The organism is Nocardia beijingensis NBRC 16342, assembly GCF_001612785.1.
Lineage (GTDB): Bacteria > Actinomycetota > Actinomycetes > Mycobacteriales > Mycobacteriaceae > Nocardia > Nocardia beijingensis.
Window position 1 is genome coordinate 170,737 of the sequence record NZ_BDBC01000019.1, and the last position, 45,663, is coordinate 216,399.

A 45,663-nucleotide genomic window follows, 5' to 3' on the forward strand; every position below is an offset into this window, starting at 1 on the left:
CCATCCCAGAGCGGCTTCCAATCGCGCTCCGGCGAGCAGGAATTCGTCCGCGCGCTCGGACTCCGCCCAGTCCCTTGCCCACCGTTCCAGCCGGGAAAGCTGTTCCAGGCCGGCGCGTCTGGTTTCGGCGAGCTGCCGCAGTGGCGCCCAGTGCCGGATCAACGCCTCGTGGGTGACCTGGTAGAAGACCCCGTCCGATTGCGGGCCCGAGTCCGCCGAGAGCAGCCGCGCCTGCACGAAAGCCGCCACGATGCGGCGATCGTCCGGCGACAGAGTGGCGTCGTTGACCTGCCTGCGGGTGAAGCTGGACCCTTCCAGGTGGAAGAAACGCAGCAGCGTGTCCAGGATGCGGTCCTCGACGGCCCCGCGGCGCACGAGGTCCTCGGTGACGCTGTTCGCGCGCGCGGACAGCGCGCCGAGCACGCCGCCGGAGGCCTGGTAATCCGCCTCGGTGATCACCGTGCGGGCCCCTTTGCGTTCCCACAGTTCCATCAGCGTCCAGGCCAGCAGCGGCAGCGCCTCCCCGCTGCCGGTCTCACCGACCATCTGACGCACCAGATCGGGTGGATCGAAACGCACACCGGCGGCGTCCGCCGGACGCTCGATGACCTCGTGCAGCGCCGAGGTCGGCAGCACCGCGACCGGGACGGGGTGCTCGAACAGCTCGGCATGCGGCCCGGACAGGAAGTGGGTCAGGAATTCCGAGCGGAACACCAGGATCACGCACGCCCACGGACACGTGCGCAGCACACGCTCGATCATGGTCAAGTAGCGGCGCTCCTCGTCCTCCGATCGCGCGGTCACCAATTCCTCGGCCTGGTCGACGACGAGCAGCAGCTGCGGCGAGCGATGCGCCGCCTTCGCTCGCAACCGCTCCAGACAGTCGCGGAGATGATCGGTGTCGCGACTCAGCTCGCGCTCCACCGCGCCGACCGACCCGTCCAAGCCGCCCTCGACCAGCGCGCGGGCGAGCGAGCGCAGGGGTTCCGGGCCGGGCACCACCCGGGGCAGCACCACCCACCTCCCCCGGCGAGCCGTCAGGCGGGGCACCAGTCCGGCCTGCACCAGCGACGATTTCCCCGAGCCGCTAGGTCCGACGATCGCGATGCAGCGCAGCAGATCCGCCTGCTCGACCTGGACCCGATCGAGCAGCCTGCGGATGTCGCGATCGCGGCCGAAGAACACGCCCGCCTCGCTCTCGGAGAACGCGTCGAGCCCGGGATACGGGCTCTCACCCGCCTTCAAACGCACCCGCTCCCAGCGGGATTCGGAGAGATGCCGCCACACGCGTACCCCGATCAACAGCAGAGCGGAGGCGAGCAGCGCGCCGAAAGCCCAGAGCGGAGCCGCTTCATGGACGAAGGTGGGCAGGTTGTCGTCACTGGTGGCGAGGTTCGTCGCCAAACCGAGCAGCGTTCCGACGAGGATGGAGAACAGATCGGGTACCAGATCCGACCGCGATTTCATTTATTCCACCTTATGGACACACGCGGGCTCGAGTTGTTAACTTTAAGACCTTCGCCATGCGCGGAAGCATGGAAAGTTCTGTATGCCAGCCGGTTCAGATTACCCAGAGCGGGGGACGGGCCATGATCGTTTCCGAAATGCGAGCAGCAGCCGCCACAGCAGCGCGGTCGGCGGCGCCGGATACCGTACCGGGCACCGCGGGCTGGCTCGCCGAGCCCGTCGCGCGATCGGCGGCGCCCGACGCGCTGCCCGGCGCCGCGAGCTGGCTCGCCGAATCCGGTGTTCAGCACCCGGTTACCGCTGGGCGACCACAGTCCGTGATGGACGTCATCGACGACATCGTCGGCGACATGCGCCCTTGATCGGCGGCGCCGAGAACGTGCCGGCGGCCGAGGACGCCGATCTCTATTTGGTCGGTCTCGGATTGAAGCCGTCCCATGTGACAGCGGAAACCCGAACAGTTCTGGGCGGTGTCAATCGAATTCTCTACGCCAGCTATGTTCCCGGCACGGCGGAATTTCTCCGTGAACTCTGCCCGGACATAGTCGACACTTCGGAATTCTATGTGCACGGTTCCGATCGGCTGCGCACCTATAAAACGATGGCCGCGCGTGCGCTGGAGGCAGCGCTCGAGATGCCTCCGGTAGCGCTGGCCTTATACGGACATCCCTTGCTGTTGTCGCTGCCGTCGGCGATCTGCCTGCGCGCCGGTCCGCGCCTGGGTGTGCGGGTACGCACGCTGCCGGGCATCTCCGCGTTGGACTGTCTGACGGCGGATTTAGGCATCGACATCGTCGGCACGGGCGTCCAGATGCACGAGGCCACCGACATCCTGCTGTATCGACGCACGCTGCAGCCGGAGCTGGCGGCGGTCATCTGGCAGGTCGGCTTGCTGGGCACACGGCTGCACAGCGCCGACACCGGCAACACCCCGGACCGCATCCGGGAGCTGGGCGAGTATCTGTCTCGCTGCTACGCGGCGGACCACCCCGCCACCTTGGTCGTCTCGGCGATCACCGATGAGCCCTCGCGCCTCTACCACTCGACGGTGGGGCAGCTCGGTGAGGTCGGTGAACTACTGACCCCGGCGACAACGCTGTATCTGCCACCGATACCGGCGCCCGAACGAGTGGACCGCGACATCGCCGCCCGGTTGACGAACCCGGACTACCTCGACGCCGTCACCCTGCCCACAGGAAATCCGTGATCCAGGTCCGGATCGCCTCGGAATAGTCCAGCAACGCCGGGAATTCGCGCGGCACGTGGCCGATGTCGGGGTAGTCCACCAGCCGAGCGGGCGCGCGACCGCAGGCCCGCAACGCGTCGTGCAACTGGCGCCCCTCCCCGGGCGGAGTGCAGCGGTCGCGCCCGCCGACGATCACCAGCGTCGGAGTGGTGATCTCGCTCGCCCGGCGCAGCGGATTGCGGCCGAGCGCGGCCCCCGTGGCGAAGGTCTCGGCGAACCGCCGGATGTTCGACGTCTGCTGGAAGCTCGTCCAGTCGGTGATCGGCGAACTCACCACGGCGGCCTTGAACCGGGTGGTCTCCGTGAGCAGCCACGCGGTCAGATATCCCCCGTAACTCTCGCCACCCACGGCGGTCGGCAATGCGCCGAGCACCTCCGAACACAACCAATCCAGCCCCGACAGCACGTCTTCGGTGTCGACACCGCCGAGGTCGCCGACCAGCCGCGCCACCGATTCGCGGCCGTCGCCCACACTGCCTCGCGGATTCGGGCGGAAGATGGCGATGCCTTCGGCGAGCAGATAGCTCATCGACGCGGGACGCCCTTTCCATTGATCCGCCGACACGCTGACCGGCCCGCCGTGCACCCACAGCAGCAACCCGCGCGGCACACCGGAGGGCAGCGTGAGCAGGCCATGGACTTCCGTGCCGTCCGAGGACTTCCAGCTCACCCAGCGCGAGGTGACCCCGCGCAAGCCGGTGTCGTCGGCGGTGTCGGCGACCGACCAGATCCGCCTGCGGCGGCCGAGGGTCAGCTCGACTAGTCCGGTGGGCGTGTCGAGATTCTCGGCGATGGCGAAGATACGGTCGCCGCCGACAACCACTTTCGGGAAGCGGCGGGCACCGCCGAGGAAATCGCTACCCTCCCACAAAGTTTGGATGCGCTGCGTCGTGGCGTCGATGGTCGCGACGACATTGCACGGTCCCCGCAAGCCTGCCGCTACGAATCGGCCGTGGTCCGACCGAGCCAGCGAGGTCGCGTCGAAACCCGCTGGGAACGACGCGCTGGCACCGGTAACGAGATCGAGTACCCGCACATCGCCCGCGACCAGCCCGCGATCACTGCAGACCCCCTCGATCAGGCCGACCCATCTCCCGTCGAGCGATGCGGTGAGCCAACCGAGTTGCGGCGACGAACCGAACTCGGGCACCGGCCGATACAGCAGTTCGGTCGCACGGGATTCCAGCGCCAGCCGGATGACACGGCTGCTGTACCACGAATCCTCGGAGGCGTCGTCGGACACCAGCAGGACGAGCGCGTCGGGGCCGCACCAGCCGGCCTCCCAGACGTTGAGACCGGGCGAGTTGACCCGCTCCCACGCCCCGGTGACCGGGTCGAGCAGCGCTAACCATCGCGTAGTGGTCGGCACGGCGTCCGAATCCGGGGCCGTCTTTCCGACCCGGTCGGACCCCAGCGCACCCGCTCGATCGACGCCGTCGGGTGCGACGCCGATCAAAATCCTTCGGCCGTCGGGGGACCACTCCACATATTCGGCCCACCCGGGCAGCGGCAATGCTCTGCCTTCCCGGCTCGCGTCCGGCTCGATGATCCACAACTGGTGGGCGTCCGAGGCATCCGACTCCCGAATCGCCGCCAACCGGCCGCTGTCGGGAGACCATGTCGCCGCCCCGTGGACCTGCCGATCACCGGGCAACTCGCGCAGCGACCGCCGCTCCGGATCGATCAGGTACAAGCGCTTCTCGGGCGGGCACCCCAGCCCGCGCTGCACCACTCCGGTACAAGCGATGTGGCGCCCATCCGGCGCCGGGGACGGGTCGGCGAGATCGCCGACCACGCCGAGCAGGGGCGCGAGCGTTCGGGAAAACCAGTCGGCAAGGCTGTACCGATCCGGCATGATCGCCCCCGTTCGTCAATTCCGGTCGTATCCGGTCAGCGCGGTGAGTGGCAGGGAGCCGCGGTCCAACAGGGCCGTATGGGCCGCGGCGAGCGTCGCGCCCGAACCGGCCATCTCGCGGATGTGGTTCGCGATCGCGCGCGCACCGACCGCGTAGCCCAGCGCCTGACCGGGCCAGGCCAGATATCGCACGACTTCTTTGCGGACTTGGCCGACGTCCTGGAGAGTGTGCCGCGCCATGAATTCCACGGCCTGCTCCACGCTCCAGCCCCGCACATGCAGACCCACATCGGTCACCAGTCGCGCGGCCCGCCAGCGCTGATGCATCAGCAGGCCGAGCCGGTCGAGCTCGCTGAGCTCGAGACCCATTTCGGTGTGGAGGGTTTCGGCGTAGACCGCCCATCCCTCGGTGAAGGCGTTGACCGGAAGCAGCCGAAGCACCTCGGGCACCGCATCGTTCTCGTCGAGAAGCGCGATCTGCAGGTGATGGCCGGGAACGCCTTCGTGCATCGCGAGCGGTAGCACTTCCGACAACCTCGTCGAGGTCGGCAGCATGGCATTGACGAACAGCGAGCCGGGTCGTCCGTTGCGATAGGACGACGGGCCGTAGAACGCGGGCGGACCCGTCGACGCGTTGGTCTCCGGCATCGGTTCGACCTGGCATTGCGCCATCGGCCACCGCTCGACCAGCACCCGGCTGGCCGAGGTCAACAGCTCGTGCGCGTCGGCGAAGCGCCGCATGATCTCGTCGCCGGGAATGAGCTCTCGCGCGAAATCCCGGCCGGCGAGCGCGGTGAACTCGGTCTCGGTGGCGCGCAACAGCTCCAGGCCGATGGCTTCGAGGCGCTCGGGCGACAGCGGCACGCTGGTGCCACGAAAGATCGCCTCGCGGTAGCGGTCCTGACCCGATGGCGCGAACGCCCACGGCGCGGCGGGCACGGCCGTCACGAGTTCCGCGACGGCCACCGAACGCAGCTCCGCCAACGCCTGATAGACCCGCTCGACGACCTCCGGCGACATCCCGGCGACCGAATTCCCCTGCTCGCGAGCGGCGGTCATGCCGTGCAGCAGCGGGTCGGGACCAGAGGCGCGGGTCGCGAAAAGGGTGTCGACCTGGCTGACGAACGCGTGCAGCACCGGCGCCGAACCCCGAACGGTCTCGCTCGCGGCCCTGATCTCCCGGACCAGATCGGACACATAGGCGGGGAAAGCCCGCAGCCGCTCGACATACGAGTCGAACCGCGGGTCCTCGCGCTGCGGCCAAGAGCGCGACGCCCAGCTGAGCCGAGCGACCGGGCCGGTCATGTGGTTGAGTTCGGAGATGTCGCGCGAGGTCACGAGCGAGGCGGCGGACAGGAGATGGAATCGCATCGCGGCGCGCAGATCCGCGGAGGCGCTGTCGCTATCGAATTGATCGAGGTCCTTCAGCAACAGCTCGATACGATCCCGCACAGCCTCGCGACCACCCTGCGTCGGGTCCTCCCACAGGACCGGAGGTAGCCTTCCCGCCTCGATCGCGGCGTCGGGGGTGACCGACCACACCGATTCGAGAATGTTTCTCGAGTAGGCCGCAACATCCCGCTCGCGCATCATGCCATGGTATCCCCGGTCCACGTTTTCGTCGCTCGAATCACCTTCTACCAGGTATTTCAGCAACCGAGCGAACGTCGCAGGAAGTCGAGCTGATGGAGCAACAGGTTGGCCACGACTCGTTCGTCCGTCGGCTTGTGCGTCGCGCCCGACAGCGGAAGCACCTCGTGCGGACGGCCCGCGGCGAGCAGCGCCGCCGACAGTCGCAAGGTGTGCGCGGCGACGACATTGTCGTCCGCCAGCCCGTGGATCAGCAGCAGCGGCCGGGTGGGCTCGGCGGACGCCGCGAGACCGGACGCCGTGACCAAGGAGTTAGCGGCGTAGACCTCCGGCCGCTGATCCGGGTGGCCCAGATACCGTTCGGTGTAATGCGTGTCGTACAGGCTCCAGTCGGTGACCGGCGCACCCGCGATCGCCGCGTGGAACACATCGGGCCGCCGCAGCACGGCCAGCGCCGCGAGATAGCCGCCGAAGGACCACCCGCGGATCGCGACCCTGCTCAGATCCAGCGGGTAGCGCGCGGCGAGCGCACCGAGCGCGTCGACCTGGTCATCGAGAGTTCCGGCCAGGTCAGCGGCCACGAGCCGCTGCCGCCGCGGGTTCTGACAGGCCATGCCGCGACCGTCGACCACGATCACCGCGAATCCCTTGTCGGCCAGCCATTGCGCTTCCAGATAGGCGCGCTGGTCGCACAGCACCCGTTGCCCGTGCGGGCCGCCGTACGGATCGAGGAGCACCGGAAGTGGATCTTCGCCGGAATACCCGGTCGGCAGCAGCACCGCGGCGGGATTGTGCTGTGCTCCGGCCAACTGCAACTGTGGCCGGGCGGTCAGCACCGGCGCTGCGGCGAAAGCCTGGATTTCACCGAGGACGGTGTCACCGCGCAGGATTCGCGTCCGAGTGTCTGTGCCGGCGAGCGTGTTGGAGCGCACGACGATGACATCACCACCGCGGGTGGCGGAGTGGACCCCTGGCTCGCTCGTCAGCCGGATCGTTCCGTCGCGACCCCAGCGGTACACGTGGATTTCCCCGATCTCGCTGTGCCGGGGGGATGCGGTCTCGCAGGCGGTGAACAAGATGTCGTCGTCGCGCACGTCGAGCACCGCCCGCACGTGCAGGTCCGGCGCGGTCACCTGCTCGTCGTCGACGAACAGCGCCCGCGTCGTCGCGTCGTCGCGAACGCGGACCAGCCGCCCCGCCGGTGTGCGGGCGGGCACACCGGCGATCAGTTCGAGCCAGACGTCATCGGTTTCGGCGGCGACGAGGTCGGTCCGGCCGGTCTCGACATCGACCGTCAGATGACGCTGCGTCCGTTGATCACGGCTCTGGACCAGCAGTAGCGGCGGCTGACCTGCGGTCCAGTCCACCCGCGCCAGATACGGGTAGGCGTCCCGATCCCAGTCGATGTCGACTCGATCGCCGTTCAGATCGACCAGGTGCGCGGTGACATCCGCATTCGCCGTCCCGGCGGCCGGGTAGGCGAGTTCGGTGGGTGGCTGCTCCGGATTGCGGCTATCGGCGATCCACCAACGGCCCACCGGCGCCTCATCGATACCGGCGATCAGCAGGCGCCCGGAATCGGGGGACCACCAGAAGCCGCGATCCCGGCCCATCTCCTCGGCCGCGATGAACTCCGCCAGACCGTACTGCCTGGTGTCGTCGCCACCGCCGATCACGACGTGATCGGTGGCGCCGTCGATGTCGAACACCCGCACCGTCGGCCCCGACACGTAGGCGACCAAGCGTCCGTCCGGCGACAGCCGGGGATCGAAAATCGGTCCCTCGAGCTTGTACTCATCGACCGCACCGGTATCGACACCGGCCACATAGAGCGTGTCCGCCAGGACGAAGACCACTTTCGACACCGCGGCGTCGGTGGCGTACCGGACGATTCCGGTGGCGGCCTCGCGCGCCCGCTCGCGCAACGCCCGTTCGCGCGCCGAACTGGTATGCGTTCGCGCACCCAGCAGTTCGGCCGAATCCGCGACCAGCCGCTCCACGCCGGTCTCGACGTCGCGTACCCACAGCGACGTGACGGAGTCGGTGCCCGACCCCGAACGCAGGAAGACCACATGACGCCCGTCCGGAGCGACCGCGCAGTTACGCGGCACGCCCAGCGTGAAGCGCTGCGTGCGCGCGGATTGGACGGGAAACTCGGTCACGTCGCTCATGAGACGATGCTAAGCGCCGCGGCACCACCGCCCGTGGCAGCGGGTTCCGGTGCCGCGGGTTATCGCGGCCCCTCGTCCAGCGCCGCCGCCATCTCCGCGCGCGGCGCAGGCTGCCCCGTGAACAGCTCGACCTGCCCGTACGCCTGATTCAGCAGCATCTGCAGACCGCTGACCACCGTGTGCCCGGCCCGAGCCACCGCCTCGGCCAGCGGGGTCGGCCAGGGGTTGTAGATCGCGTCGAGCACCACCGGCGCCTCGGCCACCGCGGGGGCGACGACCGCGGCCGCCGTGGCGGGAATGGTGCTCACCACGGCTCCTGCCGCCGCGCAGATCCCGTGCAGCGCCGCGGCGTCGAATCCGGCCAGCGACGCGACCATGCCCAGCCGCTCGGCGAGTTCCAGCGCGCCGCGCGCCCGTCCGGCGTCGCGGGCGACCACGGTCACCGACTTCGCGCCCAGCTCCGACAACGCCAGCAGGGCCGGCCGCGCGGTGCCGCCCGCGCCCAGCACCACGCCATCGGTCAGGTCGGTGACACCGCCGCCGCGCAGCGCGCCGAGCACGCCGTCCACATCGGTGCAGTCGGCCAGCCAGCCCGCCTCGCTACGGACCAGGGTGTTGGCCGATCCGACCAGCACGGCCCGGTCGGTGCGCTCGTCCGCGTAGGCCAGCGCGGCTTCCTTGCCCGGCATGGTCACCGAAAGCCCGACCCATTCCGGCCCCAGTCCGTCGACGAGCCCCGGCAGCTGCTCTGCGGAGCATTCGATGCGCTCGTAACTCCAGTCCAGTCCGAGCGCGCGATACGCGGCCAGATGCAGCTGTGGCGATCGCGAGTGCGCGATCGGCTTGCCGAGCACCGCCGCCTTGCGATCAGCGCCCACCGCTGTCCTTGGAACTGTCGAGGATGCCGCTGCGCTGCGCCCGCGCGATCAGGCGCAGATGCTCCTGATAGTCGTCGGTGAACAGGGTGGTGCCCTGCTTGTCGACGGTGACGAAGTACAGCCACGGCCCCGCCTCCGGATTCTCCATGGCACGCAAGGCGTTCAACGACGGCGCGGCGATCGGAGTCTTGGGCAGACCGCGCATCGCGTAGGTGTTCCAGGCGGTTTCCTGCGCGCGGTCGGCGTCGGTGGTCGCCACCTCGGTGCGATCCAAGGCGTAGTTCACCGTCGAGTCGAACTGCAGCATCTGATCGGCCCGCAGCCGGTTCACGATCACCCGCGCCACTTTGCCCATGTCTTGGGGTTGCGCCTCCCGTTCCACCAGCGAGGCGGCCACCAGCGTCTGATACGGCGTCAGTTTCGTGTCGGCGCCGGATTGCAGCAGTCCGGTGGATTCGTAGCTCTTCGCGCTCGCGGTCACCAACTGCCGCAGGATCTCCTGCGGTGTGGCGCTGGGATCGAAATCCCAAGTACCCGCGGCGATGAGGCCTTCCAGCTGCCTCGTCCGGTCCGGGCAGTCCTTGACACCCTGCATCGCCCACGCGGGCACCCCGAGCGCGGCCAGGTCCAGGCTCGCGCCCGCGGCATCGAGCTGTTCGTAGGTCACGCACTTCTGGTTGGCGCCGGTGCCGATGCAGCTGGCTTCCGCGATCTTGCGGTAGATCCCGTCATAGCGCCCGCCGGTGTTCATGTCGTGCTGGTCGTGCAGCAGCCGCCCCTCGGAGACGACCAGATTGCCGACCCTGGACTGCTTGCTGACCAGCGTCGCCACCGCCTCAGCGGCGGGGCTCTGGCTGGGGATCGCGTAGAAGCCGGGCTGCACCGAGTTCATGTTCGAATTGCGCACGGCCGCTTGGAAGAACGCACCCGTGCTGGCCACGACACCGCGCTCCACCATGGTGGCGGCGATCTGCTGCGAGGTGTCGCCGGGATGCACCTGCACCACCACCAGCGGTCCCCCCGGCCCGGCGAAGTCTTTCGGCGGAGCCAGACTGCCGATCAGCTTCATCCCGGCGAAGACGACGGCGCCGGCGAAGAGCAGGACGAAGACGCCCGCGACGACCCAGAGGGTGCGGCGGCGCTTCTTGCGCTCGGCGGCCTTACGCGAGGCGACCCGGGAGCGCTTGCCGCGCTGTGAGCGGCCGGAGCGTTCGGGCTCGGCGCGTGTCGACTCCGCGCGGTCGGAGTCAGCGCGCTTCGAGCGGCGCGGCGCTTCCGCCCGCGCGGCCCTCGGGCGCTGTCCGCCACGCCGCGGGGGCGGTGGTGGCGGTGCGGGCTCGGGCTCCTCCTCGTCGTCGACGTAGCGGGGGATGACGGTCGTGTCGTCGTCGTAGTCGTCGTATCGGTCACCGTCGTACTCGCCCCAGGCCCGGTCGTCTCTCCGGTAACGCCGATCAGCTTCGCGCTGTCGGAACAGTTCCTCGGCCCGCGCCCACCGATCCGTCATGCATCGTCCCCGGGCGACGCAGCACGTCCCGCTTCCACCGACCTCAACACCGCACTCCGTTCGTCCAACCATCCTTGCAGGATCGACACGGCCGCCGCCTGATCGATCACCTGCCGCTGGCCACGCGCGCGAACTCCACTGTCCCGCAATGCACGTGCAGCTGACACCGTAGTCAAACGTTCGTCGGAAAGCCGGACCGGCACCGACCCGACAGCAGCCCGCAATCGCTCAGCGAATGCGCTGGCCAGCGTAGCGGCAGTGCCTTTCTCCCCGCGTAATGTTCGCGGCAATCCCACGATTACCTCGACTGCCTCGTACTCCCGCACAATTTCGGCAATTCTTTCGATATCGGGTGCGGGAGCCGATCGCCGAGACTGTTTCGCGCGCGGCACGGTCTCCACCGGGGTCGCGAGAATCCCGTCGGGATCGCTCGCGGCGACCCCGATCCGGACACTGCCGACGTCGACGCCGATCCGCCTGCCCCGACCGGGGTCGGTGGCCGGATGCGGCCGGTCGGCGCCGCGCTGCGCCGACCGCTCCGGTTCCGCTGGGTCGCCCATCACCCGGCGAGTTCGGCCACCCGCGCGCGGACCGCGGCCAGGCCGGCCGGAATGCCGGACGGGTCCGAGCCCGCGCCCTGCGCCATCTCCGGCTTGCCGCCGCCGCGTCCCGCGATGCTCGGGCCGAAGCTGCCGACCAGATCGCCCGCCTTGATGCCGAGCTCCTGAGCGGGCTTGTTCACCGCCACCACGAACGGCACCTTGCCGTCGGCGTTGCCGAGCAGCACCACCACGGCGGGCTCGCTACCGAACCGGCCGCGGATGTCGGTGGCCAGCGTGCGCAGGTCGCCCGCGGCGACGCCCTCCGGCGCGGCCACGGCGACCAGCAGCAGCCGGCCGATCCGCTCGGCCTCGTCGACGAATCTGCCCGCCGCGGACAGCACGGCGGCCATCTTCGTGCGCTCGAGCTCTTTCTCGGCCACCTTGAGCCGCTCCACCAGCTGCTCTACGCGCGCGGGCACCTCTTCGGAGGGAACCTTCAGCGCGGAGGCGACACCGGCCAGCAGCGCGCGCTCCTTGGCCAGGTACTGGTAGGAATCCAAGCCGACGAAGGCTTCCACGCGACGCACGCCGGAGCCGACCGACGACTCGCCGAGCACCGTGATCGGACCGATCTGCGAGGAATGCTGCACGTGCGTGCCACCGCACAGCTCCATCGAGAACGGGCCGCCGATCTCCACCACGCGCACCTCGTTGCCGTAGTTCTCGCCGAACAGCGCCAGCGCGCCCATCTGCTTGGCCTTGGGCAGATCGGTGACGAAGGTGTTCACCGGGAAGTCGGCGCCCACCGCGTCGTTGGAGACGGCCTCGATGTCGGCTTTCTGCTGCTCGGACAGCTGGCCCTGCCAGTTGAAGTCGAAACGCAGATAGCCCGGCTTGTTCAGCGAACCGGCCTGCACGGCGTTCGGGCCGAGCACCTGCCGGAGGGCGGCATGCACCATGTGCGTGCCGGAATGCCCCTGTGTGGCGCCGCGCCGCCAGGCCGGGTCGGTCTGGGCGAGCACGACGTCGCCCTCGGTGATCTGGCCGTGCTCCACCGTGGTCTTGTGCACCCACAGCTTCTTCGCGATCTTCTGCACGTCGTTGACGCGCAGCTTCAGGCCCGAGGAGGCGGTGATGGAGCCGCGGTCGGCGATCTGGCCGCCGGACTCGGCGTAGAGCGGGCTGCGGTCCAGGATGACTTCGACGTCCTGGCCCGCGGTCGCCGCGGGCACCCGGACGCCGTCGGCGATCAGGGCGAGCACGGTGGCCTCCGAGGTCAGCTCGTCGAAGCCGGTGAACTCGGTGGCGCCACGGTCGACGAGTTCCTTGTAGATCGTCAGATCGGCGTGGGCGTGCTTGCGCGCCTGGGCGTCCTCCTTGGCCCGCTGGCGCTGCTCGGCCATCAGCGCGCGGAAGCCGTCCTCGTCGACCGACAACCCGGCCTCGGCGGCCATTTCCAGCGTCAGATCGATCGGGAAGCCGTAGGTGTCGTGCAGGGTGAACGCGTCCGATCCCGCGATCGTGCTGCCGCCCTGCGCCTTCACCGCGGCGGCGGTGTTGTCGAACAGGGTGGAGCCGGTGTTCAGCGTCTTCAGGAACGCCGTCTCCTCGCCGACCGCGACGGTCTCGATGCGGCGGAAATCGGTGGCCAGCTCGGGGTATGACGGGGCCATCAGGTCGCTGACGACCTTCATGAACTCGCTCATCACCGGCTTCTCGGCGCCGAGCAGGCGGGCCGAGCGCACGATGCGGCGCAGCAGGCGGCGCAGCACGTATCCGCGGCCGTCGTTGCCCGGGTTCACGCCGTCGGCGATCAGCATGGCGGCGGTGCGGGCATGGTCGGCGATCACGCGGAAGCGCACGTCGTCCTCGTGCTGCACGCCGTAGGAGCGTCCCGTCAGCTCCTCGGCCTTGTCGATGATCGGGCGCAACAGGTCGGTCTCGTAGACGTTGTCCACGCCCTGCAGCAGCAGCGCGATGCGCTCGACCCCCATACCGGTGTCGATGTTCTTCTTCGGCAGCGATCCGACCGGCGGGTGCCCGAGCTTCGGGCTCAGCTCACCGCGGACGTCCTGCATGAACACCAGGTTCCAGATCTCCAGGTAACGGTCCTCGTCGGCCACCGGCCCGCCGTCGCGGCCGTACTCGGGACCGCGGTCGTAGTAGATCTCCGAGCAGGGGCCGCCGGGGCCGGGCACGCCCATGTCCCAGTAGTTGTCCTTGCCGTCGCGGAACTGGATGCGCTCCTCGGGGATGCCGGCGACCCGCTTCCAGATCTCGGCGGCCTCCGGATCGTCCTGGTACACGGTGACCCAGATACGCTCGGGATCGAACCCGTAACCACCCTCGTCCTGCGGCTTGGAGATCAGCTCCCAGGCGAGGGTGATCGCCCCCTCCTTGAAGTAGTCACCGAAGGAGAAGTTCCCCGCCATCTGGAAGAACGTGTTGTGCCGCGTGGTGACGCCGACCTCTTCGATGTCGCCCGTCCGCACGCATTTCTGCACGCTGGTCGCCCGCGGGTACGGCGGCGCCTCCTGACCCAGGAAGTACGGCTTGAACTGGACCATGCCCGCGTTGACGAACAGCAGGTTCGGGTCGGCCAGGATCAGCGAGGCGCTGGGCACCTCGGTATGGCCGGCACGGAGGAAATGGTCCAGGAAACGCCGTCGAATCTCGTGGGTCTGCACGAATACCCAGCCTACCGGTGCCGCGCACGCGAATATTCATCGACCAGGGAGCTCGGCGTGGCCCGGAGAGCGGTCAGCCGCGGACGATGCGGCGCAGTTTGTCGACCCTGGGGCCGATCTCACGTTCGTGGCCGTGGTCGGTGGGGTGGTAGTAGTCGACGCCGACCAGTTCGTCGGGCGGGTACTGCTGGGCGAGCACGCCGTCCTTGTCGTCGTGCGGGTACTTGTAGCCCTGCGCGTTGCCCAGCGCCGCCGCGCCGGGGTAGTGGCCGTCGCGCAGGTGGGGCGGGACCGGACCCGCCTTGCCCCCCGCGACGTCGGCCATGGCGGCGCCGATCGCGGCCACCACGGCGCCCGACTTCGGGGCCGTGGCCAGGTGGATCGTGGCCTGCGCGAGCGCGAGGCGGGCTTCGGGCAGGCCGACCAGCTGCACCACCTGCGCGGCGGCGGTCGCGGTCTGCAACGCCATCGGGTCGGCCATGCCGACGTCCTCGCTCGCGTGGATCATCAGCCGCCGCGCGATGAAGCGCGGGTCCTCCCCCGCGCTCAGCATGCGGGCCAGGTAGTGCAGCGCGGCGTCGACGTCCGATCCGCGGATGGACTTGATGAACGCGCTGATCACGTCGTAGTGCTGATCGCCCGCGCGGTCGTAGCGAACCGCGGCCTTGTCCACGCTGGCCTCCACCAGGTCCACGTCGACGGTGCCGTCGAGCGAGGATTCCGCCGACGCTTCCAGGGCGGTCAGCGCGCGGCGGGCGTCGCCGCCCGCGATCCGGACGATGTGGTCGAGCGCGGCCTCGGTCACGGTGTACTCGCCGCCGAGCCCGCGTGGATCGCTGATCGCGCGGCCGAGCACCTCCTTGATGTCGGCGTCGGTCAGCGACCGCAGCTGCAGCACCAGCGAGCGCGACAGCAGCGGCGACACCACCGAGAACGACGGGTTCTCTGTAGTCGCGCCGACCAGCAGGACGATGCGGTTCTCCACCGCGGCGAGCAGGGCGTCCTGCTGGGTCTTGGAGAAGCGGTGCACCTCGTCGATGAACAGCACGGTCTGCTCGCCCGCCGACAGTCTGCGCCGCGCCATGTCGATGACCGCGCGCACCTCTTTGACCCCGGCCGAGAGTGCCGAGAGCGCTTCGAACCGGCGGCCGGTGGCCTGGGAGATGAGCGAGGCGAGCGTGGTCTTCCCGGTGCCGGGCGGGCCGTACAGCAGCACCGACGCGGCGCCAGAACCCTCGATCAACCTGCGCAGCGGCGAGCCGGGTCCGAGCAGATGCTGCTGGCCGACCACTTCCTCCAGCGCGGCAGGGCGCATCCGCACGGCCAGCGGCGCGCCCGCGTCCCTGCGCACAACAGTGTCGATCGAATGCTCCGGGGGCACCGCGGCTCCGGGCACGTCGAACAAACCATCGCTCACGGAGGGAAACGTTACCCAGGCGCACCGACAGCGCGGACATGCCGTTGCGCGCCCTCGCTGTCGCCACCGCGATCGGCCCGCGGAGTTGCGTGTCGCCGGTACTTCGGATGGGATCGGTACCCGTGACTGAAAACGCATCCGTTTCAGATCCCTCGTCCACCTCGCGCTTCGCCCGCCGCGCGCTGCTCCAGGGCAGCGCCGCCGCCACCGCCGCCGTGGTGCTGGCCACCGGGCGCGCGGAAGCCGCCACACCGGTGTTCCGGCACGGCGTCGCCTCGGGAGACCCGCTGCCCGACGGCGTGATCATCTGGACCCGCGTCACCGTTTCCGACGACGCGGCGCCCGGCTCGGGCCTGGGTGACCCGGCGACGGTGCGGTGGGAGATCGCCGCGGACGAGCGGTTCGTCTCGATCGCCGCGTCCGGCGCCGTGACGACCTCGGCGGACGCCGACCACACGGTCAAGGTCGACGTTTCCGGCCTGGCTTCCGGCGTCGAGTACTTCTATCGGTTCAGCGCCCTCGGCCAGACCTCGCCGGTGGGCCGCACCAGGACCGCGCCCGCCGCCACCGACACGCCGGACCGCCTTCGATTCGGCGTGGTGTCGTGCGCGAATTGGGAGGCGGGCTACTTCGGCGCCTACCGCCATCTGGCCGCTCGGACCGACCTGGACGCGATCGTGCACCTGGGCGACTACATCTACGAGTACGGCCGCGGCAAGTACGGCGGCCGCACCGGCAGCGTGCGCCCGCACGATCCGGCCAACGAGGTCGTCAGCCTGGCGGACTATCGCATCCGCCACGCCCAGTACAAGACCGACCCTGATCTGCTCGGCCTGCACGCCGCAATGCCGTTCATCTGCACCTGGGACGACCACGAATCCGCGGACAACTCCTGGTCCGGCGGCGCGAACAACCACGATCCCGCCACCGAGGGCAACTGGGCCGACCGGCGCGCCGCCTCCGCGCGGGCCTACCTGGAGTGGATGCCGGTCCGCGCGTCCGGCTCCGGCGCCGATGTGCGGATCTATCGCAGGTTGCGCTTCGGCACCCTGGCCGAACTCGCCATGCTCGATCTGCGCAGCTACCGCGACCAGGAGGCGAAGCCGGGGGCGAACTGGCGCGAGGCCGACAACCCGGCGCGCACCATCACCGGCAAGGCGCAGATGGAATGGCTGACCGCGGGCTTGGCCTCCGCCCCGGTGCGGTGGAAGCTGGTGGGCAACTCGGTCATGATCGCCCCGCTGGTGTTCCCGCCGCTCGAGCCCGCCACCACGGCGGCGATCACCAGCACCATGGGCCTCCCGCAGTCCGGCCCCTCGTTGAACGGCGACCAGTGGGACGGCTACACCGCCGACCGCACCCGGCTGTTCCGCGCGATCGTCGACCAGCAGATCTCCGACGTGCTGTTCCTGACCGGGGACATCCACTCCTCCTGGGCCGCCGATCTACCCCTGGACGCGGCGGGCTACCCGGGCGGCGCGACGGCCGGCGCCGAGTTCGTGGTGCCGTCGGTGACCTCGACCAGCATCGGCGACATGCTCCGGGCGAACTCCGCTCCGATCGCCGAATCGATCAAGACGGTCAACCACCACCTGCGTTACGTCGAGCTGGACGCGCACGGCTACGGCGTCCTGGAGGTCACCGCGGACCAGGCGCAGATGGACTGGTACTACCTGCTGGACGTGGCGGACCCGAACTCAGGGGTTCGCTATGGCGCGTCGTTCGCCGTCCGCTCCGGGGGCCGGATCGAGCCGAGGCAGGTCCCGCTCGCCTGAGCGCCGTGGGCGATCACTCTCCGCCCGTGCATCGCGCGCCGTCCGCTGGTAGCGGCTACGCGCGCGATGCACGGGCGGAACTCGGCGCGCCCGCTGCGCGCAACGACCTCGACAATCGAGTGGAGACCGGCGCAGAGCCGGGCGTGTCACCGGCGGCCGAGCCGGGTGCAGCGGCTGCCCGGCGCGGGCCTACTCGCCCCAGCGTTCTTCGAGCCGCGCCGAGACGTCCTCGGCGAAATCCCCCACGATGTCGTCTCCCGTGCACCGCGCGTCTTCGGCGAGCGCGGCCCAGCGGTTGATCAGCGCCGCCGAGCGCGGCACCGAGAGCCCGTGCTCCCTCGCCGCGGCGATGCGCGTGTGGTCGGCGGGCAGGAACCAATAGGTGGACAGCCAGACCCAGATCAGCCGGGCTTCCAGGATGCGTTCGTCCAGCTGGTCGTCGTCGGCCAGCGCCGGCCACACGCCGACGACCTCCGCCCGCCATGCCTCCACCATCTGCCGGGCGCGCTCGCGCGAGAGCTCGAGATCGCACAGGCAGCCGGGGAAGGACACCAGCGCGTAGGCGATGTCCAGGGTGGCGTCGCGGAACCCGCCCCACTCGTAGTCGAGGAAGCGAGCGCCCTCCTCGTTCAAGATCACATTGTCCGGGCAGAGATCCGACGGGCTGAACGCGCGGAAGCGGCCCGCCGAGTACAGGCGGTTGCCGCGCACGATGCGCTCGGCGATCTCGCCGGGCACTTCGATGCCGAGCTCGCGTTGGAGCAGGCCGGGCACCTCGGCGATCGCCGACTCGGCCTGCTGGGCGATGCCGTCGACCCGGTGCACCACGTCGACCCGGCGCAGCAACGCGACGAAGTCGGCTTCGCGCCCGACCGTGGCGGCATGCATCCGGCCCAACGCCTGGGCGAACGCCATCAAGGCGTTGCGGGTGGCGGGCTCGGCGCCGGAGCGGAGCACGGCGGTCAGCAGGGAGTTCTCACCGAGATCGCTGAGGATCAGCAGACGGTCGGGAAGGCTGTGAGCGATCAGGTACGCGCCCGGCCGGTGCTCCCGGCTCAGCGCGGTGGTGAACTGATAGGACACCGTCTCACGCAGGAACGCCGAGTCGATGCTGGCCACCCCGGGCGCCAAGCCGCTGGTCCGGCGTTCCTGGGCGGCGCCGCGAACCTGCTTGATGATCAGGGTTCGCGGCAACGAGAAGGCGTTCTCCGCTACACGCACACGTAGGACCGTCGTCCTACCACTACCGCTGAGTTCGATCGGATCGCTCAGCTTTACCGGAGCACCCATTCGCTTTGTGAGCAACTGTTGCGCTGCGGACACGACTTCGGCGGCGCGTTCGGCCAATAGTGCGGTCATCGCCTCTCAAAGTACTCGCTCGTGGTCACTTCTAGCGAGCGGTTACACAACCTTTCCGCGTCGCTCGGCGTGTCCGCGGCGCGGCCGGACGGCCTCCGCCGGTCGCTTGACACCTCCGCACACGTCCGGTTTTCTCATCGTCAACTGCCCTGCGCCACACCGCAAACCAGTTGAGTGGAAAGGTCTACGCATGACCGAAACCCCGCCTCCCGCACCCAAACAATCAGCTGGCGGCGCTCCCTCCCAGAACGACGACGCACGCTTCGCGGCGCGGCCGGGGCAGCACGAGAGCCCGGGTCCGCAGGCTTCCGGCCCCGGGACGGGGCATGCCCCCCACGAGATGGCAGGCCCGGCCGGATACCCGCAGCACGAGGGCCACGGCGCGGCGCACTACGGCAACGAACCGCCGCAGCAGATCCCACCTGGCGGCATCGGCCACCCCGGGTACGGCCCGCAAGGCACCGGGCCGGGCTGGGCGCCCTCCGGTCCGGCGCCCGCCCAGGAGCCGGTCTACGGCTACCAGCAGGTGCCCACCGGTCCGGCCACGCTCGATGTGGGCCGGGCGCTCAGTTACGGCTGGGCGCGATTCCGGTCCAATCCGGGGCCGTGGCTCGGGGTGACCGCGGTGGGCCTGGTGATCTACCTGGCGTTCGTGCTCGTCGTGCAGGTCGCCGACCCCACGACGATGCTGCCGCTGCTGCTCGTCTTCCTGGCGGTCATGGCCGCGATATGGCTGCTGCAAGCCGCGATGGTGCGTGGCGCGCTGTACGAAACCGATGGCACCCCACCGCCTTTCGGCGCCTACTTCCGATTCGTCAACGCAGGCAACGTGCTGCTCACCGCGCTGCTGGCGTTCACGCTGACCTTCCTCGGGTCGGCGCTGTGCTTGCTGCCCGGGTTGATCGCGGGGGTGCTGTGCGTGTTCTCGCTGCACTTCGTCGTCGATCAGGACCAAGGTCCCTTCGAAGCGCTGAAGTCCAGCTTCACGCTGGTGGTCACCAACGCGTGGCAGGTGCTCCTGCTCACGCTGGCGGTGGTGGTGATCACCTTCCTCGGGCTGCTGCTGTGCGGTCTCGGCCTGCTGATCGCGGGCCCCGTCGCCGTGATCGCGGTGACCTACGCCTACCGAGTGCTCACCGGAGGCGTCGTCGCCGCGGCGTGACGGATGCTCGCTTCTCGATCGGTGAGCGCATACCGATCCAGTGCTTGAACCGTTCCACCGGACCGGCCTCGCTGCCCGCGCGCGGCCGGAGCTGGAGCACGATGATCCCGGCCACGACGATGCCCGCCATGTTCACCGCCAGCTGACCCGCCGACAGGAACGCCACCCGCCACTCCCCCAAGGTCGCCGCGACCACGGCGAAGCCGGCCGCGGGCACGGTGGTCACCGAGATGAACACCCCGACCAGCGCGGCCGACTTCGCCGTCACCAGCGAGAGCATGCCTGCCGCGCCCGCGAGCAGCGCGACGACCAGGGAGAACGGGCCAACCTGATAGATGAAGTCGACCTGCTCGACGCTGCTCACGCCGTCCATGGTGATCCAGCCGACCTGCTCCCACGCCAGCGTCGCGAGCAAGGTGACCACCATCGCCACCGGGAACCCGACCGCGAGCGCGACGGCCGAGCGGCGAGCGAGCCCGAAATCCCGGCGCGCGGCTGCCACCGCGAACGCGGCCAGCGGACCGAACTCCGGACCGACCACCATCGCGCCGACGATGGTCACCGGTGAATCGGTCGCGACACCCACGGCCGCGAGCAGGCAGGCGATCGTCAAGAACGCCAGGAACGTCGCGTTGAGGCTCGACTCCTCGTGCGTCTGCGCGAGCAGTTCCTCCCACACCACGGCGTCGCTCGGATCACCGGGCGCCTCGTGCACCGCGCGCTCGCCCGCCTCCGACAGGATCGTCTCGACCGGCGTGAGCGTCATCCCGCCGGTCCGGCAGACGCCGAGGGCGGTCAGGTCGTCGAGCACATCGTTGGCGGCCTCACGAGCGACGTCCGCTTGCACCAGATCACCCTTCGGCTCCAGCGCGGCGCCGCGGGCCAGGGTCACGTGGGTGACCCCGGGATCGGCGGCCAGCACCGCGAGCACCGCGTCGGTGAGCTCCGGCGGGCTGATCAAGCGCAAGTGCAGCAACGGTTTTCCTCGCGGTCGGGCAGACGTGGCTGACCAGAAGGTACCGTCCGGGTGAGCGCCCCGCTACGACGCAGTCTCGGCGTGCTCGCCCTTCTTCTGCTCCGGCTTCACGTCCAGACCCGCCTCTTTGCGCTGCAGCTCGCTGATCGGCGCGGGCGCGTCGGTCAGCGGATCGACGCCGCCGCCGGTCTTCGGGAACGCGATGACCTCGCGGATCGAGTCCTCGCCCGCCAGCAGCGCGGTGACCCGGTCCCAGCCGAAGGCGATGCCGCCGTGCGGCGGCGCGCCGAAGGCGAAGGCGTCCAGCAGGAAGCCGAACTGCTCCTGCGCCTCCTCGGGAGTGATTCCCATCACGTCGAAGACGCGTTCCTGCACGTCACGGCGGTGGATACGGATCGAGCCGCCACCGATCTCGTTGCCGTTGCAGACGATGTCGTAGGCGTAGGCCAGCGCCGACCCCGGATCGGTGTCGAAGGTGTCCAGCGACTCCGGCTTCGGCGAGGTGAACGCGTGGTGCACCGCGGTCCAGGCGGAGTGGCCCACCGCCACGTCGCCGCTGGCGGTCGCCTCGACGGTCGGCTCGAACAAGGGCGCATCGACGATCCAGACGAACGACCAGGCGTCCTCATCGATGAGACCCACCTTGCGGGCGATCTCGACCCGCGCCGCGCCGAGCAGCGCGCGCTGCGCCTTGGCCGCGCCCGCCGCGAAGAACACGCAGTCACCCGGCACCGCGCCGACGTGCTTGGCCAAGCCGTCGCGCTCGGCCTCGCTGAGGTTCTTGGCGACCGGGCCGCCCAGGGTGCCGTCCTCGTTCACCAGCACGTACGCCAAGCCCTTGGCGCCGCGCTGCTTGGCCCATTCCTGCCAGGCGTCGAGCTGGCGACGCGGCTGGCTCGCGCCGCCCGGCATCACCACCGCGCCCACGTAGGGCGCCTGGAACACCCGGAACGGGGTGTCCTTGAAGTAATCGGTGCACTCGGTGATCTCCACACCGAAACGCAAGTCGGGCTTGTCGCTGCCGAAACGGCGCATGGCCTCGGCGTAGGTCATGTGCGGAATCGGGGTCCGGATTTCGTAGCCGATCAGCTTCCACAGCGCGACCAGGATCTCCTCGGCCAGCAGGATCACGTCCTCCTGGCGCACGAAGCTCATCTCGATGTCGAGCTGGGTGAACTCCGGTTGCCGGTCGGCGCGGAAGTCCTCGTCGCGGTAGCAGCGCGCGATCTGGAAGTAGCGCTCGATGCCGCCGACCATGAGCAGCTGCTTGAACAGCTGCGGGCTCTGTGGAAGGGCGTAGAAGCTCCCCGGCTGCAGGCGCGCGGGCACCACGAAGTCGCGCGCGCCCTCGGGGGTGGACCTGGTCAGAGTCGGGGTCTCCACCTCGACGAATTCGTGGCGGGCGAGCACCTCGCGGGCGGCCGCGTTGACCTTGGACCGCAGCCGGATGGCATGCGCGGGGCCTTCGCGGCGCAGATCCAGGTAGCGGTGCTTCAGGCGCGCTTCCTCGCCGGGCTGCTCGTCCAGCTGGAAGGGCAGCGGCGCGCTCTCGTTCAGCACCTCGAGTTCGGTGACGTTCACTTCGATGGCGCCGGTGGGTAGTTCCGGGTTCTCGTTACCGCTCGGCCGCGGTTCGACGGTGCCGGTGACGCGCACGCAGTACTCCGCGCGCAGCCGGTGCGCCTGCGCGGCGGGTTCGCCCTCGCGGAACACCGCTTGGGCCACGCCGGACGCGTCACGCAGATCGATGAAGATCACCCCACCGTGGTCACGCCGCCGCGCCACCCAGCCGGTGAGAGTGACGGTCTGACCGGCATGCTCGCTTCGCAGCGAACCAGCCAAGTGGGTGCGCAGCACGGGGTTCCTTTCGACGACTCTGGCACCGGCGCGGTGTGACCAGGTGCGAGTCCATCGTAGTGAGACACATTCGGTGAGACGAAACCGATATCGACCCGCCCGTGCCAAGCTGTATCCGAGGGAGTGTGAACCGGGGGCCCGGACCACCGAGGGTTGGGTGACCCCGGGGGACGAGCGAGAAAGCGACGACGATGACCTTCAACGAGGGCATGCAGATCGACCCCGACCGGGTTTCGTCCGGCGGTCCCGGCATGGGCGGCAAGCTCGCGCTGGGCGGCGGCGCGGGCGGGCTCATCGTGCTGGTGCTGGCGCTGCTGCTGGGCGGAGACCCCGGATCCATCCTCGGCAACTTCACCGGCACGCAGGATCAGAGCCAGACCCAGCCGGGCACGGCTGGCACGCCGAGCCACTGCAAGACCGGCGCGGACGCCAACAGATACGTCGACTGCCGGGTGGCGCTCACCGCGCAGAGCCTGGACGCCGTGTGGTCGGCCGAGCTGCCGAAGCAGGCGGGCAAACGCTATGCGCAGCCGAAAGTGGTGCTCTTCTCCGGAGCCACCTCGACCGGCTGCGGCAACGCCACCAGTGACGTGGGACCGTTCTACTGCCCCGCCGACCGGACCGCCTACTTCGACACCAGCTTCTTCCAGGAACTGGTGGATCGCTTCGGTTCCAGCGGCGGCCCGCTCGCGCAGGAATACGTCGTGGCGCACGAGATCGGCCATCACATCCAGAACCTGCTCGGTGACATCGGCCGCGCGCAGCGCGATCCACGCGGGGCGAACTCCGACGCGGTGCGCACCGAATTGCAGGCCGACTGCTACGCGGGCATCTGGGCGCATTTCGCGGACAAGCAGCCTGCGCCGGGCAGCGATCAGCCGTTCCTGAAACCGTTGTCGGACAAGGACGTCGACGACGCGCTGTCGGCGGCCGCCGCGGTCGGTGACGACCGCATCCAGCGCGCCGCGCGGGGCCGGGTGAATCCCGAAGCGTGGACCCACGGTTCGTCCGAGCAGCGACAGAAGTGGTTCCTCACCGGCTACCGGACCGGTCAGGTCCGGGCCTGTGACACGTACTCGGCGCCGGACCTGAACAACCCGTCCGGCCTGCGCTAGCTCCGGATCCGATCGATACAGCGCGCCGACTCCCGCCGGGGGCCGGCGCGCTGTCATGATCTACGGCAGTTCGTCTGCGCCGCAGGCGGACACGGACAGCACCGGAAGATGGGATCGATGCGAGTAACGAAAGCCGTTCTGCTGGTTGTGACGCTGATCGTCGCGGTGGGCTCGGGCGCCGCGACGGCCGACCCGGCACTGGATCGCCCCAGTGCGCTACCGCCGATCGCCGCGCCGCTGGCGCTGTTGACGCTGACCACCATTCCGGACGGTTGGCAGGCGCGGACGGATCTGCGCCCGCAGCTGGAGGTCTTCGCCGACGGCCGCGCGGTGAGCAGCCCCGACGCGGTGGCCCCCGAGCGTCGCCCGGAGACTCCGCCGAAGCGGATCGACGGCCATATCCCGTCCGACGTGCTCAGCGCGGCGCTGGCGGAGACCAAAGCGCTGGCCACGGTGGACCTCGGCGTGCCGAAGGCCACGGACCAGAGCAGCCGGATCATCGACCTCATGCCGCAGTCGCCATCCGACGACGTGCATCTGGTGGTGTACTCGCCGGACACCACGGAGGGGCTCGGCGCGGAGCAGCAGGCCGCGCGCAAACGTTTCGCCGACCTCTACCGGAAGCTGATCGACTCGTTCGTGCAGGACAACTGAGACTCTCGCCGTCACCCGGCCCGGAGGAGGTGATCCGTCCGGGCCGGGTGCGGCGTCCGATCTCCCCGGCGTCGCGTCAGAACTGGTCTTGCTCGTAGTCGGAGCTGATGATCTCGTCCGAGTGCGTCGCGCCGATGACATCCGGCGTCGACTCGCCCAGCGGGCCGGTGAGATCGTCGTTGCCGGTCGGGCTCGAGTAAGGCTGCACCGTGCGCGAGTGTTCCTCGTCGTTGCCGCGCTGCCCCGCCGCGCCGGCCGGACCGCCCATGAAGCTGCTCGATCCGGCGGGGGTCGTCCCGGCCGGTGTGCCGGTACCGAACGACGTGCCCGGCACCCCGGAGACCGACCGGATCGGCGGGACCGTGGTACCGGGTAGACCGCTGGCTTTGGGAACCGAGGACGTGCTCGGGCTGCCGGGACGGCCCGGGCTGCTGCCGAGCAGACTGCTGGGCGTGCCGTGGCTGGTGCTGGGACTGTGCGAGGTGCTGTGCACCGACGACGGCGTGGTCGTCGGCGACGTCGTCCCCGGCGCGGCGGAGTCCAGGCCTGCCGCCTTGGTCGCGGTGTCCGAAACGGTCGACTGCGCCTGCTCCAGGATCGGTTGCCCGACGTTCTCCGCCAGCGCCTGCGCGACCTCCTGTGGCGCGGGCCCACCTCCCGGCGCGACCAGCTGCTGCACCATGCCACTGAGTTCGGCGGTCTTACCCGCCAGGTCGCCGCGGGTGGCGTTGACCACGCCGACGGCCTGACCGAGGTGTTCGGTGGCCGAGGCCATCAGCGTCGCCTGGGCGGGCGGGGTGAGAATCACCGGCGCGAGCGCGGTCGCCTGGGTGGCGAACGACGACGCGATGCCGAGCAGTTGGGCGTTGCCCTGCTGCACCACGGTGGCCGCCCGCTGCGTGAGCTCGGAGATGTCGATGCCCCGCTGACTGGTCTCCTGTCCCTGCACGTTCGCCTGCTGACTCGCGGCCTGGGCGTTGCGGGCGGCCTGGCTCTGCCACAGCTGCTCGACCGTGCTCATGCTGCCCTTGCCCACCTGCATGGCCATCTCGATGACCTTGGAGGACTGACTCAGAATCGCGGTCGGGTCGAACGCGCCGATGACGCCGGTGCCGAAACTGCTCAGCAGGTCAAGGATCGGCTTCATCAACACGTCGACGCCGGGCAGCGCGGGCACCGCGACGCCCTGGAGCAGGGCGGCCACCGGGTCGGCGGGCAAGGCGGGCAGCGATCCTGCCGCGGCCGCCGCCTGGTTCACCGTGCTGGCGATCGCGCTCGGCGCGGCGGAGAGCGCGCCGCTCAGCACGCCGGTCGCCTGATCGAGCGCGGTCTCGATCGCCGGGGCCGCGACCTGGTCGAACGCGGTGTTCGGGTCCCCGAGCAGCGCCGAGGCGTGATGCGCGACACCGTGCGCGTCCTCGGCGCTCGGCGCGCCGTTCAGTCCGGGCAGACCGGCGGGCACGGTGGCCGACTGCTGATCCTCGGAGATCTTGCGCGACAGCACGAACGCGGGCGGCTCGATGGGGGGAAGGTCTTCGGGCAGTTGCGGCAGCGGCAGGTCGAGCACCGCCTGGGCCGGTGTCTGCTGCAGCGCGTCCAGCACGGCCTGCTGGCCGATGGCGACGTTCTGCTCGGCCGCGTGCGCGACCGCCTCGTCCTGCGGCGCGATGAGGCCGCTGTCCAGTGGTCTCATACCGCGTCTCCGATCCGGCCCGCGATCGACCCGAGCGCACCGGCGTTCGACCAGTCCACGGCGTCGTACGCGGCGGCGGCGCTGAACGCCGATTCGGACAGCTTGGCGTACTTGGCGGACAGATCGTTGATGTCCTTGGCCTGCAACACTTGCGCCGCGGCGAACATCGCCAGGTAGTCGGCCCCGATCAAGCCGAAGACCGGGACGAGCGCCGAAACGTTCTTCACCGCGTCGAAATTGCCCGCCCCCGCGAGATCACCGGCGATACCGGCGTTCGTGGCGGCGAACGCCCGGACCGCTTCGGTCTCTACCGAGAGATCACTCATCGAGTTGCCCCCCAAATCGTCGTACAGATCCGCGTCATGCAGTTTTCGTGAGCCGCCTGCTCCCTGCCGAATCGGCAAGGGCCGCTACGGTTGCGCTCAATATAGCGGACCGGACCGGCATGTTTCGAGCCCGAACGCGCCGCACGACCGGGCGGACCGGACCGAACTGGAACGTGTTGCAAATTAGAACAAGTTCTATATTCTCTGTCCCATGAAGGTCGCAGTGACCGGCGCAGCCGGCTACCTTGGCACGAATCTGCTCCGCCTCCTCACCGAGCGCGGTCACCAGGTCACGGCCGTCGATCGGGCCGTTCCCGCCGAGCCGGCGGCGCCCGGGGTCACCTGGGTGCGCGGCGACGTGCTCGATCCGGCGTCGATGCGCGCCGCACTGGACGGCGCCGAGGTGGTCTACCACCTGGTCGCGGTGATCACCCTGGCCGAAAAGAACGATCTGGCCTGGCGGGTGAACACCGAGGGCGTGCGCGTGGTCGCCGAAGCGGCGCTGGCGGTAGGCGCGCGCCGGATGGTGCACGCCAGCTCGATCCACGCGTTCGACCAGTACAGCTGCGGCGGCCGGATCGACGAGAACGCGCCACGCTCGACCGACCCGGCGCTTCCGGTCTACGACCGCTCGAAATGGGCGGGCGAGGTGGCGCTGCGCAAGGTGATCGACCAGGGACTCGACGCCGTGCTGTGCAATCCCACCGGCGTCTTCGGCCCGCTGGATTACAGCAAGCCGCTCTCGCGCATCAACCGGACGCTCAAGGACGCGGCCCTCGGGCGGGTGCCAGCCATGATCGGCGGCGGATTCGACCTCGTCGACGTGCGCGATGTCGCCGCGGGCCTGGCACTGGCCTGCGAGCACGGCCGCACGGGCGAGAACTATCTGCTCGGCGGGTCGATGATCTCGATGCTCGAGCTGTGCCGCGTCGCCGCGACCCACGGCGGCAAACGCGGCCCCAGGTTCGCCATCTCCCCGAAACTCGTGTCCGGCGTCATCCCCGTGCTCGCGCCGATCGGCAAGCTGTTCAACTCCGACATCGTCTCCAGGGCGGCACTCGGCGCGCTGATCTCCGCCCCGGTCGTCGACCACGGCAAGGCCGAACGCGAGCTCGGTTACCGGCCGCGCCCGCTCGACGACACGGTGCGCGACCTGGTCACCTTCTTCGCCGACCCGTCCGCGCTCACGCCGCCGGGCGCCAAGCAGATCGCTTGACACCTCGCTAGAACACATGTTCGACTGAGGGGGTGCGGTGGCAAAGCCAGACCTTGGACGCCGAGGACGGCGCCTTGCCCGGGTTGTCCCGGGCCGGTCTGGTGCGCACCGTGCAAACGCCGGAGTTCGAGGGCATCACCTTCCACGAGGTGCTGTGCAAGAGCGCGCTGAACCGCGTGCCCGAGGGCGCGAACGTGCCGTTCCAGTGGACCGTCAATCCCATGCGCGGCTGTTCGCACGCCTGCCGCTATTGCTTCGCGCGCGGCACGCACGAATATCTGGATCTGGACGCCGGCCGGGACTTCGACTCGCAGATCGTCGTCAAGACCAATGTCGCCGCGGTGCTGCGCAAGGAACTCGGCAGGAGGTCCTGGCTCCGGGAACCGGTCGCGCTGGGCACCAACACCGACCCCTACCAGCGCGCCGAGGGGCGGTATCGATTGATGCCAGGCATCATTCGCGCGCTGACCGAATCCGGCACCCCCTTCTCCATCCTCACCAAGGGGCCTTTGCTGCGCCGGGATCTGCCCTTGCTCACCGCGGCGGCCGAGCAGGTGCGGGTGAGCCTGGCGGTGTCGATCGCGATCCTCGACGAGGATCTGCACCGGAGCCTGGAACCCGGCACGCCGTCGCCCCGGGCCCGGCTGGAGTTGGTGCGCGCGCTCACCGACGCGGGCTTCGCGGTGAACGTCCTGGTCGCACCGGTCATCCCCGGCCTCACCGACGGCCGCGCCCACTTGGACGCGATCTTCGGCGCGATCGCCGCGGCGGGGGCGGAATCGGCGGTCGCGTTCCCCATGCACCTGCGCGGCAGCACCAGGGGATGGTTCCTGTCCTGGCTGGCCGAGCACCATCCTGCGCTGCTGCGCCGCTACCGCCAGCTGTACCGGCGTGGCGCCTACGTCACACCGGAGTACTCCGCCTGGCTGCGCTCGCGGGTCGCTCCGCTGCTGGCCGAACACGGTTTGACGGCCCGCGGGCGAGCCGAACCGGAGACACGAACCGAAACCGCACCCACGAGCGACGCCCAGCTGGCATTGTTCGCCTGAAGCGGGCAACCGCCGATCTCGCCGGTCCGCGCGCTTCACGGGCGCGCACCGCGTTCGACGGAGTAGTTTGGCGATGGCACCTCTCAGCGACGAGGAAGTGAAGCAGGCACATGGTTTCACACCAAAACGATGTCGGCACAGCCAAATTGGAAAAGGTCGTCATTCGGTTCGCCGGGGACTCCGGCGACGGAATGCAGCTGACCGGCGATCGCTTCACGCACGAGGCCGCCGCCTTCGGCAACGACCTGGCCACCCAGCCCAACTTCCCCGCCGAGATCCGCGCACCCCAGGGCACGCTGCCCGGCGTCTCGTCGTTCCAGATCCAGATCGCCGACTACGACATCCTCACCGCGGGTGACCAGCCCGACGTGCTGGTCGCGATGAACCCCGCCGCGCTCAAGGCGAACCTGGAGGACCTTCCGCGCGGCGCCACCGTCATCGTCAACACCGACGAGTTCACCAAGCGGGCGCTCGCCAAGGTGGGTTACGCCGCCGATCCGCTGGCCGACGAGACGCTGTCGGACTTCGTGGTCCACCGCGTCCCGATGACCTCGCTCACCCTCGGCGCCACCGAGTCCACCGGGGTCGGCAAGAAGGACGCCCAGCGCGCGAAGAACATGTTCGCCCTCGGTCTGCTGTCCTGGATGTACGGGCGCCCGATCGGCGGCACCGAGCAGTTCATGCGGGAGAAGTTCGCGACCAAGCCCGACATCGCCGAAGCCAACATCCTGGCCTTCCGCGCGGGCTGGAACTACGGCGAGACCACCGAGAGCTTCGCCACCACCTATGAGATCGCTCCCGCCAAGCTCCCCCCTGGCACCTATCGCCAGATCACCGGCAACACCGCGCTCGCCTACGGCCTGATCACCGCGGGTCAGCTCGCCGGGCTGCCGGTCTTCCTCGGCACCTACCCCATCACGCCGGCCTCGGACATCCTGCACGAGCTGAGCAAGCACAAGAATTTCGGCGTCACCACCTTCCAGGCCGAGGACGAGATCGCGGGCATCGGCGCTGCGCTGGGCGCGGCGCTCGGCGGCTCGCTCGGCGTCACCAGCACCTCCGGCCCAGGGCTCGCGCTCAAGAGCGAGACCATCGGCCTCGCCGTGATGACAGAGCTGCCGTTGGTGGTGATCGATGTGCAGCGCGGCGGCCCGTCGACCGGACTGCCGACCAAGACCGAGCAGGCCGACCTGTTGCAGGCGCTGTACGGCCGCAACGGCGAGTCACCGGTGGCGGTGCTCGCGCCGCGCTCCCCCGCCGACTGCTTCGCCACCGCGGTCGAGGCCGCGCGGATCGCCCTCACCTACCGCACTCCGGTGCTGCTGCTGTCCGACGGCGCGATCGCGAACGGGTCCGAGCCGTGGTCCATCCCGCGGGTGGCCGAGCTCGACCCCATCGATCCGGCGTTCGAGCCGGAAGGCGACGACAGCGACCCGTTCCAGCCGTACGCACGCGACCCCGACACGCTCGCTCGCCCGCTCGCCGTCCCCGGCACGAAGGGCCGCGCGCACCGCATCGGCGGTCTGGAGAAGGCGGACGGCAGCGGCAACATCTCCTACGACCCGGCCAACCACGAACTCATGGTCCGTCTGCGCCAAGCCAAGATCGACGGCATCGAGGTGCCCGATCTCGTGGTGGACGATCCGGACGGCACCGCCGAGCTGCTGCTGATCGGCTGGGGCAGTTCCTACGGCCCGATCGGCGAGGCGTGCCGTCGCGCGCGGCGGCGCGGTGTGCCGGTCGCCCAAGCGCATCTACGGCATCTGAATCCGTTGCCCGCCAACCTCGGTGACGTGCTGCGCCGCTATCGCGTCGTGGTCGCGCCGGAGATGAACGGCGGCCAGCTGGCCACGCTGCTGCGAGCGAAGTACCTGGTCGACGTGCGGCCGTGGACGAAGATCGCGGGCACCGCGTTCTCCGCCCAGGAACTCGTCGGGGTCATCGACGCGGCGCTGGACGGGTCGATCGAGGAGCTGGAGCAGAACAAGGTCTTCGCCGCGAAGGCGGGGGCCACATATCGAACGCTGCCGGACGAAGTCCGTCCACAGCCCTGTGCCGGGCCGAGCGCAGGCGAGGCAGCCACATACCGGATGGCTGGGGGTAACGCATGACCATCGTGGAAACCTCACTGGTCGGCACCGACCTGGGACTGACCGGAGTGTCCGGGGTGCCGTCGGCGGACGGACCGCAGAAGGTGAAGGACTTCACCTCCGACCAGGAAGTGCGCTGGTGCCCCGGCTGCGGCGACTATGTGATCCTGGCGACGGTGCGCGGCTTCCTCGCCGAACTCGGATTGCGCCGCGAGAATCTGATGTTCGTGTCCGGGATCGGGTGCTCGAGCCGCTTCCCGTACTACTTGGAGGCCTACGGCCTGCACTCCATCCACGGTCGTGCGCCCGCGATCGCGACCGGCTTGGCGGTCAGCAGGCCCGACCTGTCGGTGTGGGTGGTGACCGGCGACGGCGACGCGCTGTCCATCGGCGGCAACCACCTCATCCACGCGCTGCGCCGCAACGTGAACATGACCATCCTGCTGTTCAACAACCGCATCTACGGCTTGACCAAGGGCCAGTACTCCCCCACCTCGGAGCAGGGCAAGATCACCAAGTCCACCCCGATGGGCTCGGTGGACCACCCGTTCAACACCCTGTCGGTGGCGCTGGGCGCGGAAGCCACCTTCGCCGCACGCGCCCTGGACTCCGATCGCGCGGGACTCACCGAAGTGCTGCGCGCCGCCGCCGAGCACCGCGGCACGTCGTTCGTGGAGATCCTCCAGGACTGCCCGATCTTCAACGACGGCTCGTTCGACGTGCTGCGCCGGGACAACGCCGCGGACCATCTCATCCCGCTGCGGCACGGCGAGCCGATCCGCTTCGGCGCCGAGGGCGAATTCGCCGTCGTGCGCCGTGGTTTCGGGCTCGCGGTGGCACGCGCCGACAGCGTGGCGGAGGCCGACATCGTGGTGCACGACGCCTACGCCGACGACCCGGAGTACGCCTACGCGCTGTCGCGGCTGTCCGATCAAGGACTCGAGCACGTCGTCACGGGCATCTTCCGCAGCGTCAGCCGTCCGACCTACGACGACGCGGTGCGCTACCAGACCGAAACGGCGCGGGAACGGAAACCGGTCGGTCCGGACTCGCTGCAGTCGCTGCTCACCGGACCGGAGACCTGGACGGTCGGATAGCCCGCCGCGCCTAGCCGGCCCCGGGGGACCGGTCAGGCGCGCTTGGCGAAACCGAGGTCGATGACGGCGTCGCGCTCCTGCTCCAACTCGGCGACCGAGGCGTCGATCCGGGCGCGCGCCTGCGCATCGATCGTCAGCTCGGGCACGATGGTGTACTCGCCGTTCGCGCAGGTGACCGGGAACGAGCTGATCAGCCCTTCGGGTACGCCGTAGGAGCCGTCCGACGGCACGGCCATGGACACCCAGTCGCCGTCCCTGGTGCCGTGCACCCAGTCGTGGATGTGATCGATCGCGGCGCTGGCCGCACTCGCCGCCGAGGACGCGCCGCGGGCCTGGATGATGGCGGTGCCGCGCTGCTGCACGGTGGGCACGAACTCCTCGGTCAGCCACGCCGGATCACCGATCAGGTCGAGGGCGGGACGTCCCGCGATGGTGGCGTGCGCGATGTCGGGGTACTGCGTCGCCGAGTGATTGCCCCAGATCGCGACCCGCGCGATGTCGGCGGCGGGCGCACCGGTCCGCTTGGCCAGTTGCGCGATGGCGCGATTGTGGTCCAGCCGCGTCATGGCGGTGAAACGCTCGGCGGGCACGTCCGGTGCGTTGCTCATGGCGATGAAGGCGTTGGTGTTGGCCGGATTGCCGATCACGAGCACCTTCACGTCGTCGGCGGCGCTGGCGTTGATCGCGGCGCCCTGCTCGGTGAAGATCGCGCCGTTCGCGGCCAGCAGGTCCGCCCGTTCCATCCCCGCGGTGCGCGGCCGCGCGCCGACCAGCAAGGCGACATCGGCGCCCGCGAAACCGATCCACGGATCGTCGCTGATGTCGATGGACTCCAGCAACCCGAACGCGCCGTCTTCCAGTTCCATCGCCACGCCCTCCAGCGACGCCACCGCGGCGGGGACTTCCAGCAACCGCAGACGCACGCGCGTGTCCTGGCCGAGCATCGCGCCGGACGCGATCCGGAACAGCATGCCGTAGGCGATCTGGCCCGCCGCTCCGGTCACGGTGACGGTCACGGTCCCAGCGGCGGTGCTCACGACGAACTCCTTGCGGTCGGCGGACTTCTGCTGCCCACCCTAACCACTTTCACCGCCGCCGAACGCCCACGGTGAGCTACGCGACAGTGACGCGCGCGGTCGCGCAGGACGCCCGCCCGGTCAGCCGAGCGTGGCGACCTCGCTGTCGGTGAGCACGATCGGCGAAACCGCGTCCTTTGCGCGCGCCAGTCGCACGGCGCGATACAGCGGCCGTTCCTCCAGCCCGGCGTCACGCGCCTCGGCCCGCAATTGCTGCACCAGCAGCTCCGAAACCGCTACCGCCGCGGCCAATTGACTGGCGGCGAGCGCGTCCGCGAGCTTGCGCAAGCCGAGCAGATGCATTTCGCGGCCGCTTCCCGCGTCGGTGTACATGGCCAGCGGAACCACCTGCGACACCTCCCCCGCCGTGACCCGCAGCGCGATCCGGCTCAATCGGGCCGGGAACACGAGGACTTCGACCCCGGTGGCCGCCGACATCTCCACCCGCCGTTCACCGAACAGCCTGCGGGCGTGGATCATCGTGCCGGTCACCCACATTCGCCGCCGGCGCAGCGCGACGGCGTACAGGACGGTCGGCGCGCCGACGACGACGCCGACGGCGGCCGCGATCGGCCAGCTCACCACGGTCGCGGCCAGCAATGCCGCGCCCAGCCCGATGCCCGACGCGGCCAGCGCGAGGCGGCGCAACATCGGCGCGTACAACTCGGGCGCGACCAGATCGAGGCCCACCGGCGCGATCGCCTGCTGGTCATCAGAATTCGTGGACACTGCTCCGCCCTCTCGCGACTCCGGCGGCGGTGGGGCGCGCGCCGGTCACGCTACCGCTCCCGCCGCCCGGCCGGCCACGGGTTCGACGCACAGTACCGTGCGGGCGGCGGTGGCGCCGCGAAACCCGACGCGCACCACGCGCACCCGTCACCGCGCTACCCGGCCAGCGACTCCCGGATCACGCCGACCACCTCGGGCAGCGGAATCTGCCGTTGGTCACCGGTCGCCATGTCCTTGAGCCCGACGGTGTTCTCCGCGAGATCACGATCGCCGAGCACCAGGGTGAATTTCGCCCCGGAGCGGTCGGCGGCCTTCATCGCGCCCTTCACGCCGCGCCCGCCGTAGGCCAGATCGACCCGGACGCCCGCCGCGCGCAACTGGGCGGCCACCACCACCAGCCGTTGCTTGGCCGCGTCGCCCAGGGGCACGCCGAACACCTCGCAGCGTGCCGGGTTGCCGGCCGACTTGCCCTCGGCCGTCAGCGCCAGCATGGTCCGGTCGACGCCGAGGCCGAATCCGATACCCGACAGCGGCTGCCCGCCGAGCTCGGCCATGAGCCCGTCGTAGCGGCCACCGCCGCCGATGCCGGACTGCGCTCCGAGACCGTCGTGCACGAACTCGAACGTGGTCTTGGTGTAGTAGTCCAGGCCGCGCACCATGCGTGGGTTCACCACGTACGGCACACCCAGCGCTTCCAGATGGCCGAGCACCTGCTCGAAGTGCGCCTTGGCCGACTCCGACAGGTGATCGATCATCAGCGGCGCGTTCGCGGTCATCTCCCGCACCTCTGGCCGCTTGTCGTCCAGCACGCGCAGCGGGTTCAGCTGGGCCCGCCGCTTCGTCTCCTCGTCCAGCGGCAGCCCCAACAGGAAATCCTGCAGCAGTTCGCGGTACTGCGGGCGGCAGGTCTCGTCACCGAGCGAGGTGACCTCGAGCCGGAACCCGTCCAGCCCGAGACCACGGAACCCGGCGTCGGCGATGGCGATGACCTCCGCGTCCAGCGCCGGATCGTCGACGCCGATCGCCTCGATGCCCACCTGCTGCAACTGCCGGTACCGGCCCGCTTGCGGCCGCTCGTAGCGGAAGAACGGACCGGCGTAACACACCTTCACCGGGAGCTGGCCACGGTCGAGACCGTGTTCGATCACCGCGCGCATCACGCCCGCGGTGCCCTCGGGACGCAGCGTGACGCTGCGGTCGCCGCGGTCGGGGAAGGTGTACATCTCCTTGGTGACCACGTCGGTGGACTCGCCGACACCGCGGGCGAACAGGCCCGTGTCCTCGAAGACCGGCAGCTCGATATGCCCGTACCCGGCCAGTCGTGCGGCGCGGAGCAGGCCGTCGCGCACCGCGACGAACTCGGCCGAGCCGGGTGGCACGTAGTCCGGTATCCCCTTCGGGGCGGAAAAGCTGCTGGTCTTGGTCACGATGCTCCAGTTTCCACCACTACGGCCCCGCAAGTCCAACCGGTTGTCCGAACCGCCTCTCGAGGAAGGTTGCGGAACAGTCTCAGGGAGAAATGGCACACTCTTATCCCGATGTAACCGGATACGGGAGGAACGTGGTAGTGCCGAGCAACGAACAGCGACGAGCAGCGGCGAAACGCAAGCTGGAACGTCAGCTCGCCAACCGGGCCGAGCGGGCGCGCAAGCGCAAGCAACTCACCATCGCCGGATCGGTACTCGGTGTCGTCGTCGTGGTCGCCGCCGTGACCGGGGTGTACTTCCTGACCCGCGGTGACGACAGCAGCAGCTCCGATGCCGCCGACGCCTCGCTGTCCAGCACTCCCGTCGCGGCCGCGCCGCCCTCCGCGAAGGCCAAGCCCGCGACGGTCGACTGCACCTATCGCGACAGCGCCAAGCCCGCGGACAAGCCGGTCGGCAAGCCGAAGGCAGGCGGCATCCCCACCACCGGCGTCGACGCCAAGATCAGCGTCAGCGTGGAGACCAGCCAGGGGCCGATCGGGCTGACCCTGGACAACGCCGATTCGCCGTGCACGGTGAACAGCTTCGTCAGCCTGGCGGCGCAGAATTACTTCGACGGCACCAGCTGTCACCGCATGACCGCGGGCGAGGGCCTGAAGGTCTTGCAGTGCGGCGACCCGACGGGTACCGGAATGGGCGGGCCGGGTTACGAGTTCGACAACGAATACCCGACCGATCAGTACGCTCCGAACGATCCCGCGGCGACCTCGGAACCGATCGCCTACAAACGTGGCGTGCTGGCTATGGCCAACGCGGGACCTGGCACCAACGGCAGCCAGTTCTTCATCGTGTACGCCGATTCCCAGCTTCCGCCGCAGTACACGATCTTCGGCACCGTGGACGACAACAGCCTCGGCACGCTCGACAAGATCGCCGCGCTGGGCCAGGACGACTCCAACGGCCCCGGCGACGGCAAGCCCAAGCAGCCGGTCACGATCCAGTCGGTGCGGATCGACCGCTGAGCACGCACCCGTCGGGCCCGCCGCCGTGCTCCGGCAGCGGGCCCGAGTGGTATCCGGCCTCGGCCGGAGCGAGGAAGTCGAGCCATTCTTCGGTTAGGATGCCCTCAGCTCGAAGATCGTCCGGCGCGCCCGAAGACACGCCGGAAATGTGCGATATATGCCGCTGAAGCGGCGCACTCGTTCGTTTGTGCCGACCTTTGTCAGGTAACCTCGAAACAAGAAGTTCTTGCAGCGTAGCGCGGCCTCGGCCGGGCTATCCCCGGGCAGGAAGTGCCACGCCACAAGTTCTTCGGGTGTCCACGTTTGCAGGCGGGACCCGCTGCACGGGACTACAGTTCGCGTGGCGGCGTCCGTAACGAAGCACCACAATCATCCATAGTGATCACTGCAGCATCGGGGAGCAGCCATGTCCGAGGAACTGGACGACATCGGCCGGGAAACCGCGGCCATGATGAGGACAATGTTGCAGCTTGCGACGCTCGTCGCCTTGCGGACCCGCGAGCGTGGCCAGAAGGAAGCCGAAGCGCGCGTCAAGCTCACCGAGGCCAGGATCAAAGAGGCCAAGGAACTGCAGCTCCGGGAGGCACGCGACGCGAAGGCCAAGGATCCGCGCAACGCCGAGCTGGCCCGGCTGATCGAGAAGCCCATCCCGGAAAAGGGTGTGTCACTGGAGAAGGACCGCTTCTCCGCGCAAGCGGAGGCATCCCGGATGGCGGCCACCGCCGCGGGCAAGCCGGCTATGCGGTACGACTCGCCAGAACGTCGCATGGCGATCGCGGCCCATCTCGCCAAAATGGGTGTCGCGCCGGAGCTCGCCGCGGTACGGATGCTGATCGAAGTGGGACAGGCACAGCCGCCCGGTGAAGCCGTGCGCACCCGGCCGGGCGAGGCCCCCACGGTCACCAGGGCGGGACGGGAACAGGAATCTCGCGGTCTGGAACGAAGTCGATAGCCGGAAGACGAACGAGTGCCCGCTGGATGTTCCAGCGGGCACTCGGCTTTTCGGACCTTCTTCGGCGAGAGTCGCCGTTACGGCGGGAAGTTGCCCATCGTCGGATCACTGAACATGCCGTTCTGCGGCGCTTTCGTCGGCAGCGGGCTGAGCATGTCCTTGTGACCGTTGCGCACACTGCAGTACTTGAACGGCCCCTTGGGATCGAACAGTTTCGCCATATGCGGATCGGCATGATCCAGGAACCAGACGCTCAGTCCGGTCGCCCCGTCCAGGCGGTAGTGCTCCCAGGCGCGCCAGAGCGCGTCCAGCCGGGCGATCGCCTCCGCGTGTTGCCACCACTCCGGGCACCACACGGTGTCACTGAGATCGGTGACCTGCCGACGGTAGATCACGCTGAGATAGTTCTCGACGAAATCGACTACGTTCGCGTACTGCATGTTCTGCTGCTGTTCGTTCACAGCGGCCGGACCTCCTCGACTTGACCGTACTCCGGCGGTGGCGTCGACTTGCTCAGCGACGGCGAGCCGATGACGTCCGCGATCTGCGTCTTCTTCTGCGGATCATGGTGCGAGATGGACTGTTTCACGTCCGCAGCGTACTCACCCTCCCACCACGGCACAGTGCGGATGAGCACCGGTGGCGCACCGGAGGGGAACAGGATGGCCCGTCCGCGCGGCAGCGTCGCCAAGCCGTTGACCGAAAACGTCTTGGACGAACTCAGTGAGCGCGAGTAGCTCTTGCCGCCCTTGGATTCCGACACCGACTGCGAGATCGCGTCGTACTCGCCGAGCACGTCCGAACGCTCTTGCAGGAATTTCGTGTCGTCCACGCCGCTGCCGAGCACTTTGATGTTCGCCGCCGACCACAGCGCGTTCATACCGCTCTCGCCCCAGCAGCGGACGCCCTGCGCCCAGGACTGCAGCACGGTCATCACCACGATGCCCCGCGAACCGAAGTGGCTGTACTGCTTGGGCAGATCCTTCCAGCGCACCACGTTGGCCGCCTCGTCCAGCACCGCGAGCAGCGGGATCGCCAGGCGCCCACCGGCCGACTGCGACGCCTTGCGCATCGCCACGTCGATCACCGCCTCGGTGAGCGCGCTCACCAGCGGCGCGGCCGAACCGCGGCCCTCCAGCGACAGACTGTAGAGCGTTCCGTTGTTCTCCAGGAACTCCAGCTCGTCGAATTCCCTGCGGTCGCCGCCACGGGAGATCCACGGGTGCACGTTCGACAGTTTCAGGCAGCGGATCATCTTCTTCGCCGTGCCGAAGATGCCGCTGCGCGTGCGCGGATCGGTGTTGTACTGCGAGGACAGACCCGAGGCCGTGTAGTGATGACGGGCGGCGCGCAGCAGCTCGATCGGCTCGGTGTCCTGCGGATTGGTCACCCACTCCCACACCTGCACGATCGGCCTGCTGCCGTTGCGGTCGCCGACGGCGGCGGCGAGGAACAATCCGGCCAGCAGGTCCTCGGCCTCGGGATCGAAGAACGCGTCGGTCTTGGTGTCGCGGCCGTCGTCACCGTCGGCGAAGTGCCCCGCCAGCCGCGCCGCGCGCATCTCACAGCCTTCGCGCTTGGCGTCCACCCAGGACAGCGGATCCCAGAACCAGGTCGGCTCCTCACCGGCGACGCCCTGCGGATCGAAGACGAAGGTGGGGCTGCCCTTGGCCTCGCGCACGTCCCGGGTCGCGTCGACCACGTCGCGCTTGTTCGAGGTCGCCAGCACCGGACCGATCGCGGTGAGGATCGCCGGGATCACTCGCGAAGTCGACTTGCCCTGGCGCGGCCCCCAGATGTCCAGATGCAGGTCCTCATACGAGCCGTAGAGCATCACCCCGTCGGCCACACCGACGCCGATCGGCACGCCCGGAGCGTCGTTGTAGCCGAGCCTCACCCCCAGCTGCTGGGCCTTCTCCCGGACACCCGCCTCGGTGAGCATCGAGATCGCGCCGCCGTTGCCCATCACGTCGGCCTTGTCGTCCACCGGCAGCCTGCCTTTGGACCTGCGCTTCTCCAACTCCTTGCGGATCACCAGATACGCGACGACGCTGAGGATCACCAACAGGACGATCGCCGTGGCCGCGGCGGGCCAGCGCAGCCTGCCCCGGGCCAGATCCGCCAGGATGGCGATCGGGTTGAAGGGCACCTTCTGCGGGCTGCCCTCCAGCATGTTGCCCAGATGCAAGGCCAGCCAGAGGGTTCCGAAGATCGCGAAGCCGGCGTAGGTCAGTAGCAGGCTGACATCGGGTCCGGGGATGGCCGGATCCGTCACCTTTTTCTTCTTCGCCATGTGTCCCTCCTGGGTCGGCCGTCCGGTGCGGAAAGCGGGTGGTCAGCGGAATGCGTCGAGCCGCCAGCCGTCGGGTGTGCGCACGACGGTGGCGATCACCGTCGCGGGCGGCAGCGGCTCCTTGCGTCCGTTCGGATAGACGACGGTCTGCTCGATCCCGATCTTGAACTGCTGAATGTTCGGGTCGCTCAGGGCCGGCGCCTTCTCCCCGGACGCGAACGTGAACGCCTCCACGTGCGCCCCTTCCCTCGCCCAATCCGCCCATTGCAGCGTCGACTTCGGCGTCTCCACCGCGGTAGGCGTCGCATCAAGCATACGAATCAGGCTGGGACCGAGAAACTTCCGCGCCCGGCCGAGGGACGCGCCCTGGGCCTCGGTGGCGGGCTGCCAGCTGTAGATCTCCCGCAATGCCGCCACCGCGACGCCGTCCGGCGTGACCGGATCGGGGGCCGGCACGCCCTCCAGCAACCGGGGTGTGGACGTAGCGGGGTGCGCCGCATCGGATCCCGGGTCCGCGCGGTCGGTCCGGCCACAGGCCGCGCCCAGCACCGCGACGCTCACCACCAGCATCACCACCAGTTTCGCGCGTGCATTCGCTCTGTCCATCCAGGCTAGCCGCACACCGGGGCGTCGCGGCAGTACCGCCATCGTGTGTTCGCGCGCGTCGACGCTCACAGCACCCTCCTCGCCCGTCCGTCTCCCGGCACCGCGACTTCCGAAACACCACCGCCGGATCGGACGTCGGCGCCGGGCACCGACTGGATCATCCGCCCGTTGCCCGCGTAGACGCCGACCTGCGCGGGTCCGCGCGGACCGAAGGAGCTGAACACCAGATCCCCCGGTTGCGCCTTGGCGATGGGCACTTCCGCGCCCGCCTCCCACTGCTGTTCGGCCGTGCGCGGCAACGTCACCGTGCCGGAGGACGCCGCGAACACGGCCGCCGCGGTCAGGCCGGGTCCATCCAGTCCTCCGCCGCTCGGTCCCTGCGGCCCGCCGCCGCCCCAGACGTAGGGCGTGCCGAGCCACTCGTGCGCTGCCTGGACGATCTGGTCACCGGGCGAACCCTCCCCGGGGGTGAACCGGCCGAGCGAACCCGGCGCTCGGTACTGCGCTTCCATCGTCAGGATGTTGCGCACGTACGGCTGCGTCTCGGCGTAGTGCGCCGCGAGCTGGTTCGGCATGCCGCCCGAGGCCAGCACCGCGCCCTCGCCCGCGTTGTACGCCGCCAGCGTCAGCGCGACGATATCGCCCTGCACCCTGCCCTCGGCCTGCCACCGCTGGATCTGGTGCGCGATCGCGCACATGTAGCGCCCTTGACCGATGATCGCGTCTCCGTCGTCCCATACGCTGGCGACACCGTTACCGTCGGCGTCGATCACATAGGGCTGACCGTCGTCGGGATTGACGCTCACCGCGGTGGTGGGCAGGAACTGGGCCAGGCCCTGCGCGCCGGCGGGTGAGGTCGCGCCGCGCCGGAAACCGGACTCCTGCCTGCCCTGCGCGGCCAGCAGCGAGGGTGTGATCTGCGGGCAGATCGAACCCGCTCGGCGATACCAGATCTCCAGCTCCTGCGGCACCTTGCCCGCGGCGAGCGCGCCACCGGCGGTGCCGAAGCCGAGACTGCAGCGGGGATCGCTGGAATAGGCGCGCGCACCGCCGACATCGGGGGTCGGCGCACCGTCCAGCCAGGGCAGCGGGTCGATCTGCCGTCCGCCCGTGAACCGGCCGCCGGGGACGATCTCGAAATGCAGATGCGGGCCGCTGGATTCACCCGCCGACCCCACCGCGCCGATGTGCTGCCCCGCGGTCACCGTGTCGCCCGCGCGGACCAGGACGCCCGAATCCCACATGTGGCCGTACACCGCCGAGTACGACCGGCCGTTGGTGTCCACCGAGTCGACCACGATCCAGTTGCCGAATCCGGACGCCGGACCGGCGGCGACGACACGGCCGTCGGAGACCGAGAAGATGGGGGTGCCGTCCGGGGCGGCCAGGTCGACTCCCTTGTGCGCGCCACCACGCGAGCCGAACGTGTCCGACACGGTGAAGGTTCCGGTGGCCATCGGCAGCGTGCGGCGCAGGGGGCCCGCTCCCGCGGCGAGCGATGGCGTCGCGGTCGCGGCCGGATTGGTCCGGCTCGCGCCGGGAGCGGTGGTCGCGGCGGCGCGCCGATCCCCCGGCGGGTAGCCGCCAAGGGGCGGCAGCGCCGACTGCGAGCCGAGCACGGAGCCGCCCTCACAGGCGTCGTCCACGGCGGGCATGACGATGACCAGCACGATGGTCATCAGGCCGAGCACCGCGCCGAGCGCCGTCCACAACGCCGTCTTGCCGCTCACCGCCGCACTCCGGCATCCTGCCGCGCGCGAGCGGGGTTCACGTGCGGCGCCGAGTCTCGTTGAGGGTGTCGGCCAGCGTGCGGTTCATCTCGGCGGCGGCCGCCAACTGCTGTTGCAGCAGCGCGACCTTGCGCCGCAGCGCGGTCGCGTCCATCCGCTCCAAGCTGGGGCCTTCGGCCGCGCGCACCCAATTGCGCACCGAGTTCGTGTGCACACCGATCTGTTCGGCGACCACCCGGCAGGCCTCCGATTCACTGCGCAGTTTGCCGGTCAGCGCGATGACCTGCTCCACCGCCGCTTGGCGCACCTCCGGCGAAACGCGTCGATAGGACCGGTGCGGCATCATGCTGCGCTCCCGGGTGAATCCGTCCCTCGGGAGATCGATTCGGTGAACTCGCTGAACCGCTGGTTGGTGTCGTGGATCCCGCTTTCCTTCTCCGACAGCGTGAATTCCATGTGGAACGGGATGCCGGGACGGCGATCCTCGCCGATCTTCAACAGGAACTTGCCGGTGCCGGGCGGAGACGGCCGCTGCTGTCCCGGTTTGAGCGCCTCACCGGTCAGCGCTTGCGGCGCGGACCATCCGGTCACCATCTCCTCCTCGGCCGAGGTGAACGGCACCGTGCTGTCCAGCCGTTTGATCTCCTCGGCCGGGAGCGCGCCGAAGATCTTGGCGCGCGCCCGCTCGAGGAAGCCGAGCGCCTTCGCGATGGCGGCTTCCGAACCGAGCGCCTGCAGGTCCTTGATGGTGTGGCTGATCATGATCAGCGCGGTGGCGATGCCGCGCTGCAATCGGGTGAGCTCGTCGACGCGGTCGACCATGAAGTCACCGAGGCCGAGCACCTGCCACAGCTCGTCCATCACCACTTGGAAATAGCGCTGCGGGCCGAGTTTCGCGTCGGCGAGCACGTGCGCGGCCTCCACCGAGGCAAACCCGTCGGCCCAGCAGGCCAGCATGACCGCGGCCTTGAGCTTCTTGTCGCCGGTCGGGATGTGCGAGACATCCATGCACACCGCGACCGCGCTGGTGTCGATCGGCACGGTGGTCTGCCCGTTGAAGACCGCGCCGAACGGTCCCTGGGTGAGCGCGCGGAGCGAGCGGCGCAGACCCTTGATCGCCTCCTGGTACTCCGCGACATCGTCGGCGCCCGCGTCGAGCATCAATTCCTCGCCGCCGCCGACGATCACCTCGAGCAGGTTCTCCATGATCGGCGGCTGGTCGGGCGTGTACCCGCTGCCCGGCCGGTACAGGATGCGCAGCGCGGTGGAGATCAGCGTCTCCTCGTAGTCGCGGACCCGGTCGCCGCGTACCAGCTCCACCAGGCCCGCGATCAACGTCACCTGCCTGGCTCGCAGGTCCTGCAGCACCTGCAGTTGCAGCGCGGGGAATTCCTCCAGCCGCGGGACGACCGCGCCGAGCACGCCCGCCGCGAGCGGGTTGAGCTTGCCGTGCCCGTAACCCAGATCGATCACCTGACCGCCGACGAGCTCGACCATCTTCCGGTAGTCCGGCTTGACGTCGGCGAGGATCAACGGCGTGATCCCCTGCGCGATGCCGCCGAGCACGATCCGGCGGACCAGCGAGGACTTGCCGAAGCCGTTGAGGCCGAGCACGAAAAGGCTGGGCGCGGTGATGAAGCTGCCGCGCATGAACCAGTTCATCGGGTCGAAGCAGACCGGCGCGCCGGTGTGCAGATGCGATCCGAGCGGCGTGCCGATCAGCGGAGCGCCCGCGCCGACCGACCAGGGCCACAGACCGGCGACCTGGGCCGTGGTGGCGCGGTACTCGACCGGGCGGCCGACCACGTTCATCCGGCCGCCGCCGGGGCCCGCGTAGCCGCGGTCGGTGAGTTGCGCGGTGCTGCGGTCGAATCCGTCCTCGATCGTCTGCTCCGCGCGGGCCGCGTAGTTGCGGCGGCGGATGTCGTCGGTACGGACCCGGAACTGCGCCCATGCCGCCCGCAGGCCGTTGCCCTCGCGGGCGATCATCTCCAGCTTGGCCCGGGTGGCGTCGTCGAGCAGCGGCGGCCCGGACTGCTTGCGCCGATCGGCTTTCGCCTTCGCGCGGCGGGCCGCCTTGTCCGTGTACGGGCTGCCCATGGCGCGGTCGGCCGTGTAGTCGACCTTCGCCGGTCGTGCCATGCGGCCGTTCCTGGCGCCGTTGCGCTCCGGCCGCGCCGCGCCGCGCTCGGGCGCCGCGTCCCGGGAGGTGCGCGAGTTCCGCTCGGCGCGAGGACGTTCGGCGTGACCGCGCTCGGCGCGCACGCCGTCGGACCGGCCCGCACCCGGTCGTGCGCGCCGTTCGCCCGCTCGCCGGTGGTCGGCCGTGTCGACGCCGAACCGGTCCTCGCCGCTCACTCGCGCCGAGTCCCGTGCGGGGCGGCGCCGCTCCGGCCGCTGTCCCCACTCGTCCCGTCCGGATTGCTCGAGTCGCCTGCGGCGTGCGTCCTCGTCCCGTTCTCGTACGGGTGGCTCGTAGTCCCGTGCCATGAATCGCTCACCCCGCCAGTGCCTTCGGAATTGTCGCGTGTTCCGGCAGGATCACCCCGCAACCGAGCGAGGCCGCGAAGGCCGCCGCCTGGTAGCGGTAGCACCGCCGAATCTTCAGGCGCGCCTGGGTCGACAGGTCGCGCGTGATGGCTTCGATACGCGGCAGGTCACCGCGCAAGGGCTCGGTGATGGTCACCAGCGCCCCGAAGCGGGTCACACCGTGACCCCTGGCCTGCTCTTCGCGGGCCTGCTGAGTCGCGCCGACCCGCAGCGTCGCCGCCGCGGACACGACTCCGCGTTCGCTCTGTTGGGCCACCAACGCGTTCTTGAAATCGTCGTCGACGATCTCGGCGGCGTCGGCGGCTGAATGCGGACGGTACACGATCGCGATACGTTTGCGCGGCACTTCGGGATTCGGCGCGAGCAGCCGCTGCAGCACCCGCTCGTCCACCGCGCCCTCCGGCGCGGCGTCCATCTCCCAGGTGACCGACCGGCCACCGTCGTGCACCAGGTGATCCCACTTCTCGTCGTGCGAGACCGGACCCGCGTCCGCCCAGTCCAGGCCGTGCCCATCGGGTTCGCCCGCGGCCACCTCGAGATCGGCCTGGGAGGCGGGATCGTAGCTGCGGCGGATGAACGAGATCACCTCGTCCGCCGACATCGGCTGGGCGCGCACACCGGCTTCGGCCAGCGCGGCGCAGATGCCGGGCAGGCGGCGGCCGATCTCCACGGCTTCTTCGGCCGGGTTCTTGCGGCGCTCGGCGGTGGTGGCCTTGAACGTGATCGCCACGCGCGGCAGCAATTGCACCCGCTCCTGCGGCAGCTCGGTGGCCAGCTCGTACATCACCTGCTGGGCCAGCTCCGGCGCCTCCGGCCTGGTGATCGTGGAAACCTCGGTGAGCAAACGGTTTCCGGTCTCCGGCACGGTGTCGATCACCGGAACCACGGCGACGATGTCGCTGGTCTGGCCGACCGAGGCGAGGAAGGTGCCCCACGCCGACACCCACCGGTCGATCACGGGCTGATCCACCGCCTCGTGACCTTGCGGCCACGCGCGCAGCACCACGGTGTACTGCGCGAACTGCGGCAGGTGGATCATGCCGAAGCTGTAGCCGCCCGCGTCGATGCCCTCGTACAACTTGGAGGGCGCGAGCAGGCCCGGCAAGCGGGTGACGCCGCCCGGGATCCGGGAGAAGCGGCCACCGCGGTACACGTGCTCGCCACGACTGCGCGAGCGCATCCAGTTGAACATCATCAATCCCGTCTCGTAGCCCGAACGACCTCCGGTCCGCCATACCAGCGGAACCATCACGACGACACCGGCGCCGCCGACGATCACGCCCCACTGGAAGCCGCCGACCATCGCGGTGATCAGCGCCGTGATCACGACCGCGAAGCCGAGCACGGTTTCCTCCCAGCGCAAGCCGAAAAGGCCCGCGCTGCGCGGCTTCTGCCAGAGTCCGTACGAGCGCCGCTCGTAGGTGTCGCTGATTGTCATCGCGGAATGGTGCTCCTCCCGAGGTCGGGTGAACGGTTCGTCCAGCGATCGCCCGCGACGTCACCCATGGCTTGGTCGGCCCGGCTGAGCCCGCCGCTCGCGGCGCGCGCCGCG

Annotated in this window: 36 protein-coding genes (1 of these 36 only partly in view); 12 read left to right on the top strand and 24 right to left on the bottom strand. The window is 69.6% G+C overall.

Going from position 1 to position 45,663, the window contains the following annotated elements; translation table 11 throughout:
- Positions 1 to 1,467, bottom strand: the 5' portion of a protein-coding gene (locus NB3_RS13985) for an nSTAND1 domain-containing NTPase (protein WP_067802155.1). Its footprint begins 2,109 nt before the window's first position; the window shows 1,467 of its 3,576 coding nt (coding positions 1-1,467); it begins with the start codon at positions 1,465 to 1,467; its stop codon lies beyond the left edge, outside the window.
- A gap of 122 nt (positions 1,468 to 1,589) precedes the next feature.
- Between NB3_RS13985 and NB3_RS35555 the strand changes: the two genes are divergently transcribed.
- Positions 1,590 to 1,829: a hypothetical protein gene (locus NB3_RS35555; protein ID WP_067802158.1), complete on the top strand. Its 240-nt coding sequence runs from the start codon at positions 1,590 to 1,592 to the stop codon at positions 1,827 to 1,829.
- A gap of 17 nt (positions 1,830 to 1,846) precedes the next feature.
- Positions 1,847 to 2,674, top strand: a complete 828-nt coding sequence (locus tag NB3_RS13995; RefSeq protein WP_280516582.1) for an SAM-dependent methyltransferase — start codon at positions 1,847 to 1,849, stop codon at positions 2,672 to 2,674.
- Here NB3_RS13995 and NB3_RS14000 read toward each other — a convergent pair.
- The 8 genes from NB3_RS14000 to NB3_RS14030 all read right to left on the bottom strand — a co-directional run bounded on the left by NB3_RS14000 (position 2,649) and on the right by NB3_RS14030 (position 15,360).
- Positions 2,649 to 4,568 (bottom strand): alpha/beta hydrolase family protein, encoded by a 1,920-nt coding sequence (locus tag NB3_RS14000; protein WP_067802164.1) that lies wholly within the window; start codon positions 4,566 to 4,568, stop codon positions 2,649 to 2,651. The genes NB3_RS13995 and NB3_RS14000 overlap by 26 nt on opposite strands.
- A 15-nt stretch (positions 4,569 to 4,583) precedes the next feature.
- Positions 4,584 to 6,158: a DUF885 domain-containing protein gene (locus NB3_RS14005; RefSeq protein WP_169810685.1), complete on the bottom strand. Its 1,575-nt coding sequence runs from the start codon at positions 6,156 to 6,158 to the stop codon at positions 4,584 to 4,586.
- A gap of 59 nt (positions 6,159 to 6,217) precedes the next feature.
- On the bottom strand, positions 6,218 to 8,329 hold the full coding sequence (locus NB3_RS14010) for a S9 family peptidase (RefSeq protein WP_067802170.1): 2,112 nt from the start codon (positions 8,327 to 8,329) through the stop codon (positions 6,218 to 6,220).
- 59 nt (positions 8,330 to 8,388) lie between these two features.
- Positions 8,389 to 9,207 (bottom strand): shikimate dehydrogenase, encoded by an 819-nt coding sequence (locus NB3_RS14015; protein ID WP_067802173.1) that lies wholly within the window; start codon positions 9,205 to 9,207, stop codon positions 8,389 to 8,391.
- The gene (gene mltG, locus NB3_RS14020; protein WP_067802175.1) at positions 9,197 to 10,714 is read right to left on the bottom strand and encodes an endolytic transglycosylase MltG; all 1,518 of its coding nucleotides are present in this window, start codon (positions 10,712 to 10,714) and stop codon (positions 9,197 to 9,199) included. Before mltG ends, NB3_RS14015 begins: the two co-directional genes overlap by 11 nt.
- Positions 10,711 to 11,274 (bottom strand): Holliday junction resolvase RuvX, encoded by a 564-nt coding sequence (gene ruvX, locus NB3_RS34100; protein WP_084486219.1) that lies wholly within the window; start codon positions 11,272 to 11,274, stop codon positions 10,711 to 10,713. The genes mltG and ruvX overlap by 4 nt, the downstream gene beginning before the upstream one ends.
- Complete coding sequence (gene alaS / locus NB3_RS14025) at positions 11,274 to 13,943, bottom strand: alanine--tRNA ligase (protein ID WP_067802181.1); 2,670 nt, start codon at positions 13,941 to 13,943, stop codon at positions 11,274 to 11,276. The genes ruvX and alaS overlap by 1 nt, the downstream gene beginning before the upstream one ends.
- Positions 13,944 to 14,016: 73 nt before the next feature.
- On the bottom strand, positions 14,017 to 15,360 hold the full coding sequence (locus NB3_RS14030) for a replication-associated recombination protein A (protein ID WP_067802184.1): 1,344 nt from the start codon (positions 15,358 to 15,360) through the stop codon (positions 14,017 to 14,019).
- Between the two features lie 107 nt (positions 15,361 to 15,467).
- On the opposite strand from NB3_RS14030, the gene NB3_RS14035 reads away from it, so the two are divergent.
- A complete protein-coding gene (locus NB3_RS14035; protein ID WP_084486220.1) occupies positions 15,468 to 17,135 on the top strand; it encodes an alkaline phosphatase D family protein in 1,668 nt (555 codons plus the stop codon).
- A 189-nt stretch (positions 17,136 to 17,324) separates the two neighbouring features.
- On the opposite strand, the gene NB3_RS14040 is transcribed toward NB3_RS14035, so the two are convergent.
- Positions 17,325 to 18,494, bottom strand: a complete 1,170-nt coding sequence (locus tag NB3_RS14040) for a phosphotransferase family protein (protein WP_067802187.1) — start codon at positions 18,492 to 18,494, stop codon at positions 17,325 to 17,327.
- Between the two features lie 190 nt (positions 18,495 to 18,684).
- On the opposite strand from NB3_RS14040, the gene NB3_RS14045 reads away from it, so the two are divergent.
- Positions 18,685 to 19,656 (top strand): hypothetical protein, encoded by a 972-nt coding sequence (locus NB3_RS14045; RefSeq protein ID WP_067802190.1) that lies wholly within the window; start codon positions 18,685 to 18,687, stop codon positions 19,654 to 19,656.
- Here the strand turns inward: NB3_RS14045 and NB3_RS14050 are convergent.
- Positions 19,628 to 20,632, bottom strand: coding sequence for a DUF389 domain-containing protein (locus tag NB3_RS14050; protein WP_084486221.1), 1,005 nt, complete (start codon positions 20,630 to 20,632; stop codon positions 19,628 to 19,630). The genes NB3_RS14045 and NB3_RS14050 overlap by 29 nt on opposite strands.
- Before the next feature lie 63 nt (positions 20,633 to 20,695).
- Complete coding sequence (gene aspS, locus NB3_RS14055; protein WP_067802193.1) at positions 20,696 to 22,489, bottom strand: aspartate--tRNA ligase; 1,794 nt, start codon at positions 22,487 to 22,489, stop codon at positions 20,696 to 20,698.
- Between the two features lie 191 nt (positions 22,490 to 22,680).
- Here aspS and ypfJ point away from each other — a divergent pair, with 191 nt between their 5' ends.
- Together ypfJ and NB3_RS14065 are read left to right on the top strand one after the other, a co-directional pair.
- Positions 22,681 to 23,604: a KPN_02809 family neutral zinc metallopeptidase gene (ypfJ, locus tag NB3_RS14060; RefSeq protein ID WP_067802196.1), complete on the top strand. Its 924-nt coding sequence runs from the start codon at positions 22,681 to 22,683 to the stop codon at positions 23,602 to 23,604.
- 117 nt (positions 23,605 to 23,721) lie between these two features.
- Positions 23,722 to 24,258, top strand: a complete 537-nt coding sequence (locus NB3_RS14065; RefSeq protein ID WP_084486230.1) for a hypothetical protein — start codon at positions 23,722 to 23,724, stop codon at positions 24,256 to 24,258.
- A gap of 76 nt (positions 24,259 to 24,334) precedes the next feature.
- On the opposite strand, the gene NB3_RS14070 is transcribed toward NB3_RS14065, so the two are convergent.
- Both NB3_RS14070 and NB3_RS14075 read right to left on the bottom strand, forming a co-directional pair.
- Positions 24,335 to 25,951 carry a hypothetical protein gene (locus tag NB3_RS14070; protein WP_067802202.1) on the bottom strand — a complete coding sequence of 539 codons (1,617 nt, stop codon included), beginning with the start codon at positions 25,949 to 25,951 and terminating at the stop codon, positions 24,335 to 24,337.
- Positions 25,948 to 26,277 (bottom strand): type VII secretion target, encoded by a 330-nt coding sequence (locus NB3_RS14075; RefSeq protein WP_067802205.1) that lies wholly within the window; start codon positions 26,275 to 26,277, stop codon positions 25,948 to 25,950. Before NB3_RS14075 ends, NB3_RS14070 begins: the two co-directional genes overlap by 4 nt.
- A gap of 211 nt (positions 26,278 to 26,488) precedes the next feature.
- On the opposite strand from NB3_RS14075, the gene NB3_RS14080 reads away from it, so the two are divergent.
- From NB3_RS14080 to NB3_RS14095, 4 genes are all read left to right on the top strand, one after another.
- Entirely contained in the window at positions 26,489 to 27,493 is a 1,005-nt protein-coding gene (locus tag NB3_RS14080; protein ID WP_067802208.1) for an NAD-dependent epimerase/dehydratase family protein, read from the top strand.
- 32 nt (positions 27,494 to 27,525) lie between these two features.
- The gene (locus NB3_RS14085) at positions 27,526 to 28,542 is read left to right on the top strand and encodes an Rv2578c family radical SAM protein (protein ID WP_067802211.1); all 1,017 of its coding nucleotides are present in this window, start codon (positions 27,526 to 27,528) and stop codon (positions 28,540 to 28,542) included.
- A gap of 110 nt (positions 28,543 to 28,652) precedes the next feature.
- Positions 28,653 to 30,653, top strand: coding sequence for a 2-oxoacid:acceptor oxidoreductase subunit alpha (locus NB3_RS14090; protein ID WP_244891896.1), 2,001 nt, complete (start codon positions 28,653 to 28,655; stop codon positions 30,651 to 30,653).
- Positions 30,650 to 31,729 (top strand): 2-oxoacid:ferredoxin oxidoreductase subunit beta, encoded by a 1,080-nt coding sequence (locus tag NB3_RS14095; protein ID WP_067802213.1) that lies wholly within the window; start codon positions 30,650 to 30,652, stop codon positions 31,727 to 31,729. Before NB3_RS14090 ends, NB3_RS14095 begins: the two co-directional genes overlap by 4 nt.
- Before the next feature lie 32 nt (positions 31,730 to 31,761).
- On the opposite strand, the gene NB3_RS14100 is transcribed toward NB3_RS14095, so the two are convergent.
- The 3 genes from NB3_RS14100 to hisS form a co-directional block, all read right to left on the bottom strand.
- Positions 31,762 to 32,766 (bottom strand): malate dehydrogenase, encoded by a 1,005-nt coding sequence (locus tag NB3_RS14100; protein WP_067802216.1) that lies wholly within the window; start codon positions 32,764 to 32,766, stop codon positions 31,762 to 31,764.
- A gap of 120 nt (positions 32,767 to 32,886) precedes the next feature.
- Positions 32,887 to 33,534: a hypothetical protein gene (locus tag NB3_RS14105; RefSeq protein WP_084486222.1), complete on the bottom strand. Its 648-nt coding sequence runs from the start codon at positions 33,532 to 33,534 to the stop codon at positions 32,887 to 32,889.
- A gap of 155 nt (positions 33,535 to 33,689) precedes the next feature.
- On the bottom strand, positions 33,690 to 34,961 hold the full coding sequence (hisS, locus tag NB3_RS14110; protein ID WP_067802219.1) for a histidine--tRNA ligase: 1,272 nt from the start codon (positions 34,959 to 34,961) through the stop codon (positions 33,690 to 33,692).
- Between the two features lie 140 nt (positions 34,962 to 35,101).
- Here hisS and NB3_RS14115 point away from each other — a divergent pair, with 140 nt between their 5' ends.
- Positions 35,102 to 35,980 carry a peptidylprolyl isomerase gene (locus NB3_RS14115; protein WP_067802221.1) on the top strand — a complete coding sequence of 293 codons (879 nt, stop codon included), beginning with the start codon at positions 35,102 to 35,104 and terminating at the stop codon, positions 35,978 to 35,980.
- A 406-nt stretch (positions 35,981 to 36,386) separates the two neighbouring features.
- Positions 36,387 to 36,932: a hypothetical protein gene (locus NB3_RS14120; protein ID WP_067802225.1), complete on the top strand. Its 546-nt coding sequence runs from the start codon at positions 36,387 to 36,389 to the stop codon at positions 36,930 to 36,932.
- 77 nt (positions 36,933 to 37,009) lie between these two features.
- Here NB3_RS14120 and NB3_RS14125 read toward each other — a convergent pair whose 3' ends face one another.
- The 7 genes from NB3_RS14125 to NB3_RS14155 are packed head-to-tail and all read right to left on the bottom strand — an operon-like array spanning position 37,010 to position 45,549.
- Positions 37,010 to 37,393 carry a DUF4913 domain-containing protein gene (locus NB3_RS14125; RefSeq protein ID WP_244891897.1) on the bottom strand — a complete coding sequence of 128 codons (384 nt, stop codon included), beginning with the start codon at positions 37,391 to 37,393 and terminating at the stop codon, positions 37,010 to 37,012.
- Positions 37,390 to 39,225 (bottom strand): type IV secretory system conjugative DNA transfer family protein, encoded by a 1,836-nt coding sequence (locus NB3_RS14130; RefSeq protein WP_067802228.1) that lies wholly within the window; start codon positions 39,223 to 39,225, stop codon positions 37,390 to 37,392. Before NB3_RS14130 ends, NB3_RS14125 begins: the two co-directional genes overlap by 4 nt.
- A 42-nt stretch (positions 39,226 to 39,267) precedes the next feature.
- Positions 39,268 to 39,900 (bottom strand): hypothetical protein, encoded by a 633-nt coding sequence (locus tag NB3_RS14135; RefSeq protein ID WP_244891898.1) that lies wholly within the window; start codon positions 39,898 to 39,900, stop codon positions 39,268 to 39,270.
- The gene (locus NB3_RS14140) at positions 39,897 to 41,561 is read right to left on the bottom strand and encodes a peptidoglycan DD-metalloendopeptidase family protein (protein ID WP_067802232.1); all 1,665 of its coding nucleotides are present in this window, start codon (positions 41,559 to 41,561) and stop codon (positions 39,897 to 39,899) included. The genes NB3_RS14135 and NB3_RS14140 overlap by 4 nt, the downstream gene beginning before the upstream one ends.
- A 37-nt stretch (positions 41,562 to 41,598) precedes the next feature.
- Positions 41,599 to 41,907, bottom strand: a complete 309-nt coding sequence (locus tag NB3_RS14145) for a transposase (protein WP_067802237.1) — start codon at positions 41,905 to 41,907, stop codon at positions 41,599 to 41,601.
- On the bottom strand, positions 41,904 to 44,051 hold the full coding sequence (locus NB3_RS14150; protein ID WP_084486223.1) for a putative type IV secretion/conjugal transfer ATPase: 2,148 nt from the start codon (positions 44,049 to 44,051) through the stop codon (positions 41,904 to 41,906). The genes NB3_RS14145 and NB3_RS14150 overlap by 4 nt, the downstream gene beginning before the upstream one ends.
- Positions 44,052 to 44,058: 7 nt before the next feature.
- The gene (locus tag NB3_RS14155) at positions 44,059 to 45,549 is read right to left on the bottom strand and encodes an SCO6880 family protein (protein ID WP_067802240.1); all 1,491 of its coding nucleotides are present in this window, start codon (positions 45,547 to 45,549) and stop codon (positions 44,059 to 44,061) included.
- Positions 45,550 to 45,663: the final 114 nt, after the last annotated feature.

What these genes read in the sequence shown, in the direction of transcription:
- NB3_RS35555 (WP_067802158.1), top strand. Translation starts at nt 1,590, where the DNA reads ATGATCGTTTCCGAAATGCGAGCAGCAGCCGCCACAGCAGCGCGGTCG.
- NB3_RS14000 (WP_067802164.1), bottom strand. Translation starts at nt 4,568, where the DNA reads ATGCCGGATCGGTACAGCCTTGCCGACTGGTTTTCCCGAACGCTCGCG.
- NB3_RS14005 (WP_169810685.1), bottom strand. Translation starts at nt 6,158, where the DNA reads ATGCGCGAGCGGGATGTTGCGGCCTACTCGAGAAACATTCTCGAATCG.
- NB3_RS14010 (WP_067802170.1), bottom strand. Translation starts at nt 8,329, where the DNA reads ATGAGCGACGTGACCGAGTTTCCCGTCCAATCCGCGCGCACGCAGCGC.
- mltG (WP_067802175.1), bottom strand. Translation starts at nt 10,714, where the DNA reads ATGACGGATCGGTGGGCGCGGGCCGAGGAACTGTTCCGACAGCGCGAA.
- ruvX (WP_084486219.1), bottom strand. Translation starts at nt 11,274, where the DNA reads ATGGGCGACCCAGCGGAACCGGAGCGGTCGGCGCAGCGCGGCGCCGAC.
- NB3_RS14035 (WP_084486220.1), top strand. Translation starts at nt 15,468, where the DNA reads ATGGGATCGGTACCCGTGACTGAAAACGCATCCGTTTCAGATCCCTCG.
- NB3_RS14040 (WP_067802187.1), bottom strand. Translation starts at nt 18,494, where the DNA reads ATGACCGCACTATTGGCCGAACGCGCCGCCGAAGTCGTGTCCGCAGCG.
- NB3_RS14045 (WP_067802190.1), top strand. Translation starts at nt 18,685, where the DNA reads ATGACCGAAACCCCGCCTCCCGCACCCAAACAATCAGCTGGCGGCGCT.
- ypfJ (WP_067802196.1), top strand. Translation starts at nt 22,681, where the DNA reads ATGACCTTCAACGAGGGCATGCAGATCGACCCCGACCGGGTTTCGTCC.
- NB3_RS14065 (WP_084486230.1), top strand. Translation starts at nt 23,722, where the DNA reads ATGCGAGTAACGAAAGCCGTTCTGCTGGTTGTGACGCTGATCGTCGCG.
- NB3_RS14070 (WP_067802202.1), bottom strand. Translation starts at nt 25,951, where the DNA reads ATGAGACCACTGGACAGCGGCCTCATCGCGCCGCAGGACGAGGCGGTC.
- NB3_RS14075 (WP_067802205.1), bottom strand. Translation starts at nt 26,277, where the DNA reads ATGAGTGATCTCTCGGTAGAGACCGAAGCGGTCCGGGCGTTCGCCGCC.
- NB3_RS14080 (WP_067802208.1), top strand. Translation starts at nt 26,489, where the DNA reads ATGAAGGTCGCAGTGACCGGCGCAGCCGGCTACCTTGGCACGAATCTG.
- NB3_RS14090 (WP_244891896.1), top strand. Translation starts at nt 28,653, where the DNA reads ATGGTTTCACACCAAAACGATGTCGGCACAGCCAAATTGGAAAAGGTC.
- NB3_RS14095 (WP_067802213.1), top strand. Translation starts at nt 30,650, where the DNA reads ATGACCATCGTGGAAACCTCACTGGTCGGCACCGACCTGGGACTGACC.
- NB3_RS14120 (WP_067802225.1), top strand. Translation starts at nt 36,387, where the DNA reads ATGTCCGAGGAACTGGACGACATCGGCCGGGAAACCGCGGCCATGATG.
- NB3_RS14130 (WP_067802228.1), bottom strand. Translation starts at nt 39,225, where the DNA reads ATGGCGAAGAAGAAAAAGGTGACGGATCCGGCCATCCCCGGACCCGAT.
- NB3_RS14145 (WP_067802237.1), bottom strand. Translation starts at nt 41,907, where the DNA reads ATGATGCCGCACCGGTCCTATCGACGCGTTTCGCCGGAGGTGCGCCAA.
- NB3_RS14150 (WP_084486223.1), bottom strand. Translation starts at nt 44,051, where the DNA reads ATGGCACGGGACTACGAGCCACCCGTACGAGAACGGGACGAGGACGCA.
- NB3_RS14155 (WP_067802240.1), bottom strand. Translation starts at nt 45,549, where the DNA reads ATGACAATCAGCGACACCTACGAGCGGCGCTCGTACGGACTCTGGCAG.